Here is a 46,310-nt window from a genome sequence, read left to right as displayed (position 1 = left end):
CCGTCGCCCTCGGCCCCTGGCCCCAGCGGATGGTCAACCCGATCCAGCCCTACGACTGGGGCTCGACGACGGCGCTGGCCCGGATGCAGGGCCGCACGCCGACCGGGGCGCCCGAGGCCGAGCTGTGGATGGGCGCGCACCCGTCGGCGCCGTCCGGGCTCGAGGAGGTCGACGGCACCGTCCGGCCGCTCGACGCGCTCGTCACCGAGGCCGCGGAGTCCGTGCTCGGCGCGGACGTCGCGGCGATCTTCGGGGCCCGGCTGCCGTTCCTGCTCAAGGTGCTGGCCGTCGACAAGCCGCTCTCGCTCCAGGTGCACCCGACGGCGGAGCGCGCCGCGGCCGCCTACGCCGGCGAGGCGGACACCCCCGGTGACCACCGCTACGTCGACCCCTTCCACAAGCCGGAGCTCGCCTACGCCCTCGAGCCGACCGACATCCTCTGCGGGTTCCGGCCCGCGGACGACGCCGCGTACCTGCTCGGGCTCGTCGACTGCGAGCGGATCCGCACGGTCGCCGCACCGCTGCTCGCCGAGGACGTCGACGACGTCGAGTGCGTCGAGGAGGCGTTCCGGCTGCTCGTCACCTGGCCGGAGGACGACCGCGAGGCCCTCGCCGCGGACGTCGCCGAGCAGGCCAAGGCGATCCTCGGCTCGCTCGGGCCGCACGACCCGGACGACCCCGACTCGGTCGGCCCGGCCGCCCGCCGGGCCCTGGTCTGGGCGTGCCGGCTCGCCAAGCACCACCCCGGGGACCCGCTCGTGGCGGCGCCGTTCCTCCTCGAGCTCGTCCGGCTCGAGCCGGGTCACACCCTCTTCGTGCCCGCCGGGGCCCCGCACGCGTACCTGTACGGCCTCGCCGTGGAGATCATGGCGAACAGCGACAACGTCCTGCGCGCGGGCCTCACCCACAAGGCGGTCGCCGTCGAGGAGCTGCTCACGGTCGTCGACGGCGCGACCCGCCCGGTGCTCGACGTCCCGTCCGTGACGCTGAGCCCGCACGAGACGGCCTGGCGCCCGCCGGTCGCGGACTTCCAGCTGACCCGGCTCGCGGTGTCGACGGCGACCCCGGTCGGGGCCTTCCCGCACCTCGTCGGCCCGCAGGTCGTGCTCTGCACTCAGGGGCCGGTGACGCTCTCGTCCGGGCCGCACGAGATCCGGCTCGAGGCCGGCCAGTCGGCGTTCGTCGGGGCCGGCGGGGCGCCGCTCACGGTCCAGGGGCCGGGCGAGGTCTTCCGCGCCGCGACGGGGCTCCTCCCGGCCTGACGGCGGGCCGCGCACACGTGGGTCACGCCGCGCGCAGCTGCCAGGCACCCCACGCGCACTCCAGCGCCTCGCCGACGATCGAGACGACGCGGTCGAGCAGGGCGGCGTCGGCGACGAGCGGCGGCGAGAGCTGGACGACGGGCTCGCCGCGGTCGTCGAGCCGGCAGAGCAGCCCGAGCTCCTCCATCCGGGCCGACAGCACCTCGCGCAGCAGCCAGTCCGCCTCGTCCGGGGCGAACGGGGCCTTCGTCGTCCGGTCCCGGACGAGCTCGACCGCCCAGAAGAAGCCGGCACCGCGGACGTCCCCGACGAGTGGCACCCGGCGCAGGTCCTCCAGCCCCGCGCGCAGCCCGGGCTCGAGCGCGCGCACGCGGGCGAGCACGTCCTCGCTCTCGTAGAGGTCGAGCGCGGCATGGGCGACGGCCGCGCACAGCGGGTGGCCGCTGAAGGTCAGACCGTGCAGGTAGGTGACGTCCCCGCTGACGAACGGCGCGGCGACCCGCTCCCCGACGAGGACGCCGCCGAGCGGCGCGTGCCCCGCGGTCGCCCCCTTGGCGAAGGTGAGCATGTCCGGCCGGATGCCGTAGCGCGTCGACCCGAACCACTCGCCGAGCCGGCCGAAGGCGGTGATCGTCTCGTCGACGACGAGGAGGATCCCGTGCCGGTCGCACAGGTCGCGCAGCCCCTGCCAGTAGCCGGCCGGCGGGGTGAACGCACCGCCGCCGTTCTGCACCGGCTCCGCGAGGAGCATCGCCACCTGGTCCGGGCCCTCCCACTGGACGGCGGCCTCCACCTCCGCGAGCAGCGCCGCGGTGAACCGGGCCTCGTCGGCGCCGTCCGGGTGCCGGTAGGCGTCGGTCGCCGAGACGAACGCGGTCGGCACGGGCAGCGGCTCGAACGGCTGCCGGCAGTCGGGCAGGCCGGTGAACGACAGCGCCCCGAGCGAGGTGCCGTGGTAGGCCAGCCGGCGCGAGACCGCCTTGCGACGCTGCGGTTCGCCGTTGGCCGCGTGCCACTGCCGGGCCAGCTTCCACGCGGCCTCGACCGACTCGCCGCCGCCGCTGGTGAGGAACACCCGGTCGAGCCCGAGCGGTGCGGCGAGCCCGGCGAGCCGGGCCGCGAGCGTCGCCGCCGGCCCGTGCGTGAGCGACCAGGTCGGGGTGAAGACGAGCTCGGAGAGCTGGCGGCGGGCGGCCTCCCCGACGACACCGCCGAAGGAGTGCCCGAGGTTCGTGCAGAACAGGCCCGAGAGCCCGTCGACGAACCGGCGGCCCCGGCTGTCGACGACGTGGCAGCCGTCGCCGCGGACGAAGACGGGCAGGTCCCGACCGGCGAGCACGGCCGGGTCGGTGAAGCTCATGAGGAGGTGGTCGCGCGCAAGCCGTTGCAGGTCAACGGGATCCATCACCGGCACCGCCTCTCCCGTCACCGCCGGGACGGTCCTGAACGAACGTTCAGAACCCTCGGCAGGCTAGCACCGGCCGCCGGGGGCTGACCAGACGCTCAGGACGCGGCGCGACGCCGGGCCGGGCGGGCGGCCCGGCCGCGGAACGCCTGCGCCGGCACGCCCAGCTCGAGCGCCGCCGCGTCGAGCCACAGCCGCTTGAACCGGGCGGGCGTCATCCCGGGCTCGGCGAGGGCGAGCTGGATGGCGAGCCCGTCCATGAGGGACGACAGCCGCAGCGTCGTCGCGGCGACGTCCGCGGGGTGGAACACCCCGGCGGCGGCCCCCTCGACGACGACCCGGCGCAGCGCGGCCCGCCACCGCCGGTCGAGCGACTCCCGGGCGGCCCGGGCGTCGTCGTCCCGCAGAGCGCGCACCCAGAGCTCGAGCCACAGCGTCCAGTCCCCCACCGCGGGGCCGGCCCCGGAGGCGAGGTCCGCCATGAGGCGCAGCCGCTCCACGGGCCCGGGGACCGCCGCCAGCTCGCTCTCGAGCTCGCCGTAGAAGACGTCCTCGACGTGCGTCAGCGCCTGGGTCAGCGCGCCCGCGAGCGACCCGAAGTGGTACAGCACCAGGCCGGACGACGTCCCCGCCGCCTCCGCGATGTCCGTGACCCGGGTGCCGGCGAAGCCGCGGTCCCGGATCACCGCGACGGTCGCCTCGAGGATGCGGCGGCGCCGCTCCTCCGGCGCCCGCGCCGCCGTGCTGCCGCCGGCCGCCTGCCCCGACGTGGTGCCTGCCATCGCCACCCCTTCACCGCTCACCGGTCACCCCTGCCGGCCGACGTCCGGACCCGCACGCTTGACGGCGATCTGAACGAGTATTCAGGATAGCCGCTCGGGGGTCGGCTGCCGCGGGAGGTCTGCGATGAGCGTAGGAGCGAGCGGGCCGGCCGGGCCGCCCGACGGGCCGCGGGACCGGCGCGAGGCCGAGCTGCGCGAGCGCGCCGCCGCCTTCGTCGACGAGGTGCTCGTGCCGCTCGAGGTGCCCGCCGAGCTCGCGGGCGGGCCGCTGCCGGCCGCGGACGTCGAGCGGATCCGGACGACGTCGCTCGCCGCCCGCGTCCACGGCGGCCGGCACGCGGTCGCCCACGGCGGCAACGGCTGGACGACGCGCGAGTGGTTCCTCGTGGAGGAGCAGCTCGGCCGCTCGACGAACGGCGTCTCCTGGTACGTGCCGAACGCGTACAACGTGTGGAAGGCGGCCGGGCCGGCCCTCGTCGAGCGCTGGCTCGTCCCCGCGCTGCGCGGCGAGCTGCACGACGCCTACGCCGTGACGGAGGCGGACGCCGGCTCGGACCCCTCGCAGATGACGACGACGGCCCGCCGGGCCGGTCCCGGCCGCTGGGTGCTCGACGGCGAGAAGTGGTTCGTCACCTTCGGGTCGGTCGCCGCCGTGGTCGTCGTCATGGCCTGGGCGGTCGACGGGGCTGACGGCGGGGCGGACGGGCCGGACGGCGAGCGCCGGCCGACGCTCTTCGCCGTCCCCGCGGACGCGCCCGGCGTCGAGGTCGTCGACGACCCGCCGTTCACCCACGCCTACCCGCACGGCCACCCGACGATGCGCTTCACCGGGGTCGAGCTCACCGACGCCGACGTCATCGGCGCCGTCGGGGAGGGTGAGGAGATCCAGCGCCGCTGGTTCACCGAGGAGCGGCTCGCCATCGCGGCCCGCTGCTCCGGCGCGATGCAGCGGCTGCTCGAGGAGGGCGTCGCGTGGGCGGCGGGCCGGGTGCAGGGCGGCGCCCGGCTGCTCGACCACCAGGGGGTGTCGTTCCCGCTCGCGGACAGCGCGGCCGACGCGGCCGCCGGCCGGTTGCTCGCCTTCGACGTCGCGGACCGGGTCGACGCCGGGGCGGACGAGAAGCTCGTCCACGGCCGGGCGTCAATGGCCAAGCTGTTCTGCAGCGAGGCGGCGAACCGCTGCGCGGACCGGGTGCTCCAGGTCTTCGGCGGGCGCGGCTACGTCCGGACGACGGCCGCCGAACGGCTCTGGCGCGAGCTGCGGGTGGACCGGATCTGGGAGGGCACGAGCGAGGTCCAGCGGATGATCGTCGCCCGGTCGCTCGAGCGCCGCGGGGTCCGGGCGATGCTCCTGTGAGCTCGGGCGCGACGCTCGGCCGGCTGCTCGCCCCCGCGTCGGTCGCGGTCGTCGGGGCGACGGACCGCGCCGGCGCCTACGGCCGGCACGCCCTGGAGAACCTGCTCCGCGCGGGCTTCGGCGGCCGGGTCGTGGCCGTCAACCCGGGCCGCCGCGAGGTGCTCGGGACGCCCTGCCTGCCGGACCTCGTCGAGGCCGGGCCGGTCGACGCCGTCGTCGTCGCGACCCCCGCGGCGACCGTGCCGGCCGTGCTCGCGACGGCCGCCCGCCTGGGGTGCGGCGGGGCCGTCGTCCTCGCCGCCGGGTTCGCCGAGACCGGGGACGCCGGAGCGCAGGACCGGTTGCTGGCCGCGGCCGGCGCGATGCCGGTCGTCGGGCCGAACAGCAACGGGGTCGTCGCCGTCGCCGCGCGGGCCCCGATGTGGGGCGACGCCGTCACCCTCCCCGACCCCGCGGCCGCGACGACGGCGCTCGTCACGCAGAGCGGGAACCTCGGCGTCCTCGCCCTCGCGCACCGCGCCGGGCTCGGCCTGCACACCGTCGTCTCGCTGGGCAACGCCGCGTCCGTCGACGCGGCCGCCGCGATGGACCACCTCGCGGCGGCCCCGGGGGTGCGGGTCGTCGCCGCCTACCTCGAGGCGGACGGCGACGGGGCCCGGACGGCGGCGGCGCTCGCCCGGTGCGCCGAGCGGGACGTGCGGGTCGTCGTCCTCAAGGCCGGGCGGTCGGCCGAGGGGCGCACGGTCGGCGGCGCGCACACGGCGTCCCTGTCCGGGGACCACGCGGCGTTCGCCGCCCTCGCCCGGGAGGCCGGTGCCGTGCTCGTCACGAACCCGCACGACCTCTTCGAGACGGCCCGCGCGCTCGCCGCCGGACGGCGCGACCCGCGCGGCTGCGCGGTCGTCACGTGCTCCGGCGGGGACGCCGCCGTCGCCGCGGACCTCGCCGCCGACGCCGGGGTCCCCCTGACCCGCTGGGCCCCCGCGACCCTCGCCGCGCTCGCCGCCGCGCTGCCCGCGACGGCGACGCCGACGAACCCGCTCGACCACACCAACCTCGTCTGGGACGACCCGGCCGCGCTGCGCCGGATCGGCGCCGCGGTGACGACCGACCCGGACGTCGGGCACGCGCTCTACGTGCAGGACGAGCCCGCCGGGCTCGCACCGGCCGACGCCGCCGAGTGGCGGCGCACCCGGGAGGGGGCGCTCGACGGGCTCGCGGCGGGCGGGGGCTCCCCGCTGCTCGTCGCGACGACGCCCGGCCAGGAGCCTGCCGGCGCCGTCGGCGGTCTGCTGCCCGCCCTGCTCGCCGTCGCGGCGCTGCGCACCCCCGGGCCCTCCCCCGCGAGGCTGCGGGAGGTCGCCGCGGCCGCCGCCGCGGTCGCCCGGCGGGCCGGCCCGGACGCATCGCCCGGCCGCTGGCTCGCCGAGCACGAGGCGCTGCCGCTGCTCGTCGCCGCCGGCGTCGCCGTCCCCGCGCACGGCGTCGCGGCGACGCCCCGTGAGGCCGCCGCGGTCGCCGCCCGGCTCGGGGTACCCGTCGCGGTCAAGCTCTCGGCCCCCGGCCTGCTCCACGCGAGCGAGGCCGGCGGCGTCGTCCTCGGCGCCGAGGGCCCGGCGAGCGTCGAGGCGGTGGCGGAACGGCTGCTCGGCGCCCCCGGACCGCCCGCCGGGGCCCGGGTGCTCGTCGCGGCGATGGCCGCCCCGGGCGCGGAGGTGATCGTCGGCGCCCGGGCGGACGGCGTCGTCCCGACCCTCGTCGTCGGGCTCGGCGGGATCTGGTCCGAGGCGCTCGCCGACGTCGTCACGCTCCCGCTGCCCGTGACCCCGGACGTGGTGCGGGCCGGGCTGCTGCGGCTGCGCGGCAGCGCGCTGCTCACCGGTGGCCGCGGCCGCCCCGCGGTCGACGTCGAGGCGCTCGCTGTGCTGGCCGCCCGGGTCGGCGACCTGCTGCTGGGCTGCCCCGACCTGGTGTCGGTCGAGCTCAACCCGGTGCTGGTGAACGGCTCCGGTGCCGTCGCGGTCGACGCCCTCGCGCTCTGGACGGGCCGCGCGGCACCTGCCTAACCTGACTGCATGTTCAGTCAGGACGGTTCCCCCGCGGACAGGACCCACCCGGTGCCCGAGGCTGCCCTGGAGGCCGCGCTCGCGCCGTTCGGCAGCAGCCGGATGCTGCCGCCCGAGGCGTACACCTCCCCCGACGTCTTCGCCTGGGAGCAGCGGAACTTCTTCACCGGCTGGCAGTGCGCGGGGTTCGCCGCGGACCTCGACGGGCCCGGGGCCCAGCGGGCCGAGCCGGTCGGCAGCACGAGCGTCCTGCTCGTACGCGGCAAGGACGGCGTCCTGCGCGGCTTCGCGAACACGTGCCGGCACCGCGGGCACGAGATCCTGCCCTGCGGCGGGGCGACGACCCGACGCTCGGTCGTCTGCCCGTACCACGCGTGGTCGTACACCCTCGAGGGCGACCTGTTCGCCGCCCCCGGCTACGACGGCGCCTTCGACTTCGACGCCGCGCAGTTCCCGCTGCGGGCGCTGCGGGTGCAGGAGTGGCACGGCTACGTCTTCGTCGACCTGTCCGGCCAGGCACCGCCGCTCGAGGAGTACCTCGGCGCGCTCGGCGACCGGCTCGCGCTGCACCGGCCCGAGCGGCTCGTCGTCGCCGCCCGGCACACGTACGTCGTCCGGGCGAACTGGAAGACGATCAGCGAGAACTACCAGGAGTGCTACCACTGCCCCGAGATCCACCCGGAGCTGTGCGCCGTGAGCCCGCCCGACAGCGGCGAGAACTGGTACGCCCCGGGCGCGTGGGTCGGCGGCTGGATGGACATCCGCCCCGGGATGGCGACGATGTCCCTCGACGGGCACAGCGACGGGGTTCTCATCCCCGGTCTCGACGAGTGGTCCTCGACCCGCGTCGACTACCTCGGGGTCTTCCCGAACCTGCTCGTCAGCACGCACCCGGACTACGTCATGACGCACCGGATGGCCCCGCTGGGCCCGAACCGGACGTGGGTCGAGTGCGCGTGGTCGTTCCCGGTCGAGGCGACGTCCCGGCCGGGCTTCGACCCGGCGTACGCCGTCGACTTCTGGGACGTGACGAACAAGCAGGACTGGGCGGCCTGCGAGTCGGTGCAGCGCGGCATGGAGTCCGGCCTCGCGAGCGCCGGTCCGCTGTCGCCCCAGGAGGACGGCGTCTACCAGTTCGTGACGATGGTGGCCCGCGGGTACGCGGGGCAGCCGGTGCACGTGAAGCCCGAGGCCCAGCCGGTCTGAGCCGGACCTGCGGGAGGTCGTCAGTCCTTCCGCAGGTCCGCGAGGATCTGCCCGCTCGCGAGCTTGCCCGGCGCACCCATGACGCAGCCGCCGGGGTGGGTGCCGGAGCCGCACTGGTAGTACCCGTCGATCGGGGTGCGGTACTGGCTCCAGCCGGGCGCCGGGCGGAAGAAGTACATCTGCGGGGCGAAGAACTCGCCCGCGAAGATGTTGCCCTCCGACAGCCCGACGACGCGCTCGATGTCGAGCGGGGTGACGACCTCGCGGTGCAGGACGAGGTCGCCGAACCCGGGGAAGAACGACTCGAGCGTCGCCTGCACGGTGTCGCCGAACTTCTCCCGCTCGGTGTCCCAGTCGCTGCCCCGCAGGTGGTACGGCGCGTACTGCACGAAGCACGACATGACGTGCTTGCCGGGCGGGGCCATGTCGGGGTCGACCATCGACTGGACGGCGCAGTCGAGGTACGGGCGCTGGGAGTACCAGCCGTACTTCGCGTCGTCGAAGGCCCGCTCGAGGTACTCCATCGACGGGCCGATGTTCGTGAACCCGCGGTACTGGTCGGTGCGGTCACCGAGCGCCGGGTAGCGCGGGGCGCCGTCCAGGGCGAAGTTCACCTTGGCGCTCGTGCCCTGGAAGCGGAACCGGTTGATGTTCTCCACGAGGTCGGTCGGCAGCTCGCGCGGCTCGACGAGCTCGAGGAAGGTCCGCCGAGGGTCGACCGCGCTGACGACGGTGCGCGACGACAGCTCGGTGCCGTCGCCGAGGACGACGCCGACGGCACGGCCCTCCCTGGTGACGACGTGGTCGACCTCGGACTCCAGGAGGATCTCGACGCCGAACGCCTGCGCCGCGCGGGCGAGCACCTGGGTGAAGCCGCCGTTGCCGCCCTTGTGGAACGCCCAGGCCCCGAACTGGCCGTCGTGCTCGCCGAGCGAGTGGTAGAGCAGCACGAGCCCGGACCCCTGCGACATCGGGCCGACCTTGGTGCCGATGATCCCGGAGGAGGCCATGTAGCCCTTGAGGATGTCGCTCTCGAAGTAGTCGTCGAGGAAGTCCGCGGCGCTGCCGGTGAGCATCCGGACGGCGTCGTGGAGCACCTTCGGCGGGGCGTCGCCGAGGTGCGAGCGCAGCCACGCGATGTCGGCGAGGTCCTCCGGCGACTTGCCGAAGAGGTTGGGCGGCACCCGGTCGAAGAGCGGCTTGACGAGCTGGCAGACCCGCTCGACGTCGTGCTCGTAGCGGTCCATGGCGTCCGCGTCGTGCGCGGAGTGCCGCATGATCTCCTTGAGGTTCTCGTCCCGGTCGGGCCCGAGCAGCAGGTAGTCGCCGTTCTCCATGGGCGCGAACGAGGACGGCATGAGGATCGGCATGAAGCCGTGCCGCACGAGGTCGAGCTCGTGGATGATGTCCGGCCGCAGCAGGCTCAGCGCGTAGGAGAACGTCGTGAACTGGAAGCCGGGGTGGAGCTCCTCGGTGATCGCCGCCCCGCCGACGAGGTGCCGGCGCTCGACGACGAGCACCGACAGGCCCGCCTTGGCGAGGTAGGCAGCGTTGACGAGGCCGTTGTGGCCACCGCCGATGACGATCGCGTCGTACTCGCGGCTCTTGGCCGCCGTGGTCGGGCTCATCTGCCTCACGCCGTCTTTCGCTCGGGGTTGAAGAGCGGGAGCCGGGCCACCTGCGCGGCGACCGTCTCGTACTGGTGGTTCACGGTGACCTCGAGGCCGACCGTCGAGCCGACGGCACCGTGGTCGGGCCGGACCCGGGCGATCCCGATGTGGCGCTGGAGCACCGGCGAGTACATGAAGCTCGTCGCGTAGCCGACCCGGCCGCCGTCCGCGTCGTAGAGCATCGACTCGTAGTCGAGCGGGGTCTCGTCCTTGGGCGGGACGAGCCCGGCCCGCGTCCAGACCCGGTCCCAGTCCTGCCAGTCGACGACGATCCCGACCGTCGCCCAGCGCGACGTCCCGCCCGCGATCTCGGCGCGCAGCGCCGTGCGTCCGACGAACGGCCGCTCCGGGTCGTCGATGCCGCGCAGCATCCACCGCAGCCCGAGCTCGACCGGCGTGACCCGGTCGTGGTCGGTCCAGGCGTAGCGGCTCGAGGAGAAGTCGACGTCGACGAGCAGCAGGCCGGCCTCGATGCGCGCCATGAGCAGCGCCTGCTCGCCGAAGGGCCGCATCCCGTACGGGGTGCCGGCCTCGATGACGGCGTCCAGCACGGGCAGCGCGTCCGCGGCGGGAACGAGGATCTCGTAGCCGAGGTCGCCGGTGAAGCCGGTGCGCGAGACGGTCACCGAGGCCGCGCCGACCTTGGTCTGGGTGTGCCCGAAGTACGGCAGCGCCGCGACGTCCGGCGACAGCCGCGCGAGGATCTCGCGCGAGCGCGGACCCTGGACGGCGAGCACGCCGTACTCCTGCGAGACGTCGACGACCTCGACGTCGAGGCGGCCCACGAGGTCGCGCAGGTAGCCCAGGTTCGGCTCGGCGGCCGTGAGCATGAACTCGTTCTCGGAGTAGCGGAAGACGACGCCGTCCTCGAGGAGGAAGCCGGCGTCGTCGCACCAGATCGTGTACTGCGCCCGGCCCGGGCGGCAGGTCCGCACGTCCCGCGCGAGCACCCCGGCGAGGAACCGCTCGGCGTCCCGGCCGCGCACCCAGTACTTGTACAGCGGCGAGGAGTCGAAGAAGCCTGCGCTGTTGCGGATGCCGAAGTACTCGTGCTTGGCGGACATGTCGTACTTCTGTGCGGAGAGGTACCCGGCCCAGTGCGACCACAGACCGGTCGTGCTGAGCTCGGACAGTCGCGGGTGGAACGGAGTCGTCCTGATCATCGGCGTCGCTCCCGGGTCGGACCGGAAGACCGCTGCGCGTGGTGCGACCTGGGTGGACGGGCGCGGTCGGCCGGGCGAGGTGGGCTCACCCTAGATCGCTGTTGGACACCTGCGCAACAGGTGCCTAGCCTTTCCTGCATGGCCCGGATGACCCCGCCCGAGCGCCGGGCCGCGATCGTCGCGGCGGCCCTGGAGGTCATGCTGCACAAGGGCATCGCGGCGACGACGGTCCGGGACGTCGCCGACCGGATGGGGACGTCGAGCGGCCTGGTGCACCACTACTTCGCCTCGATGGACGACCTGCTCGCGGCCGCGTTCGAGCAGGCGGCGACGGCCGACCTCGCGGTGACGACCGCTGCCGTCGAGGCGCAGACCGGCCCCGTCGAGCGGCTGCGGGCGTTCTTCGCGACGTACGCGCGCGCCGAGCAGGACTGGGCCTTCCAGCTGTGGCTCGACGCCTGGGCCGAGGCGGCCCGCCGCCCGACGCTGCGGGAGACCTCGCAGCGGCTCAACGTGAAATGGCAGCAGGTGCTCGCGCAGTGCATCCGCGACGGGGTCGCGGCCGGGGCGTTCGTCTGCCCGGACCCGGACGGCGCGGCCTGGCGGATCCTGTCGCTGCTCGACGGCCTCGCCCTGCAGTCGGTGGCGCACCGGGTCCCGATCGACCGCGCCGCGGTCATCACGTGGTCCGCCGGCTTCGCCGAGGCCGAGCTCGCGCTGCCGGCCGGAGCCCTCGCCGGACCTGCCGGCCCGGCGTCCGTCACTGCGGCGGCAGCAGCCGCAGCGACTCCGGCGGCAGGACGAGCTGCACCGCGCCGCCCTGGGTGAGCCCGGACGACGCGTCCGCCGGCACGAGCACCGAGAACCGGGCGCCGCCGCCGACCTCGACGACGACGTCCGCGTGGGCGCCGCGGTAGACCAGGCGGGCCACCGTCGCCGGCAGCACGTTCGCGTCCGGCACGGGCCGGTCGCCGGCCTGCGGCGCCGCGGGGGCGACGGTGTGGCCGGCCGCGACGAGGCGCAGCCGCTCGGGCCGCACGACGAGCGAGGCCGGGCCCGGGGCGTGCTCCGGACCGCCCGCGGTGAGGACCCGGCCGGCGAGCCGGAACGCCGTCCGGGCGCCGTCCGGACCGACGACCTCGACGGGGACGACGTTGGCGGCCCCGAGGAAGTCCGCCACGTAGGCGGTCGCCGGGCGCTCGTAGACCTCGGTCGGCGTGCCGACCTGGACGACGAGCCCGCCGGACATGACGGCGATCCGGTCGGACATCGTCAGCGCCTCGTCCTGGTCGTGGGTGACGTAGACGAACGTGATGCCGACGGCCTCCTGGAGGCTCTTGAGCTCGAGCTGGAGCGCCTTGCGCAGCTTGGCGTCCAGCGCGCCGAGCGGCTCGTCGAGCAGCAGCACCCGCGGGCCGAGCACGAGCGCCCGGGCCAGTGCGACACGCTGCTGCTGCCCGCCGGACAGCTGCGCGGGGCGGCGGCCCGCGTAGGCGGACATCTGCACGAGGGCGAGCGCCTCGTCGACGCGCTGCCGGGTCTCCTGCTTCGAGGCCCCCGCGTAGCGCAGACCGAACGCGACGTTGTCCCGCACCGACATGAACGGGAAGAGCGCGTAGCTCTGGAAGACCGTGTTGACGGGGCGCCGCTCCGGCGGCACCGCGGAGACGTCCTGCCCGTCGATGAGGACCTGGCCGCCGTCCGGCTGCTCGAACCCGGCGACGAGCCGCAGCGTCGTCGTCTTGCCGCAGCCGGAGGGGCCGAGCAGGGAGAAGAACTCGCCGGCCGCGACGTCGAGGTCGATCCCGCGGACCGCCGGGACGGCGCCGTAGCTCTTCGACAGCGCCTCGAGCCGGACGGATCCCCCTGCCCGCGTAGGTGGCACGTCACGGACCGTGGTCGCACTCCGCTCGGCCATGCGGCTCCTTCTTGCCAAGTTCTGACTGAGCGTTCAGTCTAGGTACCGCCCGCCGCGGGCAGCAACGCTCCGGCAACGGATCCGTCGCCACCCGCCGGGCGCGTGTGGTCCCAGCCCGCGGGGCCGGTGCCGCGTCCACCGCACCGCAGGAGGTCCGATGTCCGCCGACCGCCGACCCGAACCGAACCCCTTCGCGCGCCGCGGCCCCAGCCGCCGGGGCGTCCTCGGCCTGGCCGCCCTGACCGGTGCCGGCCTGCTCGCCGGCTGCGCCCGGGAGCGCCCGTCGTCGGGCCTGACGGCGGGCGGCGGCGGCTCGGGCAGCCCGACGCTGACCGCCGCCTCACCGTCGAGCCCGGTGCGCTGGCCGATCCTCGAGGGCAACGCCCCGATCGCCGCCGGGCTCGCGCCGGAGAAGGACGCGACGCTGCAGCTGTACAACTACGTCGACTACATCAACCCGGACGTCATCAAGTCCTTCGAGAAGAAGTACGAGGACACCGGGGTCAAGGTCGTCGTCTCCACGTTCAACGACACCAACGAGTCGCTCGCGAAGATCCGGGCGGGCGGGTCGCCGTACGACGTCTACTTCCCGAGCTACGACCAGATCGGCAAGCTCGCGACGGCGGGGCTGGTCCGCCCGCTCCAGCACGCCTACATCCCGAACATCACGAACGTGTGGCCGCAGTTCACCGACCCCTGGTACGACCAGGGCTGGCAGTACACCGTCCCCTACGTGACCTACACGACCGGGATCGGCTGGCGCTCCGACCGGGTGAACGAGGACATCGGTGCGCGTGCCAACCCGTACGACGTGTTCTGGGACCCGCAGTACGCCGGCCGGCTCGCCGTCCTCGACGACTACCGCGAGGTCATCTCGATGGCGATCCTGCGCGCCGGGGGGACCGACATCAACACCGGCGACGACGCCGTCCTCGGGAAGGTCCGCGAGGACCTCGCGGCGATGGCGAAGGCGACCCGGCCGCAGGTGACGATCACCGACTACATCGCGATCCCCGAGGGCAAGCTCGACATCTCCCAGGCCTGGTCCGGCGACATGATCGCGGCGCAGGGGTACCTGCCCAAGGGCACGGACGCCTCGGTGCTGCGGTACTGGTTCCCGGCCGACGGCAAGGGGATGGTCAACAACGACCTCATGATGATCCTCAGCGGCGGGAAGAACCCGGTGCTCGCGCACCTGTTCCTGAACCACCTGCTCGACGACGAGGTCGCGAGGGAGAACTTCACCTTCGTCGGCTACCAGCCGCCGCTCAACAGCCTCGACCCGAGCCGGCTCGTCGCGGACGGCTACGCCCCGCAGGGCCTGGCCGCCGCGACGGTCCTGCCGTCGTACTTCGAGTCCGGCTACCGCTCCCTGGAGCTCACGCCCGAGGCCGAGGGGAAGTGGCAGGACACCTGGACGCGGTTCAAGGCCGGCGCGTGAGCGGGACGGCGCCCCGGGACCGCCGCCGGGGCCTGCTCGGGGTCGCCCTCACGCTGCCCGGCGCGGCCTGGCTCGCCGTGTTCTTCCTCGTGCCGCTGTACGTCGTCGTCTCGATCTCGACGGGCACGGTGGACCCGGTCTTCCGCTCCGTCGTGCCGGCCTGGAACCCGGCGGACTGGCGCGGCGACCAGTTCGGCTACGTTCTCTCCCGGCTCACCGGCCCGGACGGCTTCTTCGGCCCGGTCATGGTCCGCACCGTCGTCTACGTGCTGCTCGCCGTCGCCGGCTGCCTCGTCGTCGCCTACCCGGTCGCGTGGTTCGTCGCCCGGCACTCCGGACGCCGCCGGGGCCTGGTGCTCGCGCTCATCGTCGCGCCGTTCTGGATCAGCTACATGATGCGGATGCTCGCCTGGGTGAACCTGCTCGCGGACGACGGCCTCGTGAACCGACTGCTCGGCGGCGCGGGGCTCGTCGCGGACCCGGTGACGTTCCTGTCCGGGCGGCCGACGACCGTCGTCCTCGGGCTCGTCTACGGGTACGTGCCGTACATGATCCTGCCGATGTACGCGGCCCTCGACCGGATCAGCCCGGCGCTGCTCGAGGCGGCCCGCGACCTCGGGGCCGGCCGGTTCGAGACGTTCCGGCGGGTGGTGCTGCCGATGAGCGTGCCCGGCGTGCTCGCCGGCCTCGTGCTCGTCGCGCTGCCGATGACCGGGGACTACTTCACGAACGACCTGCTCTCGGCCTCGCCGAGCACGGCGATGCTCGGCAACCTCATCAACACCTCCGTGGCGAACCCGAGCCAGGCCGGCCAGGCCGGCGCGCTCGTCCTCATCCTCGTCCTCGCGATGGCGGCTCCGATGCTCCTCTACGTCCGCTCGTCCGTCCGCTCGGACCTCGCGTCGTGACCGCCGTCCCGGCGACGGCGCCCGCCCCGACGCCGCCCCTCACGAGGGGCCGCTCGTGGCGCGGCCCGTGGCGCCCGCCGTACGTGCTCGCCGCCGTCACGGTCGGGTACCTCGTGTGGTCGCTCGCGCCGGTGCTCCTCGCCGTGCTGTTCTCGTTCAACAGCGGGCGCTCGCGCAGCACCTGGCAGGGCTTCTCGATGCGCTGGTACTACGCCGACCCGACGCTGTCGGTGCTCCACGACGAGTCGCTGCGCCGGGCCCTGACGCACACCCTGACGCTCGGGCTGCTCACGACGCTGGTCGCCGTCCCGCTCGGCGTCGCGTTCGCCCTCGGCCTGGACCGCTGGCACGGCCGGCTCCCGGCATCGGCGAACTTCACGATGCTGCTGTCGTTCGTCATCCCGGAGATCGTCCTGGCCGTCGGCCTGTTCTACATGATCACGTTGCTCGCGACCCCGTTCGTGCTCGGCACGACCGCCCAGGTCGTCGGGCTCGTGACCTTCCAGCTGTCGTACCCGGTCGTCATCGTCCGGGCCCGGCTCGCGACGATCGGCCCGCAGTACGAGGAGGCCGCCCGCGACCTCGGGGCGAGCGCGTTCGGGGCGATGCGCCGGGTCCTGCTGCCGATGCTCATGCCGGCGATCTTCACCAGCGCCGTCCTCGTCTTCGCCGACGTCCTCGACGACTTCGTCATCGTCCGCTACCTGTCCTCGGACGCGTTCACCGAGACGACGTCGATCAAGATCTACAACACCGCCCGCGGCGCGCCGACCCCGGCGCTCAACGCCGTCGCGACGCTCATGCTCGTCGCGTCGTTCGTCGTCGTCCTGCTCGGCTGGCTCGCCGTCCGGCGGTTCGGGCGCGGGCAGGAGGAACCCGGTTCCCTGGGCGCGTTCGCCGGCCAGGTGTGACGTGACCACCGAGGGGGCAGCGGACGCGGGCGTCCGGACGCCGTGGCCCGGCGTCCGGACGGCGCTGCCGGGGCCGCGCTCGGCGGCCCTCCTGGCCCGCAAGGACGCCGTCCTCAACGGGCCGCTGCGGGACGGCGGCAACGTGCCCGTCGTCCTCGGCCGCAAGGCCGGGCACGTCCTCGAGGACGTCGACGGCAACGTCTTCGCCGACCACCTCAGCGCCTGGGGCGCGGCGCCCTACGGGGCGCAGCCGCCGTCCGTGCGGGCGGCGGTGGAGGCCGCGTGGGACCGCTACGGGATGGAGATCGCCCAGTACCTCGCCAGCGAACCGGTCGTCGCCCTCGCCGAGCGCCTCGTCTCCCTCGCGCCGCCGGGCATCACCCGCGCGGCGCCGTCCGTGACGGGCACCGAGGCGGTCGAGGCCGGGGTCAAGCTCGCCCGGGAGTCGACCGGGCGGCCGATCGTCCTGGGCTTCCTCGGCCAGTACCACGGCGAGTCGACGTACCTCACTGCCGCGGCGTCGACCGACCTGCCGGGCAACACGTCGAACAACGCGCAGTACGTCCCGGGGCTCGTGCTCGTGCCGTACCCGAACCGGTTCCGGGCGCCGTTCCACCGCGGCCCCGGGCCGTACGACGACACGATCTACCTGGACTACCTCGAGACCTGGGTGCTGCGGCACCAGGTCGAGCCGTCGCAGGTCGCCGGGGTGCTCGTCGAACCGGTCGCCGGTGAGGCGGGCATCCTCGCGCCGTCCGCGGCGTGGTGGGCGGGCCTCACCGCCCTCGCGACGCGGCACGGCTGGAAGATCGTCCTCGACGAGGTGCAGACCGGGCTCGGCCGGTGCGGCGAGGTGTTCGCCGCAGACCTGTGGGGGCTGCGTCCCGACGTGCTGCTCCTCGGCAAGGGGCTCGCCGCCGGCGGGCAGCCGCTGGCCGCCGTCCTCGGCACCGAGGAGGTCATGGCCGGCTCGCACGCCCACCTCGGCGGCACCTTCGCGTGGGAGCCCGCCGCGTGCGCCGGGGCGCTGGCCGGTCTGGACCTGCTGACGTCCGGTGGCGTGCTGGAGAACGCCCGCTCCATGCAGCGGACCGCCGAGCGGGTCCTCGGGCCGCTCGTCGAGGAGGTCGAGCAGGTCGGCGACGTCCGCAGCGTCGGCGCCTGGGCCTGCCTGGAGCTCGTCACGGACATGGCCTCGATCGCCCCGGCGCCGGCCTTCCAGCACGCCGTCCACCGGGCGGCGCTGCGGCGCGGGGTCCTGGCGATCAGCGAGCCGGACAAGCCGCTGTACCGGATGCAGCCGCCGCTGACGATGGAGCCCGAGCTGTTCGAGTGGTCGTGCGAGCAGGTCGCGGACGCGGTCCGCGAGGTCGCGGCCGACCCGCCCGAGGAGGACGAGTGACCGCACCCGCCCCGCTGCCCGACCGGGCCCGCGTCGTCGTCGTGGGCGGGGGCAACATCGGCTGCAGCGTCGCCTACCACCTGACCCGGCTCGGGGTCCGCGACGTCCTCGTCCTGGAGCGGCACGAGCTCACCTCGGGGACGACGTGGCACGCCGCCGGGCTCATCACCTCGGCCGGGATGGGCGACGAGACGAGCCTGTGGATGGCGCGCTACTCCCGCGACCTCTACGCCCGGCTCGAGGCGGAGACCGGGCACTCGACGGGGTTCCGCGCGACCGGCCACCTGCACCTCGCGACGAACCCCGACCGGCTCGCCACGCTGCGCCGGGAGTCGGCGTGGCAGCGCGGCCTGGGCGTCGACAACGTCGAGGTCTCCCGTGCCGAGGTCGACGCGCTGTGGCCGATCGGCCGCACCGACGACGTCCTCGCGGCCTTCTACGTCGCCGACGAGGGCCGCGCCGACCCGGTCGGCTGCGCGACGGCGCTCGCCAAGGGCGCGCGGGCGGGCGGCGCGACGGTCGTCGAGGGCGTGCGGGTCACCGGGTTCGAGACCACCGGGGGTGGCACGCTCGGCCTGTGGGGCGCGGGCGCCGAGGGCCGCCGGGTCACGGCGGTCCTCACCGACGCCGGCCGGGTCGAGTGCGAGACGGTCGTGCTCGCCGCGGGGTTGTGGTCGCGGCAGGTCGCCGCGCTCGCGGGGGTCGACGTCCCGCTCCAGGCCGCCGAGCACTACTACCTGCTCACCGACCCGGTGCCCGGGGTGCACCGCGACCTGCCGGTCGTCGAGGACCCCGACCGGTACGGGTACTACCGGGAGGAGGCCGGCGGCATGCTCGTCGGCCTGTTCGAGCCGGTCGCCGGGCCGTGGCACGTCGAGGGTGCCCCGGACGACTTCGCGTTCGGCACCATCAGGCCGGACTGGGACCGGGTGGGCGACGTCCTCGCCGGGGCGATGGAGCGGGTGCCGAGCCTCGACGGCGTCGGGGTGCGCACGTTCTTCTGCGGGCCGGAGTCGTTCACGCCGGACCTGCACCCGATGCTCGGCCCGACGCCCGAGGTCGACAACGTCTTCGTCGCCGCCGGGCTCAACTCGCTCGGGATCCTGCTCGGCGGCGGGGTCGGCTCCGTCGTCGCGCAGTGGGTCGTGGACGGCGTGCCGCCCGTCGACGTGACGCACTACGGGGTCGAGCGGGCGCTCCCGCACGAGACGACCCGCCGGTTCCGCGCGGAGCGGACCGTCGAGCAGCTCGGGGCGCTCTTCGGGGACGCCGCGTTCCCGGCGTGGCAGCCCGCCTCGGCGCGCGGCGTCCGGCGGACGCCGCTGCACGAGCGGCTCGCCGCCGCGGGCGCCCGGTTCGGCGTCTCGGCCGGCTGGGAGTACCCGCTGTGGTTCGCCCCGCCCGGCACCGACCCGGCGGACGTCGAGGTGACGCGGTCCTGGGGGCGACAGCCCTGGCACGCGTTCGTCGCCGCCGAGCACCGCGCCGTCCGGGAGGCGGTCGGCGTCCTGGACCTGACACTCATGTCGACGTTCCTCGTGCAGGGCCGCGACGCCGCGGCGCTGCTCGACCGGGTGAGCGCCGGGGCCGTCGCGGGCGACGTCGGCCGGGTCGTCTACACGCAGTGGCTCGACGACCGCGGCGGCATCCTCGCCGACGTCACCGTGACCCGGCTCGCCGACGACGAGATGCTCGTCGTGAGCAGCGACGTGACGCACCGCCGGCTCGCGTCGATGCTGCGCCGGGCCCGGCGGGACGGCGAGCACGCCGTCGTCACGGACGTCACCGCGGGCACGGCGCTGCTGTCGGTGCAGGGCCCGCGCTCGCGCGACCTGCTCGCGCGGCTCACCCCGGACGACGTCTCGGACGCCGCGTGGCCGTACCTCACGGCGCGCCGGCTCGAGGTCGGGTACGCCCGGGTGCTCGCGCTGCGCGTCACGTACGTCGGCGAGCTCGGGTTCGAGCTGCACGTGCCCGCCGACCTCGCGGTGTCGGTGTGGGACAGCCTGTTCGAGGCCGGCGCGGAGCTCGGGATCCGCCCCGTCGGGCTCGCCGCCATGGAGTCGCTCCGGCTGGAGAAGGGCTACCGGGACTACGGCGTCGACATCGAGAACACCGACGGCGTCGTCGAGGCCGGGCTGGGGTTCGCCGTCGCGCTCGACAAGGCCGTGCCGTTCGCCGGGCGGGACGCCGTTCTCGCAGCACGCACCGACCGGACCCGACGGATGGTGCACGTGCTCCTCGACGACCCGGAGCCGCTCCTGCACGGCGGAGAGCCGTTGCTGCACAACGGGTCCTGGGTCGGCTACCTGCGCGCGGGCGCGTTCGGGCACACGCTCGGGGCGGGCGTCGGGCTCGCGATGTGCGAGCACGACGGCGGTGACGGCGTCACCGCCGCGTGGCTCGCCGCGGGCGGCTTCGAGGTCGACGTCGCGGGCACGCGGGTGCCCGCGACGTGCTCGCTGCGGCCCTTCTACGACCCGGGGCGCAGCCGCGTCCTCGGCTGATCCGCCGGCGGCGGACCGGCGTCAGCCGCCGCTCTTGCGCCGGAACTGCTTCTGCTGCGCCGCCGGCCCGTGGGCCGAGTGCACCTTCGAGTCGCCGGACCCGCCGGCCACGGCCGACTCGTGGTGCCGGGCGTTCTTGCGCTCGAGCGCCTCGCGGAAGCGGCGCTTCGCGTCGCTCTCCCCCGCGGGGGCCGCCGCGGCTGCGCCGTCCTCGGGTGCGCCGTCCTGGGGCGCGTCGCCGGCGGGCTGCGGTTCGGGCCTGGCCATGGGGTGCTCCATTCCCTCGTCGTTCTGCGTGCGTCGCGGGCCCGACGGGCCGCGCTGACCCCTCCAGCCTTGCACGTGCCCGTGGCGGGCGTCACGGCAGTTCCCGCGTGGCGCTTCAGCGCGCGTGGACGTCGTACTCCACGACGACCGGCGCGTGGTCGCTCCAGCGCGCCGCGTACGTGTGCGCCCGGTCCACCTCGGCCTTGACCGCACGGGCGGCCAGGCCCGCGGAGGCGATCTGGTAGTCGATCCGCCAGCCGGCGTCGGTGTCGAAGGCCTGGCCGCGCCAGGACCACCACGTGTACGGGCCGGGGCCCTCCCCCGCGGCGGCGCGGACGACGTCCACCCAGCCGAGCTCGCCGAGCAAGCGGTCGAACCAGGCCCGCTCCTCGGGGAGGAAGCCGGACTTCTTGAGGTTGCCCTTCCAGTTCTTGAGGTCCGCCTCCCGGTGGGCGACGTTGAGGTCGCCCATGACGACGACGTGCCGGCCGTCGGCGGCGAGCTCGGTCATCCGGGCGAGCACCGCGTCGAGGAAGGCGAGCTTCTCGACCTGGCGCGGCGTGCCCGCCTCACCGGTGTGGACGTACGTCGAGACGACGGTGAGCAGACCGGCGCCCGACGACGCGGCGTCGAGGGCGACGTCCGCCTCGACCCAGCGGCCGGAGTGGTCGTAGGCGGAGGCGTCGACCCCGGCCGGCGCGAGCCCGACCCGGACCGCCTCGAACGGGCGGCGCCCGGCGACGGCGACCCCGGCGCGGCCCTTCGCCGCGGCCTCCTCGTGGACGACGTGCCAGCCCTCCCCGAGCGCCTCGACGAGGGCGTCGTCCGGGGCCCGGACCTCCTGGAGCGCAAGGAGGTCCGGGGCCCGGCCGGTGAGCCACGGGCCCATCCCGCGGCGCACCGCGGCCCGGACCCCGTTGACGTTGGCGGTCGCGATCGTCAGCACGCGGCCATCCTGGCAGCCGCGGCCGACAGGTCCGGCCGCGACCGCCGTCCGACCGCCGTCAGCCGTTCGGGTAGATCTCGTCGATGACCGCCGCATGGTTGCGGACGACGACGGCGCGCTTGATCTTCAGGCTCGGCGTGAGCTCGCCGGACTCGACGGTGAGCTCCCGGGACAGGATCCGGAACTCCTTGACCGTCTCCCAGCGGTTGAGCGACGCGTTGACCGTCTCGACCGCCGTCCGGATCTCGGTGTGCACCTGCTCGTCGCGCCCCGTGACGACCGCGTCGACGTCCTTGCCGTTCGACGTCGCCCACGCGGTCGCCGCGTCGGTGTCGATGGTGAGGAGCACCGAGGCGAAGTTGCGGCCGTCGGCGATGACGACGGCCTGGCCGATGAGCGGGTTCGCCGCCTTGAGCGAGCCCTCGATGGCCGACGGCGCGATGTACTTGCCGCCGCTCGTCTTCACGAGGTCCTTCTTGCGGTCGGTGATCTTGAGGAAGCCGTCCGCGTCGAGCTCGCCGACGTCCCCGGTCGCGAGCCAGCCGTCCTCGACGAGCATCTCCGCGCTCTGCTCGGGCAGGTGGTGGTAGCCGCGCATGACGCCGCGGCTGCGCAGCAGGATCTCGCCGTCGTCCGCGATCTTCACCTCGGTGCCCGGCAGCGCCTGGCCGACGGTGCCGATCCGGACCTTGCCCGGGCGGTTGACGAAGGCGGCCCCGCCGCACTCGGTCATGCCGTAGCCCTCGCAGATCGGCATGCCGGCGGCGGCGAACCACTCGGCGATCTGCGGGGCGAGCGCGGCACTGCCCGAGACGAGCACCTCGAGGCGCCCGCCGAGCCGCTCGCGGATCTTCGAGAACACGAGCTTGTCGGCGACCGCGCGCTGCAGGCCCAGCAGGGTCGGGACCCCCCGCCCGGCCTGCTCGTGCCGCACGCACTCCAGGCCGACGCCGAACGCCCAGTCGAAGATCTTCGCCTTCGCGCCGCCCTCGGCCTTGGCCGTCGAGTTCACCCGGGCGTGGACCTTCTCGAAGATGCGCGGCGCCGCGGCCATGAACGTCGGCTTGATGATCGCGAGGTTCTCGACGATCTTGTCGATCCGGCCGTCGACCGCCGTCGCGAACCCGACCCGGACCTGCGCCGCGACGAGGAGCTTGGCGAACACGTGCGACAGGGGCAGCCAGAGGAACTGCAGGTGGTCCTCGTGGAGCACCCGGATCGCCTCGGTCGCCTCGCCGATGTACAGCCAGTTGTCGTGGGTGAGCTCGACGCCCTTCGGCTTGCCCGTCGTCCCGGACGTGTAGATGAGCGTCGCGAGGTGCTGCGGGGTGAGCAGCGCGACCCGGTCGTCGACGGCGGACGGCGACGTGGCCAGGAGCTCCCGGCCGCGCTCGGCGAGGTCGTCGAGGGTCAGGAGGAACCCGTCGGAGCCGGCGACGTCGACGCCGGCCGGGTCGACGAGGACGACGTGCCGGACGGCGGGCAGGTCGTCCCGGTGCGACTGCACCTTGTCGAGCTGGACGGCGTCCTCGGCGACGACGACGACGCTGCCCGAGTCGGCGAGGATGAACGCGACGTCCTCGGGGCGGGTGTTCGGGTAGACGGTCGTCGTCGCGCCGCCGGCGACGAGGACGCCGAGGTCGGCGAGGACCCACTCGATCCGCGTCGAGCAGGCGATGGCCACGCGGTCCTCGACGCCGATGCCGAGGGCCAGGAAGCCGGCCCCCAGCTCACGGGCACGCTCGGCGGTCCTGGCCCAGGTCAGCGACGACCAGGACCCGTCCGCCGTCGGCGACCGGAAGGCCTCGGCGCCGGCCCGGCGGCGGGCGGTGTCGAGGAACGTCGCGGCGACGGACGAGCTCGGGTCGGGCCGGCCGGTGGGTGCGTCGGCGGTGGCGGGCTGCGTCATCGGAGCCTCCTGCAGGAGAGGGTGGGAAGCCCGCCGTCACTCGCGCGCGGGCGGGTGCTGCACGTCACAACGACGGACCTGCACGCATGGTGCCCGACTTGGGGGTCCCACCGCGACCCGTGGACGTGGCTGGTGCGTCACCCCCGCCGGGGCGGTACTACTGGGGGCATGGATCTCCTCGCCGACGCCTCGGCCCTCGCGGACGACCTCGCCGACCTCCGGCACCGGCTGCACAGGCGCCCCGAGCTCGGGCTGCAGCTGCCGGGGACGCAGGCGACCGTGCTCGAGGCGCTCGCCGGGCTGCCGCTGGAAGTCACGACGGGGACGACCTCGACGTCCGTCACGGCGGTGCTGCGCGGGGGCGGCGGGCCGGACGGCGGGACCGACGCCGCGGGGCGCCCTCCGGTCGTGCTGCTGCGCGGGGACATGGACGCGCTGCCCGTGCACGAGGAGGCCGACGTCCCGTTCCGCTCCGAGGTCGACGGGCACATGCACGCGTGCGGGCACGACCTGCACACGGCGATGCTCGTCGGCGCGGCCCGGATCCTCTCCCGGCACCGCGCGGACCTCGCGGGCGACGTCGTCCTCATGTTCCAGCCCGGTGAGGAGGGCTACGACGGCGCGGGGCACATGATCGCCGAGGGCGTCCTCGACGCGGCGGGCCGGCGGGCGGACGCCGCGTTCGCGCTGCACGTCATGAGCAACCTGACGCCGCGCGGCACCGTCGTCGGCCGGGGCGGGCCGATCATGGCCGCGAGCGACGGGCTGTTCGTCACGGTCCGCGGGCGCGGCGGGCACGGGTCGTCCCCGCACGTCGCGGCCGACCCGGTGCCGGCAGCCTGCGAGATGGTCACCGCGCTGCACGCCCGGATGACCCGGGTCGTCGACGCCTTCGCCCCCGCGGTGCTCACCGTCGGCACCTTCCACGCCGGGACGCAGCGCAACATCATCCCCGACACCGCGACGTTCGAGGCGACGGTGCGGACGTTCGACCCGGCGGTGCGCGAGGTCGTCCGGCAGATGTGCGAGGAGGTCTGCACGGGCGTCGCGCTCGCGCACGGCGTCACCGCGGAGGTCCGGTACGCGCAGGAGTACCCGGTGACCGTCAACGACGTCGCCGAGGCGGAGTTCGCGTTCGGGGTCGCCGACGACCTGTTCGGATCGCGCACGAGCGTGCGGCTGCCGAACCCGATCGCCGGCTCCGAGGACTTCTCCCGGGTGCTCGCCCAGGTGCCGGGCGCGATGCTCTTCGTCGGGGCGCTCGCCCCGGGCCGGGACGTCGCGACCGCCCCGAGCAACCACTCCCCGCTCGCCGCGTTCGACGACTCGGTGCTCCCGCAGGGGGCGGCCTTCTACGCGGCGCTCGCGCAGCGCCGGCTGGCGGGGCTGGCGAGCGCCTGACGCCGTCCGGGACCGCGGCGCTCAGCCCCGGTCGACGCGGACGGCGAAGCAGCCCGGGCCGGCGTTGTGCACGTGGACGTAGGCGGTTCCGGGGTCCGCGAGCAGGGCCTGCGCGACGTCCTCGACGGCGGTGCCGTCGGTGAGCTCGGCGGCGACCATGAGGTGGTCGGCGTCGAAGGCGCGCACGGAGAGCCGGCGCCGGGCGAGCTGGTCCGGGGCGGGCCGGCCGGCGCCGAGGGCGAGGTCGTCGGGCCGCGGCGCGCAGACCTGCTCGTGGACGTAGACCGGGCCGGGCTGGCGGTACGGGCTCGTGCCGAGGAACGGGTCGTACGGCAGGAGCACGAGGGCCTCCCCCGGCTCGGCGTCGCGCAGGCAGCGCCGGCACGGGAAGGCGTACGAGGCGTCGGCGACGACGCGGCGGACGGCGCCGGGCGGCAGGGCGTCGAGGTCCGGCAGGGGTGCGGGCAGGGGGACGAGTCGAAGTGTCATGCCCAGGGAACGGCGGGGACGGCGTCCGTGTGAGGGCGGCTCCGGGCACGGGCCGGGGCGTCATGGTCCGGCGCGTCCCTGCGGTCAGGTCGTGACCACCCCGACGCCGTCCTCGACACCGAACCCGCCGCTGCGCAGCGGCCCGTCGGGCCGCAGGACGCAGATGACGACGCCGGTCCCGGTGGTCGAGGAGCCGGTGACCCGCCACGCCCCGGGAGCGACCGCGTCGCCGAACAGACGCTTGCCGGGCCCCGTGACGACCGGGAAGGTGAGCACCCGCAGCTCGTCGACCAGACCGTGCACGGCGAGCAGCGTCTGGAGGAGTCCCACGCTGCCGTGCACCTGGAGCTCGCCGTCCGCGTCGTTCGCCTTGAGCCCGCGAACGGCGGTGACGAGGTCGCCGGACACAGCACGCGCGCCGGCCCAGCCCAGGTCGGTGCCGCGGCGTGTGGCGACGTGCTTGGGCAGGGTGTTGATGGCCCGGGCGACGACGTCCTCGGTGTCCGTGACCTGCGGCCAGTACTCCTTGAAGATCTCGTAGGTGCCTCTGCCCAGGAGCAGCTCGGACGCCCGCCCGAACCACTCGACGATCTGGGCACCGGCGGCGTCGTCGAAGTACGGTGCCGCCCAGCCGCCGCGGGTGAAGCCGCCGGTCGGGTCCTCCTGCACGCCGCCCGGGGACTGCATGACGCCGTCCAGCGAGACGAATGCCGTTGCCGTGAGTTCCATGCTGCTGCTCCTGTCGTCGTGGTCCGTCGGAGAGACCACGAACAGGAGGTGCTCTCATCGACACGTCCGTACCAGTTCTTCGAAGAGCCGACCGAGCGTCATGCACGACCGGGGCCGGAGCACCAGGACGCAACCAGAACCCCGCCTGCGGGGCCGATGCGGCGCCGCGGACGGGGTTCTGGTCGCGGTGTGGTCGACGACGCCGTCGTCAGGCGCGCTCGGCGGCCTCGACGACGTTCGAGATGAGCATGGCACGGGTCATCGGGCCGACCCCGCCGGGCATCGGGGCGACCCAGGCCGCGACCTCCCGGACGTCGGGTGCCACGTCGCCGACGAGCCGGGTCTTGCCCGTCGTGTCGTCGAGGACGCGGGTGATGCCCACGTCGAGGACGGCCGCGCCGGGCTTGACCATCGCCCCGGTGATGACCCCGGGGACGCCGGCCGCCGCGACGACGACGTCCGCGCGGCGCACGTGCTCCGCGACGTCCTTCGTGCCGGTGTGGCACAACGTCACCGTCGCGTTGACCGAGCGCCGGGTGAGGAGCAGCCCGAGCGGGCGACCCACCGTGACGCCACGGCCGACGACGCACACCTCGGCGCCGGCGAGCGGGACGTCGTAGCGCTCGAGGAGCTCGACGATGCCGCGCGGGGTGCACGGCAGCGGCGACGCCATCGGCGCGTTGACGTTGAGCACGAGCCGGCCGAGGTTCGTCGGGTGCAGGCCGTCGGCGTCCTTGGCCGGGTCCATGAGCTCGAGGACCCGGTCGCTGTCGAGGCCCTTGGGCAGCGGCAGCTGGACGATGTAGCCGGTGCACGCCGGGTCGGCGTTGAGGGCGGCGACCGCCGCCTCGACGTCGCCCTGGGTGGCCGTCGCCGGCAGGTCGACGCGGATCGAGGAGATCCCGACCTCGGCGCAGTCGGCGTGCTTGCCGCCGACGTACGCGTGACTGCCGGGGTCGTCGCCGACGAGCACCGTGCCCAGCCCGGGGGTGATGCCGCGCTCCACGAGCGCGGCGACCCGGACCGCGAGCTCGGCCTTGATCGCGGCCGCGGTCGCCTTGCCGTCGAGGATCTGCGCCGTCACGCCGTCACCACCCCTCGAGGCCGTCGTAGAGCGGGAAGTCGGCGGCGAGCCGCTCGACGCGCTTGCGGAGCGTCTCGATGTCGGCCGACGGCTGCAGCGCCGAGGCGATGACGTCCGCGACCTCCTCGAACTGCTCGTCGCCGAAGCCGCGGGTCGCGAGCGCCGGCGTCCCGATCCGCAGGCCGGAGGTGACCATCGGCGGGCGCGGGTCGAACGGGACGGCGTTGCGGTTGACCGTGATGCCGACCTCGTGGAGCCGGTCCTCGGCCTGCTGCCCGTCGAGGACGGAGTCGCGCAGGTCGACGAGGACGAGGTGGACGTCGGTGCCGCCGGTGAGCACGGAGACACCGGCCCCCTTCGCGTCGTCCGCGAGGAGCCGCTCGGCGAGGATCTTCGCGCCGCGCAGGGTGCGCTCCTGGCGCTCCTTGAACTCCGGTGTCGCGGCGATCCGGAACGCCGCGGCCTTGGCGGCGATGACGTGCATGAGCGGGCCGCCCTGCTGCCCCGGGAACACCGCGGACTGGAACTTCTTCGCGTTGTCCTCGGTGCCGGCGAGGATGATCCCGCCGCGCGGGCCGGCGAGCGTCTTGTGCGTCGTCGACGTGACGACGTCCGCGTGCGGCACCGGGTTCGGGTGCAGGCCCGCGGCGACGAGGCCGGAGAAGTGCGCCATGTCGACCATGAAGTACGCGCCGACCTCGTCGGCGATCGCCCGGAACGCCGCGAAGTCGAGCTGGCGCGGGTACGCCGACCAGCCGGCGATGATGAGCTTCGGCCGGGCCTCGAGGGCCTTGGCGCGGACGACGTCCATGTCGATGCGGAACGTGGCCGGGTCGACGCCGTACGACGACACCTCGTAGAGCCGGCCGCTGAAGTTGATCTTCATGCCGTGCGTGAGGTGGCCGCCGTGCGCGAGCTCGAGGCCGAGGATGCCGTCGCCCTGCCGGATCAGCGCGTGCATCGCGGCGGCGTTCGCCTGCGCGCCGGAGTGCGGCTGGACGTTCGCGTAGGCCGCGCCGTAGAGCGCCTTGACCCGGTCGCGCGCGAGGTCCTCGGCGATGTCGACCTGCTCGCAGCCGCCGTAGTAGCGCTTGCCCGGGTAGCCCTCGGCGTACTTGTTCGTGAGGACGCTGCCCTGCGCCTCGAGGACGGCGCGGGGCGCGAAGTTCTCGCTCGCGATCATCTCGAGGGTGCCGCGCTGGCGGCTCAGCTCACCGGAGAGGACGGCGGCCAGCTCCGGGTCGGTCTCGGCGAGCGACCGGTTCGTCACGGCCGTCGACGCAGGCACGGGCGAGGACTGGGTGGTGTCGGACATGCAGTGGTCTCCTCGGGGAGGTGCTGGCGTGGCGACGTCCGTCGCCCGCGCGGTCTCGGGTGGACTGCTCACACCTGCGGGCCCAGGCGGACGACCCGAGGAACTGCTCCTGCCGCTCCCTGGTGGTGACCCACCCGACGCCAGTCACGGCACGGTCAGGCTACCAACGCGCCGGGGATGATCCCGCATGGTGGTCGGGGAGTTCCACATCATGACCGGCCCGAGACCGGCCCCTGACCGGTCCGGAGGCGGGACTCAGCCCGGCCAGACGACCGGGAACAGCGGGTGCTCGAGCTCCGCGCCGTCCGCGAGCTCGTCGGCGAGACCCTCGAACGGCGGGGACGTCCGCCAGCGCCGCGGCGCGTGCCGGGCGTCGTCCGCGAGGTAGCGCAGCGACAGCACGCGGCGGCGTCCGGCGAACGGGAAGCCCGGCGCGCCGTGCACGGTGAGGAAGTCGAAGCAGATCGCGTCGCCCGGCGCGAGCTCCCAGTGCTTGATGTCGAACGCCGCCCGGTCCGCCTCGATGTCGGGCAGCTCGGCGAGCGTGCCGTCGGGGAACCAGCGGGCCTCCCCCGTCATGAACGTGCGCGGCATGAGCCACGGCCCGGTGTGGGTCCCGGCGACGAGCTCGAGGCAGCCGGCCGCGGGCACCGGGTCGACCGGGATCCACGCGCTGACGCCGTGCCCGGAGACGTTGTAGTACGGCTGGTCCTGGTGCCACGGCGTGCGCTGCCGGGTCCCGCCCTCCTTGACGAGGACGTGGTCGTGGTAGAGCCGCACCCGCTCCCCGCCGAGGAGCTGCGCGGCGATCGACGGCAGCCGGGACCCCGTCGCGAGGCCTCCGATCGCGGGGACGTCGCCCCAGCGGCAGAAGTCCTCGAAGAACCGCCCCGGGTCGTCGTCCCGGCTCGCGACGAGCGCGATCCCGCTCGGTCGCGCGAGCACCTCCTCGACCCCCGCCCGGGCGGTCTCCACCTCGGCCTCGTCGAGGACGCCGCGCAGGACGACGACCCCGTCGCGGCGGTAGGTCTCGACGTCCGCGGGGTCGACGACGTAGGCGGGAGCTGCGGCGGTCATGGCCCCGGATCGTAGCCGCGCCCGGGAGGGGACTCAGAGCGGCAGCTGGAAGTGCCACACGATGAAGTGGGGCTTGCCGTCGTACGCCGCGTTGGTCGCGGCCGCGGCCCACGAGTGAAGGCTCCAGATGTCGGGATGCCCGTCCTGCGCCGTGAACGGCGCGACCGGGGCCGGGTCCCCGGGCGGCGTTCCCGCCTCGTCGACCAGGGGGCCGGGGCAGGGCGGCTCGTCGCATTGCCGCACCTGGAAGCCGACTGGCAGCGCGGCCTTCAGGTAGGCGCTCGTCGGGTGGGACCACGACGGGATGTACCCGAGGCCGCCGCCGGGCGCACGGACGACGATCGGGTACCCGCCGCCGCCGTGCATGTAGCCACGGGAGTCGGAGACGACGAGGTGGCCACCGGGCCGCAGGACGCGGGCGAACTCCATGAACACGGGCCCGAGGTCGCGGACGTGTGCGAGCGCGAGCCCGCAGACGACCACGTCCACGGATGCGTCCAGGAGCGGGACCGCCGCCAGGTCCGCCTGGTGGAGCTCGGCGCCGGGCAGTTTGCTCCGTGCCAGGGCCAGCATCGCCGCCGAGCAGTCCGTCCCGATGACACGGTGCCCGCGGGCCGCGACGTGTGCGGCGTGCCGCCTCGTCCCGCAGGCCGCGTCCAGGACGGTGCGTCGCTCGTCGCCGGCGAGGATCCGGTCCAGCAGCGCGCGGACCAGCGGCCCTTCCCGGTCCACCATCGCATTGCCGGGCTCGTCGTACCGCGGCGCCCAGGCCTCGTAGCCGTCCGAGACGCTCACCGCCGCCAGCGAGCCCCCTTCGCCGAGCACGTCGGCGGAGTCCAGCAGGGCCCTCACCTCTGCGAGCCGCGCCTGGGTGAACTCCCGGTCGTACTCACCGGCGAACGCGCGCAGGAGAGCGCGGCCTTGGAGCCCGAGGAGGTACGCGAGCGGGTGCTGGTAGATCACACCGGATCGTCCCAAGCGGCGAAGGCGCCGTCGACGCCTTATGGACGCCCCCGCGTCAACACTCCGCAGCCGTCGCAGGTTGGGCCTGATCGTGACCGATCCCGCGGCTCTGCGCCGCGGAATCGGTCACGATGAGCCGGAACCCGGCCGTCAGGCGTTGATCCCGCCGTCGCTGCAGAGCAGCTGGCCGTTGACCCAGCCGCCGGCGTCCGAGCAGAGGAACGCGACGAGGGCCGCGGCGTCCTCGGGGCGGCCGACCCGGCCGAGCGGGGTCTGCGCGACGACCGACGCGACGAGGGCGTCGTCCATCCAGCCTGTCTGGGTCGGGCCGGGGTTGACGACGTTCGCGGTGATGCCGAGGCCGGCGAGCTCGCGGGCGGCGGCGAGGACGATCCGGTCCATCGCGCCCTTGCTCGCGCCGTACGGGAGGTTGTGCGCGGTGTGGTCGCTCGTCAGCGCGACGACGCGGCCGGTGCCGGAGGGGCCGGCGAACCGCTCGGCGTGCTCCTTGACGAGCAGCCAGGTCGCGCGGGCGTTGACGGCCATGTGCCGGTCGAAGCTCTCGACGGTCGTCGACCTCAGGTCCGAGTCGACCGACTCGCAGTGCGAGAGCACGAGCGCGGTCACCGGGCCGAGCGCCGCGGTCACCGCGTCGAACAGCTCGGACGGCGTCCGCGGGTGCTCGAGGTCGGCCTCGACGGCGACGAACCGGCCGCCGGCCGCGACGACGGCCCGCTCGACGCCCGGGACGCCGTCCGGGTCGGCGCCCCACGGCATCCGGGCGTCGTAGCCGGACCACCACGAGACGGCGACGTCCCAGCCGGCCGCCGCGAGGGCGACGGCGCACGCGGCGCCGATGCCGGCGGAGCGGCCGACGCCGGTGACGAGGACGACGGGGCGGGACCCGGGCTGCGGCACCCGTCCATCCAAGCCCCGCCCGGCCGCGCGTGCGACCGAGTTCCGACAGGGCCGCCACCGCGTCTACGGGGTAACCTCCGCGGCGGACTGCCGTCGAGGTCTCCCCGGTATCGGGTGATGACGCCGCAGGCGGCGCGGAGAGCGGAGGACGCGTGGTGGAGCACCGGCTGGCGACGTACGGGACGCTCGGGCCGGGGCGCTCCAACCATCACGAGGTCGCCGGGCTCGGCGGGCGGTGGTTCGAGGGCGTCGTCCGCGGCGTCCTCGTCGAGTCCGGGTGGGGTGCGGCGCTGGGCTACCCCGGCCTCACGCTCGACCCGGCCGGTCCGGAGGTGCCCGTGCAGGTCCTCGAGTCGGCGGACCTCCCCGCGCACTGGGACCGGCTCGACGCGTTCGAGGGCCCGGGCTACCGCCGCGTGACGACGGCGGTCCGGACGCCCGGGGGCGACGTCGTCGCGAACGTCTACGTGCTCGCACCCGGGCACGGCGGCTGAGCCGTGATCGACCTCGGCATCAGCGACCGCACCGGCCGCCCGGTCACTCTGCACCCCGTCGACGAGGCCAACTGGCGGGCGGTCGCGGACGTCGTCCCCCGGGACGACCAGCGCGACTTCGTGCCGCCGTCCGCGGCGCGCTACCTGCTGCTGAGCCTGCGCGAGCAGGTCTGGCAGTCGCTCGCCGTCGTCGCGGGCGAGGAGGTCGTCGGGCACGTCATGTGGGCCTGGGACGAGGACGACGGGTGCCACTGGATCGGCGGCATGCTCGTCGACGCGTCCCAGCAGGGCACGGGAGTCGGCCGCGCCACCGTGCTGACGCTCGCGCGCTGGCTCCTCGACCGGCCGGGCGGCCGCCCGGTGCGGCTGTCGGTCGACCCGGCGAACACCTCGGCGCGCCGGCTCTACGCCTCCGTCGGGTTCGTCGAGCTCGACGAGCAGGTCGACGACGAGGTCGTCGCCGAGCTCACGACGCTCACGGCCTGACGGCGTCCGGGCGGGCCGGCGGCCGGCCGGGTCGCCTCACCCGAGCAGCACCGGCAGCGCGACCGGCGCGCGGAACTCCCAGCCGCGGAACTCGACGGGCCCGTCGTCCGCCGGGCGCACCGACGGGAAGGCCGCGAGCAGCTCCTCGAGCGCGATCCGCATCTGGTGCCGGGCGAAGGAGTGCCCGGAGCAGAAGTGCTTGCCGAAGCCGTACGCCGCCTGCCCGGCCGCCGCGGCCGCCGCCCCGACCGGCCCCTCGGCCGCACGGCCGGGCACGTGCCGGAACAGGTCGAAGACGTCCGGCTCCGGGAAGACCGCGGCGTCCCGGTTCGCCGACGCCAGGACGGCGGACACCCCGGCCCCGGCCGGCACCGTCGCGCCGCCGACCTCGACGTCACGCGCCGCCGTCCGGAACTGGGTGCCGATCGGCGTGACCCATCGGGTGCCCTCCTCGACGGCCGCCGCGACGAGGGTGCGCTCGGCGAGGACGGCGGCGAGCTGGGCGGGCGCGGCGAGCAGCGCCGCGAGCGTGGACGCAGCACCGTGCCCGGGCTCCTGCATCCCGCCGAGGATCGCGACCTTGACGCTCGGCAGCACGAGGTCGACCGGTCGCGGGTCGCCGGCCGGCCGGCCCGCGTGGAGCATGTGCGACAGCGTCGAGTCGTCGGGGTGCGCGGCGAGGTGCTCCAGGAGCGGCACGACGACCGCGTCGACCTCGGCGAGGACGGCGTCCGCCTCGGCCTGCCGGGCCGGGTCCTGCTCGTAGTTGATCGCGCCGAGGCTCATGCCGTGGAACCAGCGGCGCAGCGTCTGCGCGTCGAGGTCGAGCCCGAGGACGGCGGCGAGGCTGAGCACCGAGATCGGCTCGAAGTACGTCGCGAGCAGGTCGACCGGCTCCCCCGACGCGGCCGCCCCGGCGAGCGCCGCCGCGTGCCGGGCGGCGATCGGCCGGACGAGGTCCTCGACGTAGCCCTCGACCCGCTTGGGCCGCATGTTGCCGTCGAAGGCGCGGCGCAGGTCGTGGTGCACCGGGCCGTCGACCGTGATGATCGTCGGCGCGCCGAAGGACCGCTCGACGGGCGACCCGGGGGCGGCGGCCGGGAAGAGGTCCGGGTGCTCGGCGACGAACGCGACGTCGGCGTGCCGGGTGACGAACCACGAGTCGACGGCCGGGACGTGCGCGACGGGGAGCTCGGCGCGCATCCGGGCGTAGATCCGGTACGGGTCGGCGTCGAGGTCCTCGACGGTCACGTCGTCCAGGAAGGTCGTCATGCCGGGGGATCCTGCCCTGATCCGTCCGGCCCCGAAAGACCCCGGGCGCGGGCCGCGGCGTACGGGCGCTCGCGGCGGGGCGGCAGCGCCCGGCGGTGCCCGAGCCGGTCGAGCCACCCGACGAGGACGGCGTGCAGCGTGTCGGCGCCGACGACGAGGCCGTCCGGGGCGGGCAGGTCCGCGGGGTGCACGAGCATCGCCCGGTCCTGCCAGCCGCCGAGCCCGCCGTGGCAGCCGACGAGCCCTTCGAACGCGGCGACCTCCCCCATCGCGTCGATGAGGCTGTTGACGAGGACGTCGGGCGCCTCCGGCATCGCGGCGGCCCGCGCGACGAACGCGGCGGCGTGCTCGCCGAACGGTGCGAGCGGGTCGAGGCCGAGCACCTCGCCGAGCTCGACCCGGTGCTCGCCGTCCGGCCCGACCGCGACGATCCCGTGCTCGTCGGAGCGGACGACGGCGAAGCCGACCCCGGGGTGGGTCACCAGACCCGTGACGAGCGCCGGGAACCGGGCGTCGAGCTCCTCGCGGGAGAGCCGGTGGTCCTCGCCCGCGACGTAGACGAGCCCGAGGTTGCCCGAGCCGAAGACGAGGAACTCGTCGTCGCCCGGCCGGCCGTCGCGCCCGGCGACCGCGGCCTCCTGGGTCGCCGTCGCGCGGTCGGCGTCGGCGTTCCCGCGGCGCTCGATCCGGTCGCCGGCCGCGTGCAGCGCACGGCCGAACGCGGTGTCGACGCTGCCTGCGGACGCCGTCACGGCACCGAGCCGGCCGGCCCCCTCGGAGCCGGTCGTCGCGTCCGTGACGCCTGCGTGCGCGAGCCGGGCGACGAGCGCGGCGAGGTCCTCGCCGTACCGGTCCGCGAAGATCTCGCCCTGGGAGAGCCCGTGGTCGGAGAGGACGACGAACCGGTACGGCCGCGGGGCGACGGCGGCGACCTTCTCGAGCTGGGCGAGGACGGCGTCGATGCCCGCGAGCGCGTCGAGCGACTCCGGCCGGAGCATCCCCGCGTGGTGGGCGACGGCGTCGTAGTCGACGTAGTCGACGTACACGCATCTGCGGCCCTCGAGCATCGACGTCGCGACGAGCGAGGTGTTGAGGTCGCGCAGGACGCCGTTGAGCGCGGCCCGCTCGACGGCGAACGCCCAGCCGCGGTGCACCCGCGGGCGCAGGTCGCGGCGCCGGGCCCGGGCCGCCTGGAACCGCTCGCGGACGATCTCGGCGACCGTGCGGGACAGCCCGCGGGCCAGACCGTCCGGGCGGGCGAGGAAGCGGGACACCGCACGCCGGGTGGCGAGTGTCTCCTGGGTGCGGTCGACGGCGCTCATCGTCGCGTAGGCGACCGGGGCGTCACCGGTGAACAGGTTGCTCACCGAGACGCCGTCGTCGGCGAGCAGACCGTGGCCGTCGGAGTGCAGCGCCTCGACGGCCCGCGCGTCCGCGGGGCGGTTCGCGACGTAGACCCGGCCGCTCGCGCGGTCGACCCAGCGGAACGCCGGGATGCCGTCCGTCGTGCCGTGGAGCAGCCCCATCTGGCTGGCGGGCGTCGTCGCGGGCAGCCGCGGGCGCCACTCCCGCATGACGTGCGAACCGCTGCGGACCCAGCGCGACAGCGTCGGCAGGGTGCCGGCCATGACCATGAGCTCGAGCACCGGGTAGGGCACGCCGTCCGCCTGGACGAAGACGACACCCGGGACGTCGGCGTCCGGCGGCCGGGCCTGCCGCCCGCGGGAGCGGCGCCGCATCGCCCGTCGCACGAGGCTCGCCGTCACCGCCTCGTCGGTGCCCGCGGTGAAGACCCACATGAGGACCGTCGTGACCCCGGCGATGATCCAGGCGGCGGCGAACGAGGCGAGGAGCAGGCCGGGGCCGGAGCCGGCGTCCCCGCGCGCGATCGCCCAGACGACGACGGTCTGCCCGAGCAGCGCGAGCAGCACCGCCCCCGGCCAGCCGAGCCGGGCGGCGACGCGGACGAGCACCGGCCGGAAGAGCGCGCCGGAGGCCATGAAGAGGACGGCGGCCGTGACGGTCGCGGGCCAGCCGTGGAGCCGGAACCCCGGGACCGTGGCGGAGGCGATCGCGAACCCGAGCGTGGCCCCCGCGAGGCCGACGAACGCCCGGCCGGCGTCCGCGAGCCGCAGCCGCAGCCGGTCCCGGGTGCCCAGCCGGGCCGGGCCGGCCGGGGCACCGCCGGACGCCGTCCTGCTCGGGCCGTCGGACACACCGCGATCCTACGGAGCCCGCCTGTCGCGCGGTCCGGGCTGTCGGTCGGGTGATCCCATCATTAGGCTCCGCACGACCCGCTGCCCGACCTGCTCCCCAGAACCGACCGACCCGACCCGCCCGGAGGCCGCCGTGACCGCGCTCGCGCTGCTCGCGAGCCTGCTGTGGGGCGGCGCGGACTTCGTCGCCGGCACCGCGACCAAGCGGCTCCACCCGCTCGCCGTGACCGGCGCCGTGCACGCCGTGGGCTTCGTCGGCCTGCTCGGCTGGGCGCTCGCCTCGGGCGGTCTCGCCGGCTGGCGGGAGTGGCTGCCGCTCGCGCTCGCCGCCGGGGTGCTCGGGTACGTCGGGCTCGCGGCGTTCTACCTCGCCCTGGCGCGCGGCCCGATGGGGGTCGTCGCCCCGATCGCGGCCGGCGGCTCGGCGCTGCCCGTCGCGGTCGACCTCGCGCGCGGCGTCGTGCCGCCGCCGCTGCAGCTCGCCGGGCTGGCCCTCGCCGTCGTCGGCGCGATCCTCGCGAGCGGCCCGGACCTGCGCTCGGGCCGGATCACCGCCGCCGTCCTCGCGATGACGTTCTTCTCGGCGGTGACCTACGGCGTCCTCATGCTCGTCGTCGCCCACGGCAGCGAGCAGTACCCGGCCCAGACCCTCATGGGCCTGCGGCTGTCGAGCGTCGTCGTCGCCGGCGGGCTGGCGCTCGCCGCCCGCGGGCTCGGCGGCCTGCGCCGCTCGGACGCCGGGACCATCGCGTTCGTCGGCGTCGCCGACACCGGCGCCAACGTCGCCTACGCGCTCGCGTCGACCCGCGGCCAGGTCGGGGTGGCGGTCGTCCTGTCGTCGCTGTTCCCGGTCGTGACCGCGGTCCTCGCCCGGGTCGTCCACGACGAGCGGCTGCGGGCCGTGCAGGTCGTCGGGGTGGCCGGGGCGGTCGCGGGCGTCGTCCTCGTCGCCGTCGGCTGAGCGCACGGGCACCGGGGCCGACAGTTCCACGCGGCGTCACGGGGGCGTGACCCGCCGCCGGTAGCCTCGACGACGTGACCACGCACGTGCTGACGCTGTCCTGCCCCGACACCCCCGGGATCGTCCACGCCGTGACCGGCGCGATCGTCGACGCCGGCGGCAACATCACCTCGAGCCAGCAGTTCGAGGACCCGGGCACCGGCACCTTCTTCATGCGCGTCGCCGTCGCTCCCGCGAGCCGGCCGGGTGCCGCCGCACCGCTGCCGGACGCCGACGTCTCGGCGTTCGGCGCCGGGTTCCGGTCGGCGGTCGAGCCGGTCGCGCAGAAGTTCGGCATGTCGTGGCAGGTGCACCAGTCGGCCCGGAAGACCCGCACGCTCATCATGGTCAGCCTCGGCGGGCACTGCCTCAACGACCTGCTCTTCCGGGCCCGCAACGGCAGCCTGCCGATCGACGTCCCCGCGATCGTCAGCAACCACACCGCGCTCGCGCCGCTCGCCGAGTTCTACGGGGTGCCGTTCCACCACGTGCCCGTGACGAAGGAGCCCGGCAGCAAGGAGGCCGCCGAGGCCCGGCTGCGCGGGCTCGTGAGCGAGCTGGACGTCGAGCTCGTCGTCCTGGCGCGCTACATGCAGGTGCTCTCGGACGAGATGTGCGGCTCGATGCCCGGCCGGATGATCAACATCCACCACTCGTTCCTGCCGAGCTTCAAGGGCGCCAAGCCGTACCACCAAGCGCACCGCCGCGGGGTCAAGCTCGTCGGCGCGACCGCGCACTACGTGACGCCGGACCTCGACGAGGGCCCGATCATCGAGCAGGACGTGCTGCGCGTCGACCACGCGATGAGCGCCGAGGACTTCGCCGCCGCCGGCCGCGACGTCGAGGCGCAGGTGCTCTCCCGCGCCGTCCGCTGGCACACCGAGCACCGGGTGCTCCTCAACGCCGCGAGCACCGTCGTCTTCCGCTGACCCGGCCTGATCTGACCGGCCCGACCTGACCGACCTGACCGACCTGACCGACCTGACCGACCTGACCGGCCCGCCGGGCCCGGCCGGGCGGCGTCACTCCTGACCGAGGCGCTCCTGCGGCGAGAGCATCCAGGCGAGGTCCGGGGACGGCGGCAGCCCCGTCGTCCGGAGCCGGTGGAACGCGTCCGTGAGCGTCTGCAGCACGTCCGGCGGGTACGAGGAGAAGACGTCCTCGCAACGGCCCGCGAGCGAGTGGTCCTGGGAGTGGAACTCCAGGTGCACCGGCCGGCCGTCCTCGTGCCGCGCGCCGCGCAGGGCGAAGACGTCCCGGTCGGCGCTGTCGCCCGACCAGGCGTCGCCGCGGACGAGGTCGTGGTGCCGCAGCTCGACCCACGGCGCCGCCGGCTCGAGCTCGTCCTCGCCGAACCGGAACGTGCCGTCGGCGCGCCGCTCGGCGGTGGGCAGGAGCACGATCCCGAGCACCTCGCGCAGCACCGCCTCGACGCACGCGAGCATCCGGAGCTGTCGCCGGGTGACGAAGCCGTGGTCGCTCACGACCCGGGGATCGGCGCCCGTCTCAGCGGGCTTGAGCCGTGACGACCGGCGGCCTGGCCCAGGGGCGCCACGAGTCGCGGAAGAGCCCGACGACGGCGACGAGGAGCGTCCCGAGGAGGACGACGACGAGCACGATCGCCACCACCAGGACGGCGCCGTCGACCGCGAGCGTGCCCTCGGTGCCCAGCCACCCCGCCCCGAGCAGGATCGGCAGGCCCGGCGCGGCACCGGCGACCGTCAGCCCGGACGCCGCCGCGACCCAGCACACGAGCAGCCGGTTCCAGCGCCGGGCCGCCCGCACGTCGCCGGCGTGCGCCGCCTGGACGGCGACCAGGCGCAGCAGCAGGCCGACCGCGACCGTCCAGACGACGAAGGCGACCGTCGTCTGCGGCGCCCACGGCAGCGAGAGCGCACCGGCGATCCCGGCGGCGACAGCGGTGAGGACGGCGAGCCGGCGCCGGCCGGGCTCGCGGTCGGTCGGCGTCGTGCCGGTCGCGGGGACGACCTCGGCGAGCCGCAGCGCCGCGACGAGCAGGAGCACCCAGCCCACGACGTCCGGCAGCACGTCGAGCCCGTTGACCTCGAGGTCCAGGCCGACGAGCAGCAGCCCCCAGCCCGCGACGGCGAGCGGGCGCCGTCCGGGGACGCGCAGCGGCTCGTGGCTCGGCATCGTGCTCATCGGGCCCCTCCAGGTGCGCCCTGCGACCGACGGCGGATCCTTCGGGCGGCGCTACGCGGTGATCGACGCAGGACCCGCGGCGGCGGTTGCGTCCGGCCCGGCGGCCGGTGGCGGGGCGGCGTCCCCGGGCAGCGCCCACGGCCGGCGGGAGTCCCGGAAGGCGCGCAGGACGACGAGCGCGTAGACGACGTACCCGACGATGACGAGCACCGACGAGAGCACGAGCCCGGCACCGCTGCCCAGGCCGAGCAGCATGAGGAAGCAGATCGCCAGGCCCGGCAGCGCCGTGCAGACGTAGACGAGCCGCAGCCGCACCCACCGCCGGGTCGCGACGTCGTCCCGGCCGCGCTCGGCGAGCCCGGCGACGACCCCGGTCAGAGTGAGGACGGCGAGCACGGTCGCCACCGCGTGGAGCGAGAAGACCTCGCCGCCGAGCGCGAACCCGCCCGAGCCGGCGACGATCGACCACGCGTCGCTGCGGGCGCCGTCCGTGAGCACCCGCAGGCCGAGGTCGACGACGCTCAGCCCCGCGGCGACGAGGGCGGCGGCGTGCGCCACGGGTGCGCCGGGGCCGGGCGCGCGGCCCGCGGCGAGCCTGCGGACGCCGACGGCGACGAGCAGCCAGCCGACGACGTCCGGCAGCAGGTCGAACCAGCCGACCCGCAGGTCGACGAAGGCCACGAGCAGCCCCCACGCGACCAGCCGCAGCGGACGGCCGCCGGCCGCGGCGCCCGCTCCAGGGACGGTTCCGTCGTTCATGCCGCCTCGCACCGTGAGGACCGGCCACGACGGCCGGTGCACCTGCTCGTCACGGGGGCGGCCGGACGACGATCGAGCGCAGCATATGCGCCGGGTCCGCCGCCGGGACAGCCCTCCGCGCAGCCCGTCCGGACGGCGAAGGGTCCGGCCCCCGCCGGGGACCGGACCCTTCGTGCGCGGTGCGTCAGGCCGGGCGACGCGCCGTCACTTCGTGGCGGCCTGCAGGCCCTCGTCGAGCGCGGCGAGGAAGTCCTCGGTCGTGAGCCAGCCCTGGTCGGGGCCGACGAGGAGGGCGAGGTCCTTCGTCATCTTGCCCTGCTCGACGGTCTGCACGCAGACCCGCTCGAGGGTCTCCGCGAACGCCGTCACCTCGGGGGTGCCGTCGAGCTTGCCGCGGTGCTTGAGGCCGCCGGTCCAGGCGTAGATCGACGCGATCGGGTTCGTCGACGTCGGCTTGCCCTGCTGGTGCTGGCGGAAGTGCCGGGTCACCGTGCCGTGGGCGGCCTCGGCCTCGACCGTCTTGCCGTCCGGGGTCATGAGCACGCTCGTCATGAGACCGAGCGAGCCGAAGCCCTGTGCGACGGTGTCGGACTGGACGTCGCCGTCGTAGTTCTTGCACGCCCAGACGTAGCCGCCCTCCCACTTCATCGCGGCGGCGACCATGTCGTCGATGAGGCGGTGCTCGTACGTGATGCCGGCGGCCTCGAAGTCGGCCTTGTACTCGGTCTCGAAGATCTCGGCGAAGATGTCCTTGAAGGCGCCGTCGTAGGCCTTGAGGATCGTGTTCTTCGTCGACAGGTAGACCGGGTAGCCGCGCTGCAGGCCGTAGGCGAACGAGGCGCGCGCGAAGTCCTCGATGGACTTGTTGAAGTTGTACATCCCCATCGCGACCCCGCCGTCGGCGCCGTAGTTCGCGACGACGTGCTGGATCGGCTCGGAGCCGTCCTCGGGCGTGAACGTGATCGTCAGCTGCCCGGCGCCGGGGACCTTGAAGTTCGTCGCCTTGTACTGGTCGCCGTGGGCGTGACGGCCGATGACGATCGGCTTGGTCCAGCCCGGGACGAGCCGCGGGATGTTGCTGATGATGATCGGCTCGCGGAAGACGACGCCGCCGAGGATGTTGCGGATCGTGCCGTTCGGGGAGACCCACATCTTCTTGAGGCCGAACTCCTCGACGCGGGCCTCGTCGGGCGTGATCGTCGCGCACTTGACGCCGACCCCGTGCTCCTTGATGGCGTTCGCCGCGTCGATCGTCACCTGGTCGTCGGTGGCGTCCCGGTGCTCGATGCCGAGGTCGTAGTAGCGCAGGTCGACGTCGAGGTACGGGTGGATCAACCGGTCCTTGATGAACTGCCAGATGATGCGGGTCATCTCGTCGCCGTCGAGCTCGACGACGGGCCCGGCAACCTTGATCTTCGTCACTGACACGACTCCTTCGACGCTGTCCGCGCCGGCACCGGCCGGGTGGGGCCGTGCCGCGGCACTGATTCCGACGGGCAGCCTATCGACGCGCGCGCACGCCGCCGTCCGCGGGCGGTGTGACGTCGGTGGACGGCGGGTGCGGGCCGCCGACCGGGGTGTCCCCGGCGGTCGGCGGCCCGCCGTCCGGTCAGGGCAGGTCGATCGGGCGCAGGACGCGGTCGACGCCGTGCGCGATCTGCTTGTTCCGCTTGTTGATGTCGGCCTTGACGACCCGCGGGTTGCGGTCCGTGCGGTCCGCGTCGACGAGCTTGATGACGCGCTTGCCGTGCCGCTTCGTCACGTCGACCTTCACCGTGCTGCCGAGCGCCGTCGTGAGCCGGGCGCCGTCGGCCTTGAGGGCCTGCGCGCGCGTGATCGTCGCCCCGGGGACGACGTGGTAGAGCAGGACGGTCTCGACGGTGTCGATGCCGAGGCCCGCGACGGCCTCGAACGTGGCCTTCTCGGTCTTCGGGCGGGTGCCCGTGAGGTCCTTGACGAGCCGGCGGAACGCGTCGTCCCGCGGGAGGAACGCGGTGAGGGCGACGTCGCCGTCGGTGACGACCTTGACCGGGGAGCCCGGCTTGGCGGCGAGCACCGCGAGCACGGCCTCGGTGACGATGTCGTAGTCGTTCCAGTTGCGGTCGAACTGGTTGCCGTCCGAGAGCAGGACGGCGGCGAGCGAGCGGTTGCCGGGGCTCGTCGTCGTCGCGGACGCCGGGGCGGCGGCCAGGACGGTCGCTCCGAGGGCGAGTGCGACACCGGAGGCGGCCGCTGCTGCGAGACGTCGTCGGAGGTTCATGGGGGTCCCTTCGTCAGGGAGCGGGTCCGGCGCCGTCGCCGGCTCCTCGTGCCCCTCCTTCGCCCCGTGGGGCCCGTCCGGATGCACCCGGTGCTCCCCGTTTCGGACCGGTTCCCGGGGACACGACCACGCACGGCGTGCGACACGCCGTGTTCACCCGGTGACCCCTCGCCAAAACGACGGATCAGGTCCAGATTGGGATCTTCGTGACGTAGCACCCTCGCCCTCGGAGGTTCCCATGTCCGTCACCCCCGCCCTCTCCTCCCGCCTCGGCGCGGAGTTCCTCGGCACCTTCTGGCTCGTCTTCGGCGGCTGCGGGACGGCCGTCCTGGCCGCCGGCTTCCCCGACGTCGGCGTGGGGCTGCTCGGCGTCGCGCTCGCGTTCGGGCTCTCGGTGCTGACGATGGCCTACGCCGTGGGGCACGTCTCCGGCGGTCACTTCAACCCCGCGGTGACGTTCGGGCTCGCCGTCGCGCGGCGCTTCCCGTGGAAGGACGTCCCCGCGTACGTCGTGACCCAGGTCGTCGCCGGGATCGTCGCCGGGGGCGTCCTGCTCGTCGTCGCGTCCGGACAGGACGGCTTCGACGCGGGCGCGTCCGGGTTCGCCGCGAACGGCTACGGCGACCACTCCCCCGGCGGCTACTCGCTCACGGCCGCGCTCGTCGTCGAGATCGTGCTCACGGCGGTGTTCCTCTACGTCATCCTCGGCGCGACGGACGGCCGCGCCCCGGTCGGGTTCGCCCCGATCCCGATCGGCCTCGCCCTGACGCTCATCCACCTCGTGTCGATCCCGGTGACGAACACGTCGGTGAACCCGGCCCGGTCGACCGGCGTCGCGCTCTTCACCGACTCCTGGGCGCTCGGCCAGCTGTGGCTGTTCTGGCTGGCCCCGCTCGCCGGGGCCGCGATCGCCGGCGCGACGTACGCGCTCATCACGGGCGAGCGGGTCACGGCGCAGCTCGAGGGCGAGACCCGGGCCGCCGCGTCCTGACGCCCTCGCCCCCGGGTCAGGCGGCCGGGGTCCACCGCGGGTCGCGGCCCGCGAAGCCGAGCAGCCTGTCGAGGGCGGGCGCGTCGTCCGGCACCTCGACCTCGGCGTCGAAGAACCCGCCGTCCGGGCCGCGGTACTCCGGCGCGACGACGCCGCCGAAGAACTCGTGGGCGACGGTCACGGCGTCCTGCGGGGGCGTCCACGCCCGCCCGGTCGCGGTCGCGAGGTCCCAGCCGTGGACGACGTACTCGCCGAGGATCATGCCGAGCGCCGCGGGGCCGGTCATCCGGGCCTGCGACATGACGACGTCGCCGTCGAGGACGCCGTCCGCGAGGGCGCGGTCGAGGCGGCCGGCGGCGGTGCGGACGACGTCCTGCGGGGCCGGGAAGGCAGCCGTCGGCAGGTCGGCGGCGTGGAACTGCTCCGGGTCGGGCCGGGTCGTCGCGCGGGCCGGGTCGGCGAAGGCCGCGCCGAAGAGGTCGAGCCAGCCGAGGACGTGGTCGCGCAGCCCGGCGACGTCGTAGTCGCGGCAGGGCGTCGGGCGGGCGAGGTCGTCGTCCCCGATCGCCGCGACGACGGCGGCCAGGTCGTCGAGGACGGGCAGGAGCATCGCGCGTGCGGTACCCGGGTCGGCCAGGGCCGCGGGGGCCGGCGCGGGGAAGAAGGGGATCTCGTCGGGCTGCGTGCCGGCGGTCTGTGCGTTCGTGTCAGCGGTCATGCGGCGAGCCTAGGGACGTCGTCCGCGCCCGGATTGAAGGTTCGCGACAGGTGTCCGGGGCCGCGGTTACGGTGGAGCGATGCGGTCCACCGTCCCCGGCCCCGACGACACCCGGGGCATCGTCGACCCCGCGTTCATGCGCACGATCGTCTCGCTCGAGCGGTACCCGCCGGGCGAGGCGCTCGACGGCCTCGTCGACTGGTTCTGGGCGGTCGCGTACGAGCTGCCCGAGGGCATGGAGCACATCCAGAAGGTGCTCACCCACCCCGGGTCGCACCTGTCGGTCGGCACGGTCGACCGGGCGGGCCGGGTCATGAAGCCGGCGGGCGCGCGGGTGTACGGCGTCCACCGCCGGCTCGACGAGCGCCGGCTCGTCGGCGACGGCTGGACCGTCGCGGCGAAGACGTCCGGCGGGCTCGGTGCACTCACCGACCGCCCGGCGCACACCCTCACCGACGCCGAGGTGCCGATGGACGACGTGCTCGGGGTCCGGGGCGTCGCCGCGACCGTCGAACGGGCGGGCGACGAGCCGGCCCGGGTCGCGGCGCTGCGCGGCGTCCTCGAGGGGGTCGTCGCCCGCCGGCCGGCGCCGGCGCTCGCCCTGGCGCGCGAGGTGACGGCGGTCGCCGCGGTCGCCGAGCACGACCGGTCGGTCGTCCGCGTCGAGCAGCTCGCGACCCACGCGGGGGTCGGCGTCCGCACCCTGCAGCGGATGTTCTCCCAGGCACTCGGGGTCAGCCCGGCGTGGGTGATCCGGCGCTGGCGGATCGTCGAGGCGGCCGACCGGGCCGCGGGCGGGGACGACGTCGTGTGGGCCGAGCTCGCCGCCGACCTCGGCTACGCCGACCAGGCCCACCTCGTCCGCGACTTCCGGTCCCACCTTGGCACGACGCCGGCCGCGTACACCCGCAGCCTCACGACGGTCTGATCACCGCCGTTGACCGCAGAACGACAGAGGATCTGCCCGCAGGAGCGGGCAGATCCTCTGGACGACGCCGGTCAGGCGTCGGTCGTGCTCAGGTGCTCGGGGCCGACAGGCCTCAGAGGGACGCGACGTCCGCGGCCTTGGCCTTGACCGCGTCGGCGGCCTCCTTGAGCCCGGCGACCTCGGTCTCGGTGAGGTCGCGCTCGACGATCCGGCGGACGCCGCCCTTGCCGAGCTCGGCCTCGACGCCGAGGTACACGTCGCTGATGCCGAACTGGCCGGTGAGCCACGCGCAGACCGGCATGACGGCGCCGCTGTCCTCGGCGACGGCCTTGGCCATCCGGGCGGCGGCGGCCGACGGCGCGTAGTACGCCGAGCCGGACTTGAGCAGCGCCACGACCTCGGCGCCGCCGTTGCGGGTGCGGACGACGAGCTCCTCGATCGTGTCGGCGGGCAGCAGGTCGGCGAGCGGCTTGCCGTTGACCGTGCAGGCGCTCGGGACCGGGACCATCGTGTCGCCGTGCGAGCCGAGGGTGAGGGTCTTCACGGCGCCGACCGGCACCGCGAGCTTCTCCGCGACGAAGTACGAGAACCGCGCGGTGTCGAGCATGCCCGCCTGGCCGATGACCCGCTCGTGCGGGAACTTGCTCGCGATCTGGGCGAGCGTCGTCATCTCGTCGAGCGGGTTCGACACGATGATGATGACCGCGTCGGGCGCGTGCTTCGCGACGTTCTCGGCGACGCCGCGGACGATGCCACCGTTGACGCCGAGCAGGTCCATCCGGCTCATGCCGGGCTTGCGGGGCAGGCCTGCGGTGATGACGACGATGTCCGAGCCCTGGATCGCCTCGTAGCCGCTGCCGTCCGTGCCGGTCGTCTTGCCGACCACCTGGGTCTCGAAGCCCTCGATCGGCCGGGACTGGTTGAGGTCGAGCGCCAGGCCCTCGGCCCAGCCGTCACGGATGTCCGTGAGCACGACCTTGTCGAAGATGTCGTACTCAGCCAGCCGCTGGGCCGTCGTCGAGCCGTAGAACCCGGCTCCCACCACGGTCACGATGCCGTTGCGCGCCATCGGTGCGCCACTCCCCTTCACGTCGGGTGGCGGCGTCTGGCAAGCCGTACCGGACGGCGCGACGCCGCATTCGTCCGTCGGCAAGGCTAGCGACTCCGGAGGGCCCTTCTCGCCACGGGGCGTGTGACGTCCCGCGCAGACCGTGCCCGGCGCCGCGCCGGGCACGGTCGTCAGGAGGTCGGGGCCTGCTCCTGCGGGGTCGCCTTCCGGATGACGAGGCGGGTCCACGCGCCGATGTACACCCGGTCGTCGTCGGCGAGCTCGGTGCGCTGGCCGGGCGTGACGGGCGTCGTCGGCAGCGGGGCGCCGGACGCCCCGACGTACGTGCCGTTCGCCGACTGGAGGTCCTCGACGAACCAGCGCATGCCGTCCGTCGTCAGCTGGGCGTGCCGGCGGGAGACACCGGTGTCGGTGCCGAGGTCGACCTGCGGGTGGATGTTCCGGCTCGCGGACGTCCGGCCGACGAGCAGGCTCGACCCGACGAGCGGGACGACGACCGGCATGCCCGGCGAGGGGCACGGGTCGGCGGCGTCCTGGGCGGCGTGCCAGTCCGGGTCGACCCAGACCTCGACGACCCACTCGACCGGCCCGGCGGCCGGGCCGCCCGGCGCACCGGCCGGCGGGTCGAGCGGCGCGAGCTCGGGCGTCGTCGGGACCGACCGCGGCATCTGCCCCGTCGTGAAGTCGTAGCCGCAGTCCTCGCAGAACAGCGCGTCCGCGAGGTTCGCCGCCTGGCAGTTCGGGCACGGCTTGCCGGACGTGGACCCGGCGGCCGGGGCCGCCGGCGCGTCGAGGTCGAGCGAGGACCCGCCCGCCGCCGGGGTCGCGGACGACTACTGCGACGTCTGCGGCGCGCCC

At 74.8% G+C, this 46,310-nt stretch carries 42 protein-coding genes and 1 riboswitch; of the genes, 17 read left to right on the top strand and 25 right to left on the bottom strand.

The genetic code is table 11. From position 1 onward, the window contains the following. The coding region (gene manA / locus ECOMGDLI_RS10455) for a mannose-6-phosphate isomerase, class I (protein WP_143447634.1) at positions 1-1,262 on the top strand (1,262 nt) is incomplete at its 5' end. Between the two features lie 22 nt (positions 1,263-1,284). Here manA and ECOMGDLI_RS10450 read toward each other — a convergent pair. Beyond that, a complete protein-coding gene (locus tag ECOMGDLI_RS10450) occupies positions 1,285-2,667 on the bottom strand; it encodes an aspartate aminotransferase family protein (RefSeq protein ID WP_088316780.1) in 1,383 nt (460 codons plus the stop codon). A 98-nt stretch (positions 2,668-2,765) separates the two neighbouring features. Beyond that, a complete protein-coding gene (locus ECOMGDLI_RS10445) occupies positions 2,766-3,449 on the bottom strand; it encodes a TetR/AcrR family transcriptional regulator (protein ID WP_143447633.1) in 684 nt (227 codons plus the stop codon). A 124-nt stretch (positions 3,450-3,573) separates the two neighbouring features. On the opposite strand from ECOMGDLI_RS10445, the gene ECOMGDLI_RS10440 reads away from it, so the two are divergent. Genes ECOMGDLI_RS10440 through ECOMGDLI_RS10430 form a run of 3 tightly spaced genes read left to right on the top strand, consistent with a single transcriptional unit; the run spans position 3,574 to position 8,078 of the window. Then, the gene (locus tag ECOMGDLI_RS10440; protein WP_088316778.1) at positions 3,574-4,806 is read left to right on the top strand and encodes an acyl-CoA dehydrogenase family protein; all 1,233 of its coding nucleotides are present in this window, start codon (positions 3,574-3,576) and stop codon (positions 4,804-4,806) included. Beyond that, positions 4,803-6,872 carry an acetate--CoA ligase family protein gene (locus ECOMGDLI_RS10435; protein WP_158220970.1) on the top strand — a complete coding sequence of 690 codons (2,070 nt, stop codon included), beginning with the start codon at positions 4,803-4,805 and terminating at the stop codon, positions 6,870-6,872. Before ECOMGDLI_RS10440 ends, ECOMGDLI_RS10435 begins: the two co-directional genes overlap by 4 nt. 9 nt (positions 6,873-6,881) lie before the next feature. Continuing rightward, entirely contained in the window at positions 6,882-8,078 is a 1,197-nt protein-coding gene (locus tag ECOMGDLI_RS10430) for an aromatic ring-hydroxylating dioxygenase subunit alpha (RefSeq protein WP_088316776.1), read from the top strand. A 20-nt stretch (positions 8,079-8,098) separates the two neighbouring features. Here ECOMGDLI_RS10430 and ECOMGDLI_RS10425 read toward each other — a convergent pair whose 3' ends face one another. Both ECOMGDLI_RS10425 and ECOMGDLI_RS10420 read right to left on the bottom strand, forming a co-directional pair. Then, entirely contained in the window at positions 8,099-9,706 is a 1,608-nt protein-coding gene (locus ECOMGDLI_RS10425; RefSeq protein ID WP_088316775.1) for an NAD(P)/FAD-dependent oxidoreductase, read from the bottom strand. 5 nt (positions 9,707-9,711) lie between these two features. Beyond that, the gene (locus ECOMGDLI_RS10420; protein WP_088316774.1) at positions 9,712-10,911 is read right to left on the bottom strand and encodes an aminomethyltransferase family protein; all 1,200 of its coding nucleotides are present in this window, start codon (positions 10,909-10,911) and stop codon (positions 9,712-9,714) included. A 138-nt stretch (positions 10,912-11,049) separates the two neighbouring features. Here ECOMGDLI_RS10420 and ECOMGDLI_RS10415 point away from each other — a divergent pair, with 138 nt between their 5' ends. Then, a complete protein-coding gene (locus tag ECOMGDLI_RS10415; protein ID WP_088316773.1) occupies positions 11,050-11,739 on the top strand; it encodes a TetR/AcrR family transcriptional regulator in 690 nt (229 codons plus the stop codon). On the opposite strand, the gene ECOMGDLI_RS10410 is transcribed toward ECOMGDLI_RS10415, so the two are convergent. Beyond that, the gene (locus ECOMGDLI_RS10410; protein ID WP_088316772.1) at positions 11,672-12,829 is read right to left on the bottom strand and encodes an ABC transporter ATP-binding protein; all 1,158 of its coding nucleotides are present in this window, start codon (positions 12,827-12,829) and stop codon (positions 11,672-11,674) included. The genes ECOMGDLI_RS10415 and ECOMGDLI_RS10410 overlap by 68 nt on opposite strands. Before the next feature lie 157 nt (positions 12,830-12,986). Here ECOMGDLI_RS10410 and ECOMGDLI_RS10405 point away from each other — a divergent pair, with 157 nt between their 5' ends. The 5 genes from ECOMGDLI_RS10405 to ECOMGDLI_RS10385 are packed head-to-tail and all read left to right on the top strand — an operon-like array spanning position 12,987 to position 19,998. Continuing rightward, positions 12,987-14,270 carry a spermidine/putrescine ABC transporter substrate-binding protein gene (locus ECOMGDLI_RS10405; protein ID WP_088316771.1) on the top strand — a complete coding sequence of 428 codons (1,284 nt, stop codon included), beginning with the start codon at positions 12,987-12,989 and terminating at the stop codon, positions 14,268-14,270. After that, a complete protein-coding gene (locus ECOMGDLI_RS10400; protein ID WP_198954746.1) occupies positions 14,267-15,178 on the top strand; it encodes an ABC transporter permease in 912 nt (303 codons plus the stop codon). Before ECOMGDLI_RS10405 ends, ECOMGDLI_RS10400 begins: the two co-directional genes overlap by 4 nt. Beyond that, complete coding sequence (locus tag ECOMGDLI_RS10395; protein WP_088316770.1) at positions 15,175-16,089, top strand: ABC transporter permease; 915 nt, start codon at positions 15,175-15,177, stop codon at positions 16,087-16,089. The genes ECOMGDLI_RS10400 and ECOMGDLI_RS10395 overlap by 4 nt, the downstream gene beginning before the upstream one ends. A 1-nt stretch (position 16,090) precedes the next feature. Next, the gene (locus tag ECOMGDLI_RS10390; protein ID WP_088316769.1) at positions 16,091-17,491 is read left to right on the top strand and encodes an aminotransferase class III-fold pyridoxal phosphate-dependent enzyme; all 1,401 of its coding nucleotides are present in this window, start codon (positions 16,091-16,093) and stop codon (positions 17,489-17,491) included. Beyond that, positions 17,488-19,998, top strand: a complete 2,511-nt coding sequence (locus ECOMGDLI_RS10385) for an FAD-dependent oxidoreductase (RefSeq protein WP_088316768.1) — start codon at positions 17,488-17,490, stop codon at positions 19,996-19,998. The genes ECOMGDLI_RS10390 and ECOMGDLI_RS10385 overlap by 4 nt, the downstream gene beginning before the upstream one ends. A gap of 21 nt (positions 19,999-20,019) precedes the next feature. On the opposite strand, the gene ECOMGDLI_RS10380 is transcribed toward ECOMGDLI_RS10385, so the two are convergent. The 3 genes from ECOMGDLI_RS10380 to ECOMGDLI_RS10370 all read right to left on the bottom strand — a co-directional run bounded on the left by ECOMGDLI_RS10380 (position 20,020) and on the right by ECOMGDLI_RS10370 (position 23,120). Beyond that, entirely contained in the window at positions 20,020-20,265 is a 246-nt protein-coding gene (locus ECOMGDLI_RS10380) for a DUF5302 domain-containing protein (protein ID WP_143447632.1), read from the bottom strand. A 115-nt stretch (positions 20,266-20,380) separates the two neighbouring features. Next, positions 20,381-21,211, bottom strand: coding sequence for an exodeoxyribonuclease III (locus ECOMGDLI_RS10375; RefSeq protein WP_088316766.1), 831 nt, complete (start codon positions 21,209-21,211; stop codon positions 20,381-20,383). Between the two features lie 58 nt (positions 21,212-21,269). Then, entirely contained in the window at positions 21,270-23,120 is a 1,851-nt protein-coding gene (locus ECOMGDLI_RS10370; protein ID WP_088316765.1) for a long-chain fatty acid--CoA ligase, read from the bottom strand. 168 nt (positions 23,121-23,288) lie between these two features. Here ECOMGDLI_RS10370 and ECOMGDLI_RS10365 point away from each other — a divergent pair, with 168 nt between their 5' ends. Continuing rightward, on the top strand, positions 23,289-24,521 hold the full coding sequence (locus ECOMGDLI_RS10365; RefSeq protein WP_088316764.1) for a M20 family metallopeptidase: 1,233 nt from the start codon (positions 23,289-23,291) through the stop codon (positions 24,519-24,521). A 21-nt stretch (positions 24,522-24,542) separates the two neighbouring features. Here the strand turns inward: ECOMGDLI_RS10365 and ECOMGDLI_RS10360 are convergent, their stop codons facing one another. The 7 genes from ECOMGDLI_RS10360 to ECOMGDLI_RS10330 all read right to left on the bottom strand — a co-directional run bounded on the left by ECOMGDLI_RS10360 (position 24,543) and on the right by ECOMGDLI_RS10330 (position 31,096). Next, entirely contained in the window at positions 24,543-25,010 is a 468-nt protein-coding gene (locus ECOMGDLI_RS10360) for a DUF1203 domain-containing protein (protein ID WP_088316763.1), read from the bottom strand. Between the two features lie 84 nt (positions 25,011-25,094). Then, complete coding sequence (locus ECOMGDLI_RS10355) at positions 25,095-25,739, bottom strand: dihydrofolate reductase family protein (RefSeq protein WP_088316762.1); 645 nt, start codon at positions 25,737-25,739, stop codon at positions 25,095-25,097. 208 nt (positions 25,740-25,947) lie between these two features. Further along, positions 25,948-26,823, bottom strand: a complete 876-nt coding sequence (locus ECOMGDLI_RS10350; RefSeq protein ID WP_088316761.1) for a bifunctional methylenetetrahydrofolate dehydrogenase/methenyltetrahydrofolate cyclohydrolase — start codon at positions 26,821-26,823, stop codon at positions 25,948-25,950. A 4-nt stretch (positions 26,824-26,827) separates the two neighbouring features. Continuing rightward, positions 26,828-28,138 carry a serine hydroxymethyltransferase gene (glyA, locus tag ECOMGDLI_RS10345; RefSeq protein WP_088316760.1) on the bottom strand — a complete coding sequence of 437 codons (1,311 nt, stop codon included), beginning with the start codon at positions 28,136-28,138 and terminating at the stop codon, positions 26,828-26,830. 73 nt (positions 28,139-28,211) lie between these two features. Continuing rightward, a riboswitch (ZMP/ZTP riboswitch) is annotated at positions 28,212-28,296 on the bottom strand. 97 nt (positions 28,297-28,393) lie between these two features. After that, a complete protein-coding gene (locus ECOMGDLI_RS10340; protein ID WP_088316758.1) occupies positions 28,394-29,215 on the bottom strand; it encodes a phytanoyl-CoA dioxygenase family protein in 822 nt (273 codons plus the stop codon). A gap of 33 nt (positions 29,216-29,248) precedes the next feature. Further along, positions 29,249-30,178, bottom strand: coding sequence for a class I SAM-dependent methyltransferase (locus tag ECOMGDLI_RS10335; RefSeq protein ID WP_088316756.1), 930 nt, complete (start codon positions 30,176-30,178; stop codon positions 29,249-29,251). Positions 30,179-30,328: 150 nt separating this feature from the next. Then, the gene (locus ECOMGDLI_RS10330) at positions 30,329-31,096 is read right to left on the bottom strand and encodes an SDR family oxidoreductase (protein WP_198954745.1); all 768 of its coding nucleotides are present in this window, start codon (positions 31,094-31,096) and stop codon (positions 30,329-30,331) included. A gap of 152 nt (positions 31,097-31,248) precedes the next feature. On the opposite strand from ECOMGDLI_RS10330, the gene ECOMGDLI_RS10325 reads away from it, so the two are divergent. Both ECOMGDLI_RS10325 and ECOMGDLI_RS10320 read left to right on the top strand, forming a co-directional pair. Next, a complete protein-coding gene (locus ECOMGDLI_RS10325; RefSeq protein ID WP_088316752.1) occupies positions 31,249-31,590 on the top strand; it encodes a gamma-glutamylcyclotransferase in 342 nt (113 codons plus the stop codon). Positions 31,591-31,593: 3 nt separating this feature from the next. After that, positions 31,594-32,076, top strand: coding sequence for an N-acetyltransferase (locus tag ECOMGDLI_RS10320; RefSeq protein WP_088316750.1), 483 nt, complete (start codon positions 31,594-31,596; stop codon positions 32,074-32,076). Positions 32,077-32,112: 36 nt separating this feature from the next. On the opposite strand, the gene ECOMGDLI_RS10315 is transcribed toward ECOMGDLI_RS10320, so the two are convergent. Next, a complete protein-coding gene (locus ECOMGDLI_RS10315) occupies positions 32,113-33,348 on the bottom strand; it encodes a cytochrome P450 (RefSeq protein WP_088316748.1) in 1,236 nt (411 codons plus the stop codon). After that, positions 33,345-35,564 carry an alkaline phosphatase family protein gene (locus tag ECOMGDLI_RS10310; protein ID WP_088316745.1) on the bottom strand — a complete coding sequence of 740 codons (2,220 nt, stop codon included), beginning with the start codon at positions 35,562-35,564 and terminating at the stop codon, positions 33,345-33,347. Before ECOMGDLI_RS10310 ends, ECOMGDLI_RS10315 begins: the two co-directional genes overlap by 4 nt. Before the next feature lie 133 nt (positions 35,565-35,697). On the opposite strand from ECOMGDLI_RS10310, the gene ECOMGDLI_RS10305 reads away from it, so the two are divergent. Together ECOMGDLI_RS10305 and purU are read left to right on the top strand one after the other, a co-directional pair. Beyond that, complete coding sequence (locus ECOMGDLI_RS10305) at positions 35,698-36,525, top strand: EamA family transporter (protein WP_158220969.1); 828 nt, start codon at positions 35,698-35,700, stop codon at positions 36,523-36,525. Between the two features lie 74 nt (positions 36,526-36,599). After that, entirely contained in the window at positions 36,600-37,493 is an 894-nt protein-coding gene (purU, locus tag ECOMGDLI_RS10300; protein ID WP_088316741.1) for a formyltetrahydrofolate deformylase, read from the top strand. Positions 37,494-37,586: 93 nt separating this feature from the next. Here purU and ECOMGDLI_RS10295 read toward each other — a convergent pair whose 3' ends face one another. The 5 genes from ECOMGDLI_RS10295 to ECOMGDLI_RS10275 all read right to left on the bottom strand — a co-directional run bounded on the left by ECOMGDLI_RS10295 (position 37,587) and on the right by ECOMGDLI_RS10275 (position 41,746). Then, the gene (locus ECOMGDLI_RS10295; protein WP_088316738.1) at positions 37,587-38,048 is read right to left on the bottom strand and encodes a hypothetical protein; all 462 of its coding nucleotides are present in this window, start codon (positions 38,046-38,048) and stop codon (positions 37,587-37,589) included. A 22-nt stretch (positions 38,049-38,070) separates the two neighbouring features. Beyond that, positions 38,071-38,727: a hypothetical protein gene (locus ECOMGDLI_RS10290; RefSeq protein WP_088316736.1), complete on the bottom strand. Its 657-nt coding sequence runs from the start codon at positions 38,725-38,727 to the stop codon at positions 38,071-38,073. 51 nt (positions 38,728-38,778) lie between these two features. Continuing rightward, positions 38,779-39,486 carry a hypothetical protein gene (locus ECOMGDLI_RS10285; RefSeq protein ID WP_143447629.1) on the bottom strand — a complete coding sequence of 236 codons (708 nt, stop codon included), beginning with the start codon at positions 39,484-39,486 and terminating at the stop codon, positions 38,779-38,781. A gap of 204 nt (positions 39,487-39,690) precedes the next feature. Then, positions 39,691-40,908, bottom strand: coding sequence for an NADP-dependent isocitrate dehydrogenase (locus tag ECOMGDLI_RS10280; protein WP_088316731.1), 1,218 nt, complete (start codon positions 40,906-40,908; stop codon positions 39,691-39,693). Positions 40,909-41,095: 187 nt separating this feature from the next. Beyond that, positions 41,096-41,746 carry a fasciclin domain-containing protein gene (locus ECOMGDLI_RS10275; protein ID WP_088316729.1) on the bottom strand — a complete coding sequence of 217 codons (651 nt, stop codon included), beginning with the start codon at positions 41,744-41,746 and terminating at the stop codon, positions 41,096-41,098. Positions 41,747-41,984: 238 nt separating this feature from the next. Between ECOMGDLI_RS10275 and aqpZ the strand changes: the two genes are divergently transcribed. Then, positions 41,985-42,737, top strand: a complete 753-nt coding sequence (gene aqpZ / locus ECOMGDLI_RS10270) for an aquaporin Z (protein WP_088316727.1) — start codon at positions 41,985-41,987, stop codon at positions 42,735-42,737. A gap of 16 nt (positions 42,738-42,753) precedes the next feature. Here the strand turns inward: aqpZ and ECOMGDLI_RS10265 are convergent, their stop codons facing one another. Next, positions 42,754-43,455 (bottom strand): TIGR03086 family metal-binding protein, encoded by a 702-nt coding sequence (locus ECOMGDLI_RS10265; RefSeq protein ID WP_088316725.1) that lies wholly within the window; start codon positions 43,453-43,455, stop codon positions 42,754-42,756. A gap of 79 nt (positions 43,456-43,534) precedes the next feature. Here ECOMGDLI_RS10265 and ECOMGDLI_RS10260 point away from each other — a divergent pair, with 79 nt between their 5' ends. Further along, positions 43,535-44,383: a helix-turn-helix transcriptional regulator gene (locus ECOMGDLI_RS10260; protein ID WP_088316723.1), complete on the top strand. Its 849-nt coding sequence runs from the start codon at positions 43,535-43,537 to the stop codon at positions 44,381-44,383. A 112-nt stretch (positions 44,384-44,495) separates the two neighbouring features. On the opposite strand, the gene ECOMGDLI_RS10255 is transcribed toward ECOMGDLI_RS10260, so the two are convergent. Beyond that, on the bottom strand, positions 44,496-45,452 hold the full coding sequence (locus ECOMGDLI_RS10255; protein WP_088316721.1) for a malate dehydrogenase: 957 nt from the start codon (positions 45,450-45,452) through the stop codon (positions 44,496-44,498). Positions 45,453-45,622: 170 nt separating this feature from the next. Next, positions 45,623-46,120 carry an FHA domain-containing protein gene (locus ECOMGDLI_RS10250; protein WP_198954744.1) on the bottom strand — a complete coding sequence of 166 codons (498 nt, stop codon included), beginning with the start codon at positions 46,118-46,120 and terminating at the stop codon, positions 45,623-45,625. Positions 46,121-46,310 lie beyond the last annotated feature (190 nt).

Source organism: Kineosporia sp. R_H_3 (assembly GCF_002198675.1).
Taxonomy (GTDB): Bacteria; Actinomycetota; Actinomycetes; order Actinomycetales; family Kineosporiaceae; genus R-H-3.
The sequence above is the reverse complement of the archived record's forward strand: the minus strand, read 5'-3'. Positions and strand labels throughout refer to the sequence as shown.

Excerpts from the sequence above, each read along its gene's own strand:
- ECOMGDLI_RS10450 (WP_088316780.1), bottom strand. The coding sequence starts at position 2,667 with ATGGATCCCGTTGACCTGCAACGGCTTGCGCGCGACCACCTCCTCATG.
- ECOMGDLI_RS10445 (WP_143447633.1), bottom strand. The coding sequence starts at position 3,449 with ATGGCAGGCACCACGTCGGGGCAGGCGGCCGGCGGCAGCACGGCGGCG.
- ECOMGDLI_RS10440 (WP_088316778.1), top strand. The coding sequence starts at position 3,574 with ATGAGCGTAGGAGCGAGCGGGCCGGCCGGGCCGCCCGACGGGCCGCGG.
- ECOMGDLI_RS10430 (WP_088316776.1), top strand. The coding sequence starts at position 6,882 with ATGTTCAGTCAGGACGGTTCCCCCGCGGACAGGACCCACCCGGTGCCC.
- ECOMGDLI_RS10425 (WP_088316775.1), bottom strand. The coding sequence starts at position 9,706 with ATGAGCCCGACCACGGCGGCCAAGAGCCGCGAGTACGACGCGATCGTC.
- ECOMGDLI_RS10420 (WP_088316774.1), bottom strand. The coding sequence starts at position 10,911 with ATGATCAGGACGACTCCGTTCCACCCGCGACTGTCCGAGCTCAGCACG.
- ECOMGDLI_RS10415 (WP_088316773.1), top strand. The coding sequence starts at position 11,050 with ATGGCCCGGATGACCCCGCCCGAGCGCCGGGCCGCGATCGTCGCGGCG.
- ECOMGDLI_RS10410 (WP_088316772.1), bottom strand. The coding sequence starts at position 12,829 with ATGGCCGAGCGGAGTGCGACCACGGTCCGTGACGTGCCACCTACGCGG.
- ECOMGDLI_RS10405 (WP_088316771.1), top strand. The coding sequence starts at position 12,987 with ATGTCCGCCGACCGCCGACCCGAACCGAACCCCTTCGCGCGCCGCGGC.
- ECOMGDLI_RS10380 (WP_143447632.1), bottom strand. The coding sequence starts at position 20,265 with ATGGCCAGGCCCGAACCGCAGCCCGCCGGCGACGCGCCCCAGGACGGC.
- ECOMGDLI_RS10370 (WP_088316765.1), bottom strand. The coding sequence starts at position 23,120 with ATGACGCAGCCCGCCACCGCCGACGCACCCACCGGCCGGCCCGACCCG.
- ECOMGDLI_RS10365 (WP_088316764.1), top strand. The coding sequence starts at position 23,289 with ATGGATCTCCTCGCCGACGCCTCGGCCCTCGCGGACGACCTCGCCGAC.
- ECOMGDLI_RS10360 (WP_088316763.1), bottom strand. The coding sequence starts at position 25,010 with ATGACACTTCGACTCGTCCCCCTGCCCGCACCCCTGCCGGACCTCGAC.
- ECOMGDLI_RS10355 (WP_088316762.1), bottom strand. The coding sequence starts at position 25,739 with ATGGAACTCACGGCAACGGCATTCGTCTCGCTGGACGGCGTCATGCAG.
- glyA (WP_088316760.1), bottom strand. The coding sequence starts at position 28,138 with ATGTCCGACACCACCCAGTCCTCGCCCGTGCCTGCGTCGACGGCCGTG.
- ECOMGDLI_RS10340 (WP_088316758.1), bottom strand. The coding sequence starts at position 29,215 with ATGACCGCCGCAGCTCCCGCCTACGTCGTCGACCCCGCGGACGTCGAG.
- ECOMGDLI_RS10315 (WP_088316748.1), bottom strand. The coding sequence starts at position 33,348 with ATGACGACCTTCCTGGACGACGTGACCGTCGAGGACCTCGACGCCGAC.
- ECOMGDLI_RS10290 (WP_088316736.1), bottom strand. The coding sequence starts at position 38,727 with ATGAGCACGATGCCGAGCCACGAGCCGCTGCGCGTCCCCGGACGGCGC.
- ECOMGDLI_RS10285 (WP_143447629.1), bottom strand. The coding sequence starts at position 39,486 with ATGAACGACGGAACCGTCCCTGGAGCGGGCGCCGCGGCCGGCGGCCGT.
- ECOMGDLI_RS10275 (WP_088316729.1), bottom strand. The coding sequence starts at position 41,746 with ATGAACCTCCGACGACGTCTCGCAGCAGCGGCCGCCTCCGGTGTCGCA.
- aqpZ (WP_088316727.1), top strand. The coding sequence starts at position 41,985 with ATGTCCGTCACCCCCGCCCTCTCCTCCCGCCTCGGCGCGGAGTTCCTC.
- ECOMGDLI_RS10265 (WP_088316725.1), bottom strand. The coding sequence starts at position 43,455 with ATGACCGCTGACACGAACGCACAGACCGCCGGCACGCAGCCCGACGAG.
- ECOMGDLI_RS10260 (WP_088316723.1), top strand. The coding sequence starts at position 43,535 with ATGCGGTCCACCGTCCCCGGCCCCGACGACACCCGGGGCATCGTCGAC.
- ECOMGDLI_RS10255 (WP_088316721.1), bottom strand. The coding sequence starts at position 45,452 with ATGGCGCGCAACGGCATCGTGACCGTGGTGGGAGCCGGGTTCTACGGC.
- ECOMGDLI_RS10250 (WP_198954744.1), bottom strand. The coding sequence starts at position 46,120 with ATGCCGCGGTCGGTCCCGACGACGCCCGAGCTCGCGCCGCTCGACCCG.